The sequence below is a fragment of the Mucilaginibacter sp. BGA-UO-ETr-C110 genome (assembly GCF_059567985.1).
On record NZ_JCAQPB010000002.1, the window covers coordinates 1,209,935 to 1,267,605 of the forward strand.

The window sequence follows — 57,671 nt, forward strand, 5'->3', positions numbered from 1 at the left end:
TATAAGCTTCAGAAATACCAATTCGGCCATGTGATCCTTTTATTAAGGTGGCATCAAGTGGTATAACGTCCATCACATATCTTAAGCCTGCTTTTTTTCTTAAAAGTTTGTATCCCGCCCTTAATTTGGAGGTCATAAACATTTCCACCGGATCATAGCCCGGTTTTTTATGAATGTCAACTGACCGTGCATAGTCAGGTGCTTTAGCATCATCAAGCCAGAAATAGTAGGTGAACCAGCTGTTTTCAGCCGCCATCAATACCAGATCGCCAGAGCGTTCATGGTTGATATGATGTTTAACCTGTTCTGTTTTATCAAGCACCAATTCTACACCAGGTATACCCTGCAGTAAGGTTTTTACCTGTTCGGTTATCGTTTTATCATTGATATAGATATGGGCTATCTGGTGATCTGCAACTGCAAATGCTTTGGATGCGCCTGCATCCAACAGCTCCAGTCCTCGCTCTGTTCTGATTTGTAAAAGACCATGTTCTCTTAATATGCGATTGAGGTGAATAGGGTTATCTACAGGAGCAATGCCATATTCCGAAAGCAGGATAATGCGGGCCTCTTTGGTTTGATAAAAAGTTACCAGCTGTTTAACCACCTCGTCAATTTCTTGCAGTTCTTTACCAATTTTAGCCAGATCGGGCCCGAATTTTTGAAGACAATAATCAAGGTGGGGGAGATAGATCAAAGTAAGCGTAGGATTGTGCAGCTCCTCATTCTCCATAGCCGCATCAGCGATCCATTGTGTTGATTTAATATTGGCACCAGGTCCCCAAAACTGAAATAGGGGAAATTGGCCCAGTTTGCTTTGTAGATGGTCGCGTAATTCAGCCGGCTGGGAGTAACAATCAGGTAATTTACGCCCGTCTGCCAGGTAATTGGGGCGGGGGGTTACCGAATAATCTGCCGATGAATACATATTGTACCACCAAAACATATTGGCACAGGTAAAGGACGGATCTTCTTTTTTGGCTTTATCCCATATCTTTTCACCCTGAACGAGTTTGTTTGACTGTTTCCAGAATTTTACCTCACTATCGGCATGATCATACCAACCATTACCAACAATGCCAGTGTCTGAAGGGAATTTTCCTGTTAAATAGGTTGATTGTACCGCGGTTGTAACAGCAGGCAACAGAGGCTCAATGGTGCTTATATGTTTTTGGGCGATATATTGTTGAAGAAAGGGCGTATGTTGTCCTATTACCGAAGATGATAATCCTACAATATCAATTACTACTGTTTTATTCATGATAATAATTTTGTTTTAACCCAGGCCAATTCCCTGATAATTGATTCATTCAAGGGGATTTTTAACGAGGAAGGCAAAACCTCCCAGGTATAGGTCTCTACTTCGAGGTGATGCGTGAAAGGGCTGTTCTTTTGAAGAGAAAGTACTTCTATAATATCTGTTTGGGTAGATTTAACCACGCCCATGTCTTCCTCAAAGATCGGGACATGAAAGTGTGCCCGCCACTCCGTAACGTCCGGATTTTGTCCGTCTGCCAATGCTTCTGAAAGATCAGGATAACGTATCAGCGAACCATCATTACGTTTGGCAATAACCTGATGAAGGTAGGTAGGTTCATCAAATTTTGAAAGTTCGTCAAGTACTTTTGATCTTTCGGCCGCTGATGCCGGAAGCTGGGTTTTTAACGCGGCACTAATTTGAATTTTACCAACTCGAATACCTTTTGCCCTGAGCTGTTCAATGATGGCCGTATGCGGCTCATAACCAATAGCAAAGTGACAAACATCATAGCATAAACAAACGTGTCTTTTTAGTAATTTCTCTGCTTCATCCTGATTTATACCTAATTTTTCAGAGCAGTAGGTTTTACCTTTCGCTAGCAGATCGTTTTCAAACCAGTTAATAAATTCCGGACCTGATTCCAGAAAACCGTCTGGTTCAGGCTCAATATCGAGGTGTAATAAAGTGCCGGTGGACTCCTGTATGTGATGTAATGCTTCGACCACAGCCAGGATATTTTGTGTAGCGATATCCTTAGCTTGCTCACTTTCTTCAGCAGTTGTAAACCAGGGTTTATAACTTAAGGGAGATGTTGAAATCCCCCCATCCATCCCAGCTGGTAATAATTGCGCCAGTATATTAAAGAGCCGGATGGTGTAGGCCACCCGTTCATCAGTAGTCCAATCTGGCGCGTGTACCTGGTCTTTAACCCTGGTATGATGAAAGCCACCGTAAGGGAAACCATTCATGGTGAAAACATACCCATCAACGGCTTGTAACCATTGTTTAAATTCCTGGAGATGATCGTCCTCCAATATGTCTATACTGGCGTGGTTAGAAAGGCGTAGGCCTATTCCTATAGGTTCATGAGGTGATAGGTCTTTTTTAATTACCGGGAAGCTTTCTTTTAAAACGGCAAAATGAGCGGCCCAGCTTTCACCGGCATAAATATTTGTACAGAAGGTTAGATGTCCTGAATCTAATTTCATAAGATCGAAGATGAAAGGTTGTGCGTTGCCTGCTGGTTGAGCTCATGTAAAATTTCGCCTGTTTTTTTAATGATTTCGGCATCCATTTCATGAACCTCTTCGCCTTTGCCTATGGCTGTTAACATCGTAATGGTTAATTGCCCACCCAAATGCTCGCGAAACTCTTGTAAACCCAATAATATGGGACTGTCATCCTGTTCAACCTGAAGTAAGGGGAGTGTAAGCTCAAATCCTAATTTTTGGATCAGGTTCAATACTCTTTGTGATTCATCAGTTGATAAACGGCCTGATAAATTGGAGTATACGGTATCTAAAGCGATCCCCATGGCTACCGCCTCACCATGCCTGATCTCAAAATTGGTGAGATATTCTAACTTGTGCGCGCTCCAATGACCAAAATCAAGTGGTCGTGCTGAGCCGCTTTCAAAAGGATCAGTACCGCGGATATGTTCCATGTGTAATTGGGCGCATTTCCATATCTGATAGTTCATAGCAACCTTGTCGCGCTGTGCTAATAAGGCGGCGTTTTCTTCTAACCATATGAAAAAGCTTTGATCTTTGATCAGGGCAACTTTTATAGCTTCAGCTATGCCCGATCGCCAGTCGCGGTCTGATAAGGTGCTCAAAAACAATTCATCATTAAAAACCGCCGCAGGAGGGGAGAATGTGCCCAGGAAGTTTTTTTTACTAAAGTAATTGATACCGTTTTTAACGCCTATGCCAGAATCATTTTGTGATAGAACAGTAGTTGGTATGCGAATGTGTTTAACGCCTCGGTGACTAATGGTAGCTGCGTAACCAACCATGTCCAATATGGCGCCTCCGCCTATGGCCGCCACAAAAGAATGCCGGTCTATCCCGTGAATGTTGATGGCCTCTAAAACCTGGTCCAGATACCGGGTATCATTTTTTACCATTTCACCACCTGGAATAATCAATATATCCTGTACTAACTGCGTTTGGTTATGTTGGATAAAATAATCTTTTATTTGACTGACCAGAGCAGGATGAGTATTTGCTACGCCATCGTCAATCACAAAAAGAATTTTTTTTACAGAAACGGAAGGGTTGCTGCCGGTTAAAAAATCATTGATGAGTTTATTGGTAGTGTCAAAAAGTGCAGATGTGAAAAAAACATCATAACTAAATTTTACAGTAAATGATTGATGTAGCGTATCCATATGATATGGGTATTGAGACGATTTATTAATGAGCATAATGAGATCAGGTAACAGCAAAAAGTTTGGACAACCACATGGATACCGGTAATAAGGCAGCGATACATAAAGCCGGGTAAATGGAGCTGAAGGTGACTGCCCAGGCTGCGTCCATCAATATTAATGATATAACGCCCGCTTTAACCGCTGCGCCGATATTTTTACCAATGGGTTGTTGGATAGCCTTGCTAAGCGGCTTAAATATCATCCATGCAAAAGGCAATAGAAAAATAAGCGACCATAACCATTGCTGGTTGATAAAGGAAAAATACAGAATGGAACCTATAACTATCGCGTAAAGGCAGGCAGCTATATACAGGTTCTTTTGATTACCGCCATGTACCTCACCCCGACTTGTCATGGTGATAGAAAATATGTAAATAACCGGGATACAGGCAAGCCAATAATGACTGTAAAGCATGGCTGGGATTATACTAACACCCAGTAATAGATTCAAACCCCGGCAAATCCCCATGTTTAATGGGCCAAAAAAGGAGTGATGTTTCCCCGCTTTATTATACAATAAAGCAAAAAACGCGATTGCCAGGGCAAATACACTTGATGTTAAGCTATGCAGAGCCGCGAGGGTTACACCTGTTAAAAGCAATACAGTACCTAATAACGTTGCTTCCGTTAAGGTGACTAATCCACTTGGTATAGCACGTTCTGGGCGCTCTATACGATCTAAATTGGCATCAAAAACATCGTTAAAAACTATCCCGCCGCCGTATAAACAAGCTGTGGAGCAACATAGTAATATTATGGAAAGCCAATGCCCTGCAACGGTAGCTGTAAACACACCGGCAATGGCAATGCCAGCCAATACATCGGCCACCGAGGTAACGATATTGGCGGGCCTCATCATTCGTAAATAAATGAATGTTTTTTTCACTATGACTTTAGCTGATAATAATGGAAGATTTATCGATACGCGGTTGCTGCCCTCCACGCAGAATCGTGTTCCCTTCAAATTTTTCGGTTTGGTCGATGTTCTTTGGAGTCGCGAAATCAGCTTCATCAATCTGACCGCTTTGTGCAAACGCGGTTATGGCATTACGATAGGTTATTAACTCAATATCCTGATCGTTTAAGCCGCGCATTTTCATCAACGCGGCAGTTTTGGGAACAGCAAGAGGATCACTGATACCCCAATCAGCAGCTGAATTGATCATGATACGCTCGGAGCCATATTGTGTGGCAATGTCAACCATGCGTTCATTACCCATTTTTGTGAATGGATAAATGGTAAAAGCAGCCCAAAAACCTTTGTCGAGCACTTCTTTAACAGTTTCTTCATTGTTATGATCAACAATTACTTTATATGGTTCAAGCCCATGTTCGAGAGCAATATCCATACTGCGTTGGGTGCCTCTCTTTTTATCGCGGTGGGGGGTATGAATTTGCACGGGCAAACCGGCTTCTTTGGCCAACTCCAGCTGTAGGCGATAATATTTCTCTTCAGCAGCGGTCTGGTCATCAAAACCTATCTCGCCGATACCAACCACGCCATCTTTGTAAACAAACAGAGGTAAAAGCTCCATCACCTGTTCGGCTAATGGTTCATTATTAGCTTCGCGTGAATTCAATCCAATGGTACAGTAATGTTTTATACCGAATTGAGATGAGCGAAATCTCTCCCAACCGATCAGGCTACTATAATAATCTCTAAAGCTGTCCAGACCAGTGCGCGGCTGACCCAGCCAAAACGCAGGTTCAATAAGAGCCACAACACCCGCATCGGCCATTGCCTGATAATCATCTGTGGTGCGGGAAGTCATGTGAACATGGGGATCAAAAAACTTCATCCCTTTTACCGAACTTAAATCAAATGCTTCAAGAGTTTTTCTTTCTTCCTTATCTTTTTCTATCGAATGGCTACAACACATAATTATATTTTTAATTTATAGATACCTTATCCCAATTTAATGCTTTATCACTTACTACCGACTTTAATTCAGGAATATTACTTAACCATTGCTTTGCAGGCTCAAAGCGGGATTCTGAGATAGCCAATGCTATCGCTTCTTTTTCGGTCATATCATCACGGGTAAGACCTATTTTGATGTCTTCAAAAATTTTATCATCAATAAATCTTGCCACCAATCGCCATAATGTTGGGTTTACCTTACGACCAGCGGCCCATCGCTCACGGGCATAATCGCTAAGTATTAGTGCAAGCTCTTTATTGGCCCGTTGATCCATACCAATTATTAACGGCACATTTTTTTCGGTAAAAAAAGCTTTTAATATCAGTTGATTCCAGGCTGCCTGATCCAGATATACTAGTGGATACGGGTTGTTATACATAATGGCCTCTAAAACGGAGCCGATATTACTACGGACACCTTCGGCGCATCTTTTTACCCATATTTCAGGGTAAGCAAGAAAAGGCAATGCAGCATATAATGCCACCGATTCATTCATTTCTGCTGATAAAAACAGATTTTCAATGGTTTGATAATATTTGTCCTTATCTGTTATATCCCATTGCAAAAGCAACCATACACGGCATAGCCTGTCAATAGTCCAGTTTTTGAACGAATCATTGGTCGTTACAGCTGATTTTCCTGTTTTTCGGGGAATGATCATAAACGCTGTATTCAGGGCAGAATAATCATTAGGCAACTTCCTGAACTGTTGAAGCCACATCCAGGTATCTGGTGAAACATTATCTTTAATAATACCTGCCATAGCGGCCTCTATTTTTGCTATATCATAAATAGGCATAAAAAATCAAATCATGAGGTGAGTAATGAAATATTACGGATATGCATGAAATACTCATGTGGCAAAATAATTGATCAACAATGCAGCTGAAATGATCAATAAACCAAAAAACTCACGCGTTTGCTCAATGTAGGGTTTGGTGGCCTGCATACTTTCAACCAGGCTTGGCTTCTTATATTTTGTTACCCAGTCGCGCACACCATCTTTGGCAAAAAATAAGATTATAGCATAAATTAAGTAGAAAGCCACCAATAGAAGCCATATGGTTTGGTAATATTTACCAAAAACAACCAGTCCACAGCTAATAGAAGCACTCAGATAGATGGGCACCCAAAGCCAGGGATCAACATCATTTAAATTGAGATAGGCAAATACCAAAAATGATAAACAAAAAATAATGTTTAGGATAATTAGGATCATAAAAATTGAATTAATATGGTATGCAATTACGATCTGAAAACCATATATCCAAAACGTTATGATATCTGGTTTGTTATCGATTGCAGTGGCTAATATGAGGGTAAAAATTCTGAAAAGAAAATTTCAAATTTTTTACTTGAAATCAAGACTGGTTTTCTTTGAGCTTTGCCTCATTTGCAACGATAAACCAATCTTTATATAAATGATGGAGCTTTATTGGGGAAATGAAAATACAATAACTCAAATATGTGTTTGAGTACGATACCTGCCCGGGGACACACCAATACATTTTTTGAAAATTCGTGAAAAATAATAAGGGTCATCATAGCCACAGCTCAGGGCAATAGTTTTGATATTATGGTTTGTTTCACTTAATAATTGACAAGCCCTTTTTATTTTCAGATTGATAAAATAATCAATCGGTGAAACTCCGGTAACCCTTTTGAAGAACATGGCAAAATAGGAGGGTGATAGATTAACCTGGTCGGCAATTTTTTCTATAGTAAGCCGCTGGTCAAGATGGCTCTGCATGATCTGGATAGTTTTGTTAATAACCATATTACCTTCCGGTTTAGGTTCTGGCTGAAGATGTCCTCCCGGAAACAAAAAAGTAGCCAGAAAATGAAACAGATAAAAGTTTGAGCGATATAAACTATCAATTTTATGACCTGTTTTAAGGATTTCATAAATATTTTGCCATATGGTCAGGGTTTCTTCATTAAAAGGTACGGAAATAGGCCCCCGTGCTATGGTCAGGTCAAGTGCCTGATTAAATAATTCAATATTATCGCCGGTAAAATGTAACCAATAAATAGTCCAGGGATTATCGTTATCGGCCCAGTAACACATATAACTGCTGGTAGCTGGTAAAATCACAAACTGGTTACGATTAACTTCATAAAGTGTGTTATCTAATATATAATGACCTTTTCCTTCCACACAATAGATCAGTATATTATCCCTGCACCCGTTTTTTCTTTCCCGATAATGGAATTCGGCCCTTGGGAAATAGCCTATCTGAGTTATAAAGACCGGGAAAAGGGAAGGGTTATTTTCTTTAGCCTCCCGCAATGTTTTTAAGGCTACATTATGAAGCTTTTCACCGCTGAAGCCATCTCTCTTTTTGGTATGGTTTTGCATGTAGATCTTTTTGAAATAAACCCGACCAGGCTTTATGCGGATTATAAAGGCCCGGTCAGGTTCTTCAATTGTTCATTATTGGATCATAAGATACTTACTCTATATTCCAAAAGGTAAGCTCACTGATATTGCTATAGTTTTCGCCGCTTGCATTGGTTTTAACCCTTATCCGGATATAACGCACCGGCGGCGGGTTGCTGATAAAATCAAACTTCATGGCTTGCTGACCATCATCAGTACGTACGCACTCTTTGAGCAGCGTCCATCCTTTTGCCTTCATTTCGGCCGTCCATCCCGGATCGGTGCCAGGCAAGGTTGTGGCGGCGTTGGTAACATCGGCGATACCCCAAACCTCAAAATCAAGCGGGTTATGCGATTGGTTGCGACCGGTTTCCTCGATACGGCCCAAATAATCGTACACCTTACCCAAATCAAATGTAAAATGGTGGGGCAGTGGCGACTCATTGGAGTGGAAAATATTAGGATAAGATTGCGGGCCTACGCTGCCGTCCCATAGCTTCTCAAAGCTTGTTCCGAAATCGGCATGTACATCATTCGGCAACGACATGGATTTGAACAGCGATCTATCACATTGCACATACTGTGGCACGATATCCGGAAAATCCTCAAACCTGTCGACTACGAAGGTATCAATGGCGGTTCTTTCTGGGATATATGACGATTGATACTGGATTTTAGTTCCCTGCTTAAAATGAGGCAGCGTAATAGAATTACTATCCGGCGAAAGATTCACTAAAACAGTTGAACCGGATGCATTGGTATATTTGATCACCGTATTTATATTAATGGTATCAGGGGTGTTAAACATTAGTTTTACAGATCCATCTGCATTGTTTTTATACGGGCGTGTTCCGTTATAGGCCCTGTTGAGTAAAGTACCAGCGTAAACAGGACCATAGACCTTTATATTATTTACCTCAAAAGGGATTGATTTATTGCCTTTTGCATCAAAAGAGTATATGGTAAATGTGTAAACAAACTCCTTGAGCCCTGTGATAGTGGTTCTTACGCTATCTGCTTTAGTAGAAATTTTGACTATTTGAGAGTCGGCTTTGTTATTCCAGTATACTACATATTTAACGATACTTGGATCTGAACTTGATTTCCATTTAAGACCTATGCGCAAATTTCCGGGCTGAGTAACTACTGCGTTTACTGCACCAGTATAAACGACTTCGTGATCGCCCAGCAAATTTTTAAAGTCTGTTTGTGTTTTATTGCAACCGTACATTATGATTAATAACATACAGCCAAACAGCGTATATAGAAGATTTTTCATGTTCTTATTTTAATAAGTAATTAATTCATGCTTTTATAAACCTGAACACTATTCAGGTTTGCCATAAAATGAAACCTCAATTATATGTGCAAGCGTTCCACCTTCCCATGTTCTTCCTACATTGATCCGCAGATATTTTATCGAAGGCGCATCAAACGGCACATTAAAGCCCGCACCCTGGTTAAAGAAATCCCTGTCACTTTGATTAACAGCTGTTGATGGTAAACCAGATGGTGGTGGCGGCCAATGAAAATTACCCATGTTTGTCCAATCGCCTACAACTGTACCTACGGCAGAGTTAACAGGTAAAACAGCGTCGGCAGGCAGTGTTTTGTTAGTGCCCCAAATACTGAAATCGCGGGGGTTACCATGCCCATATTCAAAACCTCTGCGCCCCCACATCATAAAGCGGCTTAGTTTATAGGTTTTGCCTACGCTAAAAGTACAGACAAAAGGGGGCTGGACATTTGAATCGGTGTGCCAGCCTGGGTCAGTCAGTTTATCATCCCATAACTTATTAACTGTCCATCCACTGCTGCCATTTTCATAAAGTGGGGCATCACTTGGTAGGGTATAGGTGGCAAATTGGCTCTTATCTAATAACTCTTCGTATAATGGGGTAAGATTTGCTTTAAGGGTATCTGAAATGTTTCCCCACTCATCGGTAATATATACGCCAAAATCTCTTGCTGTTGACTTAAAGCCCCTCACCGAAAAATCAATGGTATCGCTTTTTGTAAAGTGTTGCTCCTCCACTTCCATAGCCTTTGTTACATCGTTAAATGCGGTTACTATTACACCTATATCTTTTTTTAGTGGATTTAATGCTTTTATATTAACCCCGCTAAAGTCAGGCGATATAACTGCACTTGGTCTTACTAACTTGTAAATGGGTGTTTGGGGGTGTACAGTAACTATAACCGGATCAGACATTACCTCAGCTTTACTAACCGCATACAGGGTAACCTGATAGTCTTTTGATTCTGCAAAACCGTTCACTACCACGGTATCTTTATAGTATGACGATTTGGTTTCTCTGCCAACTTTATCCCTTATGCTGTATTTGGCTAATACATAAAGCAGGTTTTCGGAATTGGGCAGATCATAAGTTATATAAGCGCCCCCGTTAAAATTATCTACTTTAATATTGGTTACTACGCCGGGTTTGGTTTTATCTGTAGATATCGGACTGGTACTAAAACCATCATTCCGCTTACAGGAAATTATGCCTATCATTAGCAAACCCATAAAAAGCTGCAATGAATATTTATATATACTTTTCATAATTTTTCAATTATCTGTTAAAATCCTTTTGTTGGCAGATTACCAGTTAGGGTTTTGTACGAGGTTATTATTAATTATAAGATTATCTGCCTTTATTGGCCACATATAATTCCTGGTATTGAAAACAGGCGTTATAATGGTATGCGGACGGTAATAGTTCACAAATGATTCTTCAAAAACACTCCAACCCTGTAATGGCTTGGCCATAACATCTTGTAATTCCTTCCATCGGCGCAGATCCCATCCGGCTTGTGCTTCAAAGGCCAGTTCAATCCGTCTTTCCTGGTGTATGATCTGGCGCAAACCATCTTTCGTGGTAAACTTGCCCGGAGTTTTTGAATAATTTGTCCAGGCATCAACAACCCCTGGTAACCCGGCCCTTGTCCTAACTCTATCAATATAAGGTATCACCTCAGCCGATGTTTTTCCCTGCTCATTAAGTATTTCGGCATATAGTAAATACATACCTGCAAGTCTTATTACCGGAAGGTGGAAATCTTCCCAGGTCATGGTTTTATCATAAACTGTTAAATAATTAACCAGTTTTTTGGGCCAATACCCCGTTTCATTTAAACGGATGTAGTCCTTTGGACCTGCATATGATGAAGGGCCTTTACCTGCTACAAAATAGGCGTCTTCGCCATTACCCAACTTGCCATTGCCATACCATACGCTGCCATCAAAGGCCAGATCGGCATAAAATCTTGGCTCACGGTTGAAATGCGCTTTTACAGTTTCATAGCCGTTGTGGATATAAAACCTGTTGGCATTATCACTGGTTTGTTTGGTGTAGCGGTTGGCGTAATCCCAGGTTTTATCTTCAGTAATGGGCACGCCATTGTTGGTATAAAACAATTCCTGCTGACTTATTGGAGCAGCAATAGTTCCCTGAGCAATTAAACTACTTGCGGCGTCTGCGGTTAACCTGGGCATAAAATATTCCTGGTTACCAAATCCAAAATGCCCGTTTAAGGCCCATATCAGTTCAGGGTTTGTTTCCCATTTATCGGTAATGGTGGTTTGCAGGTTTAATACCTTCTTTAACGAATCGGTAAGGTTTGCAGGAATGTTTGCTGTAAGGTCGGTTGTTATGTGTAACCTGGCACCATTTGCTTCGGCGCTTTTAATAGCATCAAGACATGCGGTGGCAGCCCTGTCCCATTTTGTAGCATCATAGGTTGCACTAAAAAGCACCTGACCATCTTTATTCTTTAATGACGACAGATCTGGATTGCCATTAAATAAAGGGCTTGCTGCGGTTGCCAGTACCTCTGCCTTTACACACAGGGCAATTGTTTTTGTTATGCGTCCCAGTTCCTGGGCCTGGTTCTGAATAACCGGAGGCAAACCGGGTACAGCCTGATCAAGCAGTCTAACTATATAGTTTACTACGGAATCTGCCGGTGCCCTTTTTACTTTTGTTTCGTCTGTTGTGGCATTAATAGGCAGGTTTACATCAATAATAGGTATAGGGCCATACATCCTGTACAGATAGTAATTATAGTAAGCTTTCAAAAATTTTGTTTCGGCTATCCATCGTTCCTTTTCAGCTGCGCTCAGATCAATAGGTTTATCAATATTTTCGAGCATGGTATTGCATTTCCTGATAGCTTTAAATAATGCCTGACCGCTGCCTTCGCCATCCCAATAATTAAGCGCGGGGGTTTGAGCGCTTTGCGTTCCGCGCACCAGGTTAAAACCCTGCGTGTTAACACTGTTGTTATCGGTAAGGTCATTTGGAAAAAGAGTTTCTCCCGAGGTTACAAAACCTACATTTGTCTGTACGTTAGCAAAGTTTTGCAGTGCATTGTAACATCCAAAAAGATAATTTTCGGCCTCATTACGGTTTCTGAAGGCATAATCAATAGTACCAACATTGTCAGGGACAACATCAAGGTACTTTTTACATGATACACCCGTAATTGCTAAGGCTACCATGAATAAATATTTGTAATATGATTTCATATTCTTAAACAAATTGTCAGTTAATAATTACAGGTTAACATTTATACCTACGTTAAATACCTTTTGTATAGGATAGTTAAACCCTCTGCCGCCCAATTCCGGATCCCACATTTTAAAGGGGCTCCAGGTAAGCAGATTTAAACCGTTAAAATATATGCGGGTCTTTCTTACTCCTAAGCTTTTAGCAATTTTATCTGGCAGGGTATATCCTAACTCGGCTGATTTGAGCCTTAGGAAACTACCATCGCGCATCCACCAGGTACTGTTTTGCCTGTTGTTTTCTATTTGAGCGCCGTTAATACCTAACCTTGGATATAAAGCATATAAATTCTGGTTATCTTCTGACCAGTGGTTATCGGCATAGGCCTTCAATAATTGTGTATTACCGTTATAGTAGTTATCAGGGCTTTGTATAAAAGGACTGGTACGAGCCGGATCAATAAAGAAAGAAACCTTTGCCTGTCCCTGGAAAAATGCCGAAAGATCAAAGCCATGCCAGCCCCCGCTTACACCAAAACCATATACTATTTGAGGGATGGTTGGATCGCCCAGGAATGTTTGATCGGCGCCATCTATTTTGCCGTCGCCATTAAGGTCACGATATTTAATATCACCCCCTTGAGGCGGGAAGCCATTTGTACTAAAAATTTGTGTTGGTGAGTTTCTCGCTTCCTCATCATCAACAAATAAGCGCTCGGCTACATAACCAAAATTGCGATTGAGCGGCTGTCCGGTTAAAAGCCTGTATTTTTCGTTGTAATCAGGCTCTTCATACTGAACATATTTGTTTGCGGTATAGGTGAAATTTGCTCTTGCAGATAAAAAACCACCCTTGCCTATGCTTGTTTTACCATCAATCTGGATATCAATTCCTTTCGACTCTACTTTACCAATGTTTGCAGCTATGGCCGCTTCCAGACCCATTGTTGAAGGTATATTATTCCGGTTTTGCAGTACATCATATTTATTGTTTTTGTAAACCTCGGCAGTTACATTGAAGTTTTTAAGAACGGTGAATTCCAAACCCAGATTAAGTTGTTTAGATTTTTCCCAGGTTACATCATCATTTTCATAGTTATTGATGCTAACACCACCGTGACTGTAATCGTTATTGGTGCCGAATGAAGCACCACCACCACCATTAAGATTGACATCAGACAGGTAGAAGAACCTGCGGTTACTGATCTGGTCATTACCTACTAAACCGTAACTGGCACGCAATTTAAAGCGATCAAACACATTATACAGGTCACCCCAGAATTTCTCCTCAGACAGGACCCATGATGCGCCGATAGTTGGGAAAAAACCCAGCCTGTGGTTATCAGAAAAACGCTCAGAACCGTTATAACCAAAGTTAAACTCCAGAAAATATTTGCTTTTAAATGCATAGGTGGCCCGGCCGGCGAGCGTTTGATTACGGTATGGTAATGAATATTGCAGCGTATACTGGTTAAGATCAGGGTCTTTATTGTTGGAATATACTTGCTGCTGCCGGGTACCAATTAAAGCCCCACTTATGGAATGGTTAGTGCCAAAAGTTCTGCTGTACTCTAATACTCCCTGCAGATAAAGCTGGGTTTGCAGATTATCAGATCCCGTATCCCGGTTATAGTTAAGGTATTCCTGGGCCTGTCCGGGCTGGGAATTTATCCATTGTAAGGTATACTGGTTTGATGCCTTATCATAATTACCGATGGTATAATAAAAGGGGTTATAGGCCATGCTTGATTCAAAGTAGGCATAACGGTTTGTACTAAAAATGGCGTGGAAGTTTAGACCCTGGGTTACAAACTCTAAATTTTGATTTAGCTCCAATTGGGCAAGCAACCTTGATTCGTTAGAGTTTTTATGCCCCCGTAACAGATCGGCATACGGATTACGCGTTTGTGTTGTATTCGGGCTTGTTCCGGGTACATTACCAAAAAGAATGTGTTTAACATTCAGATTGGCAGAATCCGGCTCAAAATAAGCCGGAAATAAAACCGGACTGGTATGTGTTGCCTCGTTGTAAAGATCGGTTGAAAAGCCTCCATCGGCACTTTGCGGCCCGTTATACTGGTTAAATGTGCCCGACAGACGAACAACAAGCTCTGTTTTATCACTTACATTGATATTTATATTTGAACGCAGCTGATAATTAGTAAACTTAACGTTATTGTTATTATTGTTCCTGATGTCGGTTCTTAATATACCGTTATCATTGCTGTATGAGCCGGCAACGTAGTAGCGTGCAGCACCACCGCCACCTTGTATGCTCATATCTGCACGCTGTGTATCGGTATGCTTTTTAAATAGCAAACCAAGCCAGTCGACCGCAGGATACACAAAGGAATTGCTTCCCGGATCGCCTCTCATCGCAGCCTCTGTATTGGCTATTTTATTAGCCGAAAAAGGCCGTTCGGCCAATGGGTTACGGGTAATGGTAGCCTCATTGTAAAGTTTCATGTAAGTTATAGGATCGGCAAGCTCAATACTTTTTACAGATTGCGATCTGGCGTTTTCGACCCTCACATTAATTTGCGCTTTGCCGGCCTTGCCTTCTTTTGTTTTAACCAGGATAACACCGTTACCCCCACGGGCTCCGTATAAAGCGGTGGCGCTCGCGTCTTTTAATATCGAAAAGCTTTCTATATCATCCACATTTAAGCGGGCCAGATCATTTGCGGTTAACTCCACGTTATCAATCAGGATCAAGGGGCTTTGACGATAACCGAAAGTAGTTACCCCCCTGATAAAGAATTGCGCGTTATCCTGTCCCGGTTGCCCGCTTGGTGTGTAGGCTATAATACCTGCAACCTGGCCCGCCAACGCGTTGGTAAGGTTACTTGCAGGTATTTTTAAATTGGCAGGTTTTACCGTAGTAACAGATCCCACTATGGCTTCGCGTGTCTGTTTTCTGTTGTAGGCAGTTACAACCACTTCATCTGCAGTTTGCACGTCTTCTTCCAGTGTTATATTAAATGTCTTGGTTTGGGGTGTTACGGTGAGCGTTTGCGATTTAAAACCGACAAAAGTTAATTTAATTACAGCATTATCTTTTACATCTAAAATAAACTTACCGTTAACATCTGTTACCGTACCCTGCTTAGAGTTACCAACAACAGAAACACTCACCCCTGCCAGGGGCACACCCTTGCTATCCTTGACCGATCCTGTTACAGTTACATCGGCCACAATCAAGGCAGGTGTAACGGCGGGTTTCGCCACAGTCGCCGCCTTAATAATGATGGATTTGCCATCAATAATGTAAGAGAGCCGGAAAGTTTTCAAAGCAGTATTCAGGGCTTCTTCAAGAGTGGTGTTTTTAAAGTCGACGTTTAGCGTATAATTCTTTTGAGGTCCCTTGGGAGACCAAAATACATTATACCCGGTTTGCCGGTTGATTTCACTGAAGAGCTGCTTTAATGTAACGTTGTTTTGTTTGTAAGTTATTTTTTGCGAAAAGACCGATGCGCTAACCTGCATAAATGCAAGCAGGAGTATAAGGCTCGTTATTTTCATTATAAGAAGGAATTTCTTGGTGTAGCACGAAGGCGTACAAATGTTTGTAGTAAAATTTTTGTACATTTGTTTAGGCTGGTTAATGTTAAAATTGTTATCTCCAATAGCGTTTTAATTTAAGAAGCTTTAAGGTCAGAGACATCGCGAGTGTCTCTGATCCTGCTTTTAAACTATTTTCTTTTTGTCAGCTGGAATCTTTCATTTTCTTCTCGGTTTAAATTTAAATAGGGTTATATTATAATTGGGTTTGTTTGTTTTTGGTAACTCTGACAGTAGAACCTTCAATGATAAATCTGGCATCAGTGGTTTGCTCTATCGTTTTCAATAAGGTTGATATATTGGAAAAACGGGTGGTAACAGCAACTAATGATTCCTTTTTAACGCTTTCGTCCTCATAAACAACTTTTACGTCATACCATCTCGCTATTTGCCGCATAACAATTTCCAGATTATCCTCATCAAATCTGAAGTAGCCATTTTTCCAATCTATAGCGTCACGAGGATCAACCTCTGATACTTTAAGTGTGGTTGTAAGGTCGGCTTCCTGTCCGGGCTTTAGTGTCGCGTTTTTATTTCCGGCTATAATTTTAACAGCCCCTTCTAAAAGCGTGGTTTTGGTGTTAAGCTCATCCGGATAAGCATTCAAGTTAAAATGAGTGCCTAAAACTTCAACCAATTGTTTGTTAGTCATTACTTTGAAAGGCATATTTTTATTATGCGCTACTTCAAAATAGGCTTCCCCACTTAGTTCAACCTTTCTTTCATTTAAAGAAGTAAAACTTACAGGGTATTTCAAAGACGACGCCGCATTAAGCCATACCCGGGTTCCGTCGGGCAAAAGCAGCTGATATTGGCCCCCTTTGGGTGTTTCTATCGTATTGTATTGCAGTGGGCCGTCGGTAGGGGTGTCTGGGTTAGCACTATACATTAATTGACCATCAGTCGTTTTGATCACCTGGCTTCCTTTTTGCTGTGCTATTTTACCGTTTTTCGCATCGGCTAAGAATATTTTTGTACCGTTAGCCAGCACTAAGAAAGCTTTGTTACTGCCAGGTTTAATTTGCTGATTAAGTGCGATGGTTGAATTTGTGATTTGCCTGTGTTTGCCGACAAAAAAAAAGGCACCCACAGATAATATCATTAAGATGGATGCGGCGATCGCCCATTTTTTATATTGGAAGGATCTTGGTTTTGGAAAGTCGATCTCACTCAGGAGTCGTGTTAGTATTTCTTCATGAACACTATCTTCATCCTCCGGAAATTCAGATGCTTCGCTTGAAACTTTATTGTACCAATTAGTCAAAGCTTGCTTCTCTGAAGCAGTGGCCCGGCCTTCCTGGTGCTTTTGTATTAAGTTATAAATGGTTTGGCGGTTCAATTGGTATTGCGCTTTATAATGGTATGTTACGTGAAAAACGTTTTACCCTATATCCTTTTTAAAATAAATTTTAATTTTTATTCAAAAGCTGCTCAATTGATTGATTTTAAAAGATAGACCGGTATAATTGGAAAGATATCAGTATTAATCCACCATATTTCTTAAGACCACCCCGAATGATTTTAAGGGCACGTGTAAGATTGGCTTCTACACCTTTTTCGGTAATTTGCATCTCAGTTGCGATCTCTGAGTTTTTCATGCCATTTTCACGGCTGTACCGGAAAACCAGGCGGCATTTTTCCGGAAGTTCTTCCACTATGCTGTCGATATACTGTTGCAGAAAACGGGCATCCAGCTTATCTTCTGTATAAGCCATGGTTTCAAAATCCAAATGCTGCTGTGCCAGTTCACCGCGGCGTTGTTCCTTCTGATAATAATGATAGATACTTAATTTAATGGAGCCAGCAAGAAAAGCCGGTAAATTCCGAATATCAGCCTCGTTACACTTTTCCCACAGTGAAATAAATACATCATGAACAATATCTTTGGCAACAGCACTATCTTTACTGTGGTTCCATGCAATGGCCAGCATTTGTCTCCAGTACCGGTTATAAATTTCAGTAAACGCGGCCTGTTCACCTTTTTTTAAATGAAAGGTAAGTAACTCATCAGTATAATGGCTATAATCTGACATATAAAGAGGGGCCCTAAGATTGAAAATATCAACAGATAAACTAATAGTCGCGGGATGGCATTACACGCAGATCATTCCAAAAAGCCACACCCAAAATTTGAAGTAAAGTTTTTCCCATATTTTAATTTTAAATAAACATACACTATATAAACATGCGCAGCCTCAATTCTAATTATATTCTGAATGATTTTTGTTCAGGTAATATATTAAAATTTCAAATCAATAGAAAAGCTATTGATAATGAGTGAACTGTTTTGTTTGCAACAGTTAAAATTGGTTATAATTGAACAAGTCAGGTCAGCTAAGGTAATAAAAATCAGGATATCTTAACCGATTTTTAAAAGGTTAGTAATCTACTGGAATTAAATACTTTTAGCACATCTATTGAGTGTTATTTGCATACTGAACATTGTTCATTATATTTGCAGCGCATTTTATTAGTCATGGGAGTTACAGAAAGAAAAGAACGCGAAAAAACGGAGATGAGGGAGCTGATTACGGCTGCTGCCATGAAAATGTTCCTGGAGGATGGCTACGCTAAAACCTCTATTCGGGGTATAGCTGATGCTATAGAGTACAGCCCTGGTACAATTTATTTGTATTTTAAGGATAAGGATGAACTATTGTATGAAGTACAAGCCGATGCCTATAGTCGCTTACTGGAGGTATTTCAAAAAGAAGCGACCAGTACTGATCCGCTCAAAAAACTTAATCAGATTAGCCGCGCCTATATTAATTTTGGGTTAAATAACCCTGAACTCTACGATTTGATGTTTATTATCCGTGCGCCTATGAACGTAGACGAAAAACTTCATAAAGTTAATGGAGCCAATTGTCTGAATTTTTTAATCGATTGCCTTACTGATTGTATCAGTAAGGATATGCTTCGTATTAATGATGTGCAGCAGGCCACCTTACAAATATGGAGTACGGTGCATGGGCTGGTATCACTTAATTTACGCTGTCGTTTAAAAATTATGATCGAATCGGAGGAAGCTGTACCTCAGGTACTGATAAAAACAATGGAAGATTATTTAGCAGCTGTAACAAAATAAAAAAAATTTAATCTATTAATAAACATTGTTCATTATATAAACATCGCTTACTCTTAAGCGATTATATCAAACATCGCTCTTAAACAACATTTAAATAAATTTTTTTATTCTATAACTAAACGAGGTTCATTATGTATACATTGTTTATTAAGGGGATAGTCCCCATTTCTGTCTTTTTGTTGCTATGTCATACTCATGCATCCGGTCAAAGCAACCACCGGCAATTGGATGATTATGTAGCTATAGCTTTTGCGCAAAATCAAGGATTGAAGGAGCAACAGTTTGATCTGGATAAATCCATGTCTGCCTTAAAAGAGGCGCAGGCCATGTATTTGCCCACGGTGAGCCTGCTTGGAAGTTACACCCGGTCCGCTGGTGGTCGCACTATAGATGTGCCGGTTGGTGATCTGGTTAACCCGGTTTACACAGCCCTTAATCAATTGACCAATTCAAATAGATTCCCTCAACTGAAGAATGAATCTTTTCTGCTCAATCCCAATAACTTTTACGACGCCAAATTACGCACCTCATTGCCACTCATTAACGCTGAGATCCGCTACAATAAGTTGATCAAGCAACAATTGATCACCAGTCAGCAAGCTGCAGTAAATGTTTATAAAAGAGCTTTGGTAAAAGATATTAAGACGGCTTATTATCGATACTACCAATCAATGCAAAGCATAGCAACTTATAACAGCGCTATGTTATTGATAAAAGAGAACATTCGGGAAAACGAAAGTATGCTACGTAATGGTATACGTAATGCTACCGCATTACTCCGGTCACAAACAGAACGGGAGAAAAATAATGCGGCCTTGATACAGGCGCAGCATAATATGCGAAATGCCAAATCGTATTTTAATTTTCTACTGAATCGCCCATTGCAGGATTCTATATTCATCGAAAGTGAAACCGTCGCTGATATAATTACAGCACCTGATACCACTCTTGGTACCAGCCGCCGTGAGGAAATAAAGCAACTGCAAACGATGCAACAGGTTTACACATTTGATTATAAATTACAGAAATCAGGTTTTATTCCTAAGGTTAACACCTTTATTGACCTTGGTTCACAAGGTTTTGACTTTAACATCAATAACAAAACCCGGTATTATTTATGGGGGGTAAATCTGCAATGGGATATTTTTACCGGTGGGCAGCGTAAGTATCGTGCCGAACAATCAAGAGCAAATGTAAACTCCACCATTGCGCAACTTGATCAAACCCAGCAATCCTTACAATTACAGCTTGATCAAACTTACAATAACTATCAATCTGCCAGAGCGGCTTATAAGAGCATTACCGCCCAGTTATTGTTTGCCGGTAAATATTATAACGATCAGTTAAAAGCCTATCGGGCCGGACAACTACTTTACCTCGAATTGGTAGATGCACAAGATCAGCTTACCAATGCGCGTCTTCAAATGGCAGATGCAGAAACCAATGTACAAATTGCTCTTGCCGAACTTGAACGTGAACAAGCTACTTATCCTATTGACAATCCTAATCAGAAATAAATTATATGAAAACCTTTAAATACACCAGTTTATTACTATGCATACCATTGATGTATGCTTGCAAATCACACCCAACTAAGGTCAGTCAAAATGGTGGTGCTGATACCATTCCTGTACAAACCATATTGTTAAAACAACAAAATAGCAATGCTGCTATGGCTGTATCCGGACAATTTACTACCGATGATGAAGTAATGTTATCCTTTAAAACAGGCGGGATCATTAACAGTCTTAATGTAAAAGAGGGCGACGCTGTAAAAAAAGGTCAGCTGTTGGCTACCCTTAACCTTACAGAAATTGATGCCCAGGTACAACAGGCAAGCCTTTCTGTAGAAAAAGCGCAGCGTGATTATCAGCGTATTCAAAATTTATATAAAGATAGTGTAGCTACGCTGGAACAATTGCAGAATGGTAAAACCGCGTTACAACAGACACAACAGCAATGGAACATGGCGAAATATAATCGCCAGTATTCAGAAATACATGCACCCAAAGACGGATATATATTGCGTAAGCTGGCTAATGCCGGGCAATTGGTAACTGCTGGTACCCCGGTATTACAAACTAATGGGGCAGAAACCAACAAATGGATTTTACGGGTAGGTATCAGCGATGGGGAATGGGCAAAGCTACAATTAAACGATCATGCCCAAATTCAAACCACAGCACTGCCCGGGCAAATGCTTCAGGGAGTAATAAGCCGTAAATCAGAGGGGGTAGATGCTGTTACCGGTACTTTTAGTGCTGACATTACACTCACTGGTAAAAAGCCAAAAGCAATTGCTGCTGGAATGTTTGGTAAGGCTATCATTACACCAACATATACAACCGTAGGAGGTGATGAATGGCAAATTCCGTATGAGGCCCTGTTAGATGGCGATGGCGCCAGTGGTTATGTATTTGTAACAGATGATAATAAAACCGCCCGTAAGGTAAAAGTAACCGTTGCCGGGATCAATAAAAATACAGTTACCATTAGTGCCGGGTTGGAAAATGCCAAAGCCCTGATCATCTCAGGCTCAGCCTACCTTACCGATAACAGTGCTATAGTTGTTCAATCACCTAAAACAGCAAGCAAATGAAAATATCGGAATATGCTGTAAAGAACAGCCAGTTTACGTTGGTGATCTTTATAATGATTATTGCCCTGGGGATAACCACCATGTTGAATATGCCGCGTTCGGAAGATCCGGAGATGCATCCACCTGCTTTTCTGGTTATTGTTAATTATCCAGGAACAAGTCCGCGTGATATTGAGGATAGGGTAGTAACACCTTTAGAAAAAACAATAGGAAGCTTAGATGATATTAAACGCATCCGTACCAATATCTCCAATGGGGTTGCCGTGTTAAGGGTTGAATATAAATATAGCAGCAACATCGACTCCAAATACCAGGAAATAGTACGTGAGGTAAATAATAAGCGAAGTGAGCTTCCTGCTGATGTTACTAATATTGAGATCCAGAAACAACAGCCAACCGATGTAAATGTATTACAGGTGGCCCTGGTATCAGAAAATGCGCCCCGGAGCTTATTGCAACACTTTGCCGAGAAATTGCAGGATGAGTTGGAGAAGGTATCATCTTTGAAGCAGGTAGCGATCTTTGGCTTACCTGGCCAACAGGTTCGCATAGAGCTTGATCTCGAAAAAATGGCGCAAATGCACCTGCCTGTAAGTGCAGTAGTTAATAGTCTACACAGTGAGATGGCTAGTATTCCCGGGGGGAGTATTGATGCTGCCCATCTTACCTTTAATATCAAGAGTAATGATTATCGTACGCTTGATGCGGTAAACAGCACAATTGTTTATGCCGCCAATGGAAAAAATATTTTACTAAAAGATATTGCTCATGTATATTATGGATATGGCGAAGAAAAACATATAGCCCGCTTGAACGGACATCGTTGTGTATTTGTAGCTGCAGCCCAAAAAGATGGGGAAAATATCAATAAAACACAGGCAGACTACAGCAAGGTACTCGCCAGTTTCAAAAAGCTATTACCCGCTAATATTGACCTGGTACAAAATTTTGATCAGGCTGATAATGTGAGCAGGCGCTTAACGGGTTTAAGTCACGACTTTATTATCGCTATTTTATTGGTTGCGGTTACTTTGCTGCCCTTAGGGTTACGTCCGGCTGTTATTGTCATGATCTCCATCCCGCTTTCACTGGCCATTGGTATCGTATTACTACAATTGTTTGGGTTTAATTTAAACCAGTTGAGCATTGTAGGCCTGGTAGTTGCACTGGGACTTCTGGTAGACGATAGCATTGTTGTGGTTGAAAATATAGAGCGTTGGATGCTGGAAGGGCATAGCCGTTTGGAAGCGACTTTAAAAGCAACCGGGCAGATCGGAAAAGCTGTGGTAGGGTGTACCGTTATCCTGATCATTGCCTTTATGCCGCTGGTGTTTTTGCCTGAAGGCTCAGGCGATTTTATCCGGTGTTTACCATTGGCGGTTATTTTTTGTGTGTTGGCATCTATGCTGGTATCATTAACTATTATTCCGTTTTTATCGAGTCGTTTGTTGAAAAATCATACCGGCAATCCCGAAGGAAATTTCCTGATGCGTGCTTTGAAGAGATTGATCCATGGCAGCTATGCCCGCTTATTGGATAAAGCACTTCAGAGACCATTTTTAACCATTAGTATAGCGGTTGTATTGTTTGTATCTGCCATCTATCTGTTTGGAGTGATTGGGTTTAGCTTGTTCCCGTCATCAGAAAAGCCACAGTTTCTAATAAACATTACTACACCTAATCAGTCCAGCCTGCCTTATACAGACAGTGTTTCAAGGGAAATTGAAAAGCAGTTAAAAAAAGAGCCGCTTATTCAATATTATGCAACTAATGTTGGGCATGGTAATCCACGTATTTATTATAATGTAAATTCAGAAAATAATCGCAGTGATTTTGCCCAGCTTTTTGTACAGCTTGACAATGAGACCAAACCCGATCAGAAATTAGCCTTAATACAGCGCTTACAGCATCGTTGGGCACATTACCTGGGCGCCAAAGTTGAAGTAAAGAATTTTGAGCAAGGCCCTCCTGTAGTTGCACCAATTGAAGTACGTCTGTTTGGGGATAATTTGGATACTTTACGGGCCTACTCATTAAAGGTTGAGAAATTGCTACACCAAACTGCCGGAACCATGTATATAAACAATCCGGTAAGTTTATTAAAGAGCGATATCCGCATAGCGGTAAATAAAGAAAAAGCGCAACAACTGGGCGTTACCTCTTTAGCAATAGATCAAATTGCAAGATTAGCAGTTACCGGTTTGGATATGGGGACTTATTACAATAATGATAATAAATACGGTTATACCGTTTTACTCACCCGGATAAAAGAAGGGCGCCCAAGTATTGATGCCTTCAAGAATTTATATGTAAATAATGCACAGGGTAACGCTTTACCCTTAAAACAAGTTGCAGATCTACAATTGGAGGCTTCTCCGGCCGTTATAAATCACCAGGAAAAAAAGCGGGTTGTATCTGTACAAGCTAACGTGCAGAAAAGCTTTTTGGTTAGCCGTGTAATTGATGATGTAACTCAAAAAATGGATAAGTTAAAACTCCCGCCTGGTTACAGCTATGAGATGGGTGGTGAGGTAGAATCAAAAAACAATTCTTTTGGTGGTTTTATGAGCATTATCCTGGTTACGGTATTTGTATTTATTGCAGTCTTGGTTCTGTTATTTAAAACATTTAAAAGTACATTGATCATCCTTTCGGTAATACCATTAGGTGTGGTAGGAGCGGCAGTCGCACTTTGGGTTACAGGTAATTCTTTATCATTTGTAGCCATCATCGGGCTAATCGCACTGGCAGGGATCGAAGTAAAAAATACCATCCTGCTGGTAGATTTTACCAACCAGTTAAGACAGCAGGGTAAAGGCCTTCAGGATGCTATACGTGAAGCTGGCGAGGTACGGTTTTTACCGATTGTATTGACATCCCTTACCGCAATAGGCGGATTGATTCCGATAGCAACATCTACTAACCCTTTAATATCCCCATTGGCTATTGTACTTATTGGAGGATTAATAAGTTCTACGTTGTTATCCCGGATTGTAACGCCAATTGTATATGAATTGATTCCACCTGCGATAGAAGGAGGTAAAGAAGATAAATAAGTCTGAGATTATAAGGATACGGCAGTCATTGTTGTCGTATCCTTATAATCCAATTATTTATTAGCGTTATTCAAATCCCATATTTTTAAAGATCTAACCGTTGTCTTACTGTCGGAAAATAAGGATAGTCCGGTAGCATCCTTATCAGGATAAATCATAGTCGATATTACTTTTTCTCCTCCGTTGCCGAAAACTTCCAGTGATGATTTATCGATCAATACCTGGATCCGAACAATGCCATTTACAGATTTCATTGGAGCTGTTTGGATCAGGTTCTGGGCATCTTTATTTCCGCTTTCAGAGCCTGTACAATCTATATATAATTCCTTTTTAATGGCGTCATAACCAACTATAACTTTTTGCTCTGTACGCTTTTTTTCGGCTACAATCACTCCGACTTTTTTGGCTTCGCCCAGGCTAAATTCTGCATCTATCCAGTTAGCATTATTGGTAAAACTGCTATTGCCAGATAGATCCATATGACCATTAAGAGCAATATTTTCTTTTATAAGCTTTTTGCCTTTTGATAGTTTTGAAAGTGAGTAACTTATAATGGTTGAGGGGGACTGTATCAATTGCAAACCTTCATCAGTAGTTTTTAAAGAAAGATCATGAGGGATAGACATCTGGCCTTTCCAGGGATAGGTTTCTTTATGGCCATTCTGGAGCCAGCCTAATAATATTTTTTTGTATCCAGGAGCGTCGCGCCAGGCTATGGCAGCATAAAAAGCATCGCCATAATCAACAGTCAGCACTTTATCTGCAGGATTGCTGTTTTTAAAGGTAACACCATCAAAATCACCTATATAATATTGCATTAGCGGGCCATGATCGCCTCCTGATGATACAAATAACACCCATTTGATGTGAGTTGGATCTCCGTCAACCCTCAGCGGCAGAAGCGATGGACATTCCCAGCCATTTTTTGTATAACCTGCGGGGCCAAAATCGCTTAGCTTTGTCCATTCCCTCAAATTTTTTGAACCATAAATGCGTACCATGTGCTCGTCAACCATTGCAACTGTCATGATCCATTGTTTGGTAGGCTCATACCAAAACACATTAGGATCGCGGAAATCACGCATCTGCAGGTCAATAACCGGATTGCTTGCATACAATTTATAGGATAGGCCATTATCATTGCTGTACGCAATAAACTGTGATTCTTTTTTCTGTTTGGGCTGATCGGCAGTAAAGATGGTAACAATTGGAGCTTTGCCGTTTATGCCAAAGCCGCTGGTGTTATCTTTGTCAAGTACAGCTGATCCTGAATAGATCCAGGTAGTAGTATCCTTGTTCAAAATCTCAGGTATGGCTACCGGTAAATGTTGCCAATGTACCAGATCTTTGCTGGTTGCGTGGCCCCAGCTCATGTTTCCCCATTTGTTTTCAAAGGGGTTATGTTGATAATATAGATTAAATTCACCGTTATGGTATATCAGACCATTAGGGTCATTGGTCCAGTTTGTGGGTGGTGTAAAATGATAGGTGGGTCGCCATTGTGGGGTCTCCGCTTCCTGTTGTGCAAATAACCTTGATGATATCGCCAGAAGAAGTACGAGTGTTAATTTAACCTTAGTCATGGTTTTGATGTTTAATTATTTGTTTTCAGATAATTGCTGTTCGTAGTGACATATATTCCAATTGTGATCAAGTAGCAAGCTCCAAAAGCTACCTGCAATGTTGAACAAGTAACGTCGGGCTTAAAACAGCGTAACCTGTTCGGTCCCTGGCCCCTGTAATTCCTGCTGATAACTGCGGATCAAACCGATCAGCTCCGGCCCATATTGCGTAGCCTTATGCGCCCCGAACCCTTTGATCGCTCCCAGCGCTTTGAGCGTAGCCGGCAATTTTTCCGCTATGGCAACCGCGGTCTTATCAGAAAGCACCATACTCGGCATGACATTTTCTTTACCTGCCGCCTCCTCCCGCCATTTCAATATTTGTTCATACAGTTTTTCATTTTGAGGGGCATTTAACGCCTTCAGATAGGATCGGTCATATGTTTTAACCTTATCTTTGATCATTCCCAGATACGCGGCCGAGGTAAAGGGCACCCGCGCGAAATGTTCCATCAGCCGGATACGGTTCATCAGCCAAATGATCAATTGGTCTGCTTTTTTAGCTAATTCTTTTGATGACCCGATCATGCCGGGCAATTGTTGGTGCAGGCTTTCAGTAGCGGCTTTTAGTTTTTCGAGAAAATAAGCGGCTGCTTGCAGACTGCGTTCGGTTTTGAGCTGCTTAGTGAACTTGAGCGCAACGTCGATGATCTCTTTTTCCAGATTGGGCAACAGCATGTCGAAGCCTTTGAGCCTGGTTTGCAAAGGCACGAAATTAAACAGTTCACCGAGCAAATATTGCTCATATAAAGCCTGATCTCGCTGTAATGTATGTACATCTGGTTTGACCAAAACGGCTTGTTCGTTAAAACGAATAACCGCAGGGTCGCCGATAATATGATGTGCTCCGATGCGGTTACGCAAGATCATGCCTGATAATGTACGGCAACGGCTTAGCGCCACATAGGCTTGTCCGGGGGCAAAGGCCTCGCTGACATCGATGATCGCTTTATCAAAGGTCAGACCCTGGCTTTTGTGGATAGTGATCGCCCAGGCTAGTTTCAATGGGATCTGTGCGAAACTACCCGCATTGCTTTCATTAATCGCCTCGCCATCCAGCTGGTATCTGACATTCGTCCATTCTGCGGCTTCAACTTCAAGTTCTCTGCCTTCCCGGCCGCATTGAACAAAAACCGTATGACCCTCGATGCGACTAACCGAGCCGATCTTGCCATTATAATACAGTTTTTCCGCGGATCCGTCATTTTTAACAAACATCACTTGCGCGCCGATCTTCAATTTTAAATTTATTTCCGTCGGGTAAGCGTCCCTGGGAAAATCTCCCCTGACTGTGGCTGCAAATTCAAATACCTGTCCCTCCAAAGCTTCGAGGAATTCTGCATTAACCTGCTGGGCTATACTGTTGTGTGTGGTGAGCGTAATGTAAGGATCAACAGTGGTGGGCCGGAAATCCGGTACATAGCGCGCATTCAATAAGGCTAAGCTTTCCGTGCTGATCTGCTGGTTCCGTACTTCATTCAGGATATCGACAAAGGCTTGTTCCTTTTGGCGGTACACATGGTCCAGTTCAATCCGGACATAAGGTGCCTTTTGCATAACCACTGCGCTGAAGAAATAAGGTGTAGTATAATAACGGCTCAATAAGCCCCATTCCTCGTCCCGGATGATGGGGCTCAATTGGGAAAGGTCGCCGATCAATAAGAGCTGTACCCCGCCGAAAGGATGGCTGGAGGCCTTGATATTACGCAAGATCAGGTCAATCTGGTCCAGTACGTCCGGCCGTACCATACTGATCTCATCAATGATCAGCAGTTCTAAGTTGCTCAGTAATTCTTTTTTTTCAGGGCTATAATGGATATCCGGCCGTGCATCACCACCCGGTAAAAGCGGTCCGAATGGTAGCTGGAACAGCGAATGGATGGTCATTCCGCCCGCGTTGATCGCCGCCACACCAGTCGGCGCTGCCACCGCCAGTTTTTTTTTAGAAACCTGCCTCAGGTTTTGCAGGAAAGTGGTTTTGCCGGTGCCCGCTTTCCCAGTCAGGAAAACAACTGTATGGGTCGATTCCAGGTAATCGGAGGCCAGTTGCATCGCGGGATTCAATTCAGTCATTCGTTTACAAAGTTAACATGATCAATGGAAATTCCTTCTCTTATGAAAATACCTTCAGTGGAAACTGCAGATGCCGCTGATTGCATCAGCCTTTTGAACCCCAGTACCTTAGCTGTGTATGGTGTGTACATATAAACAGGATCAGAAACTTTTAATATTTCAAGATAAAGTTTTGTTAATATTCAAAGGTTATATTACCCATGGTCCACTTTCCTCCATACCAGGTGGGAGGGTTGTCCAGGGCTTTTTATGTAGTATTCATTTCTTAATCTAGATCAAGTTGGGTTGCAGAAAAAAGCAACAGATTTGTATCAGCAACACAAACAAACTATTCAAAATTCATCACCTTTAAATTAAAAAAACAATGAGCACTATCACAGTAAAAGACGGAACCGAAATTTATTACAAAGACTGGGGAACGGGACAACCTCTGGTTTTTCATCATGGCTGGCCACTATCTGGTGATGACTGGGATGCGCAGATGATGTTCTTCCTGGAAAAGGGATATCGGGTGATTGCCCATGATCGCCGGGGACACGGTAGGTCAAGCCAGGTTTCCGGCGGTCATGATATGGATACCTACGCGTCTGACGTAGCAGCGCTAACTGAGGCTCTCGATTTGAAAGATGCCATACATATTGGTCACTCGACAGGCGGTGGCGAGGCCATCCATTATGCGGCTAATTTGGGAAAAGGCCGTGTAGCCAAAGTGGTGCTCATCAGCGCGGTTACACCATTGATGGTTCAAACTGAAAACAATCCGGATGGTGTTCCTATGGCTATATTTGATGAAATACGTGAGGGTACAGCATTTAACCGGGCGCAATACTTTGAAGATTTTACGATCCCGTTTTATGGCTATAACCGTGAAGGCGCAAAAATATCTCAGGGTATTCGGGACAATTGGTGGCGCCAGGGCATGATGGGCAGCGTCAAAGCACACCATGACGGTATTAAAGCTTTTTCGGAAACAGACTTTACAGAAGATCTTAAAAGTGTGGATATTCCTGTACTGGTTTTACATGGCGAAGATGACCAAATCGTTCCATTTCCTATATCCGGGGCAAAGGCTATACATTTATTAAAAAATGGAAAATTGATTTCTTATCCGGGTTTCCCGCATGGCATGCCTGCTACAGAAGCCGCGACCATTAATAAGGACCTTTTGGCCTTTATTCAATCCTAAAAAGATCCATCGTTTAATTACCCAAGAAGACCGGGAATAACAACAAAAGAAAAAAGGCTGTCATCAATTGGATTGACGGCCTTCTTTGTGTAAGTAATACCGTTTCCTGGCCATCATTAGGAGAATGACATACTGGGTTTACAATTTAAAAGGTGACTTTGGCATTAAATGAGCTATTAAATGGCTTATCGTTCCATTTTTATGCGTTTGGCAACGCCGAATAAATAACCCTATTTGAAAAAAATGTCGAAAGCCATCATTTGCTGATAATTAACAATGGTTTAACAAAATATTTAGCTATTTTTAGCATTGTTGATTATGCCATGGATGATATAAGTGCTTTTCCTGATCATTCTCTGTCCGAATTGTTGAAATCGGGTAGTCATGAGGCTTATAATGAAATTTACAAACGTTATTTCGGCTTAATGTTTATTGATGCTTGTAAACGGACGGCCAACAAAGAAGACGCACAGGACATCGTTCAGGAAACATTTATTAATCTCTGGAACCGACGGGAATATCTTGACCCGGAGAAAAGTATCGCCGGGTACCTTTACGCGGCCATGCGCAACAAAGTTATCGACTGGTTTACGCATCAGGAAGTAAACTCTAAACATATTAATTCCTTTAAGGCATTTCATGAAACCGGCACTTGCATTACGGATCATGCTATTCGTGAAAAGCAGCTGGCATCCATCATTGAACGGGAAATCGATGCCTTACCTCCACGCATGAGAGAGATATTTATTTTAAGCCGCAGGGCCAATCTCAGTCATAAACAAATAGCCCGGCAGCTTGATCTGTCTGAGCTTACAGTTAAGACCCAGGTAAAGCATGCGCTTAAAATTCTGCGTACGCGCCTTGGTTTGGTGATGTTTATAGTGATGCTCATAGGTCGTTGATTGATAACGGAAAAAAGAACAAATTTTCTGGCGAGCCTGACTACCTGTAAATAAAAGAGGCTGTATCATAAATCAAATTGCCCATCTTTGAGAATTGTCTGTTTGAAAACAGACATCCCTGGTGTTGTGTTACCTATGAATTGAAATTTAGCCGATAATATTTATACAAATTGGGTTTACATGTTTTTTGAGAAAAAACTCATAACTAATTGATTGTTAAATATATAATTCAATGTTGACCGTAAATTATGTAAACCATGTAAACCCAATTGTTAATGGAGCTAACCCAAGGCTATACATCGTTTAAGTAGCTGAATAAATCAAAAAAAGGAGGCTGATCATGATTTATGATACAGCCTCCGGTTAAAATAGAAGGGACAAAAAAGTGTCTTTTATTCCGCGGCTTTTTCAGGCAGCAGTTGAAAGGTGATCATGTTAGTACCCGACAGAAATACCTGTGCGGCTTGCTTTAATGATGCTGCATCTATCTTTTGCAGGAGTTTATCTGTATCCAACGCCTGCAGCACATCCTCGTTATTTTCATATTGGTTGAGCAGGTAGTTCATCCAGAAACCATTGTCCTTTAAAGCCAGCTCTACATTTTTTTCATACTGGGCTTTAAATTTTTGTACATCGTCTGCATCGGGGCCTTTCTCCTTTAGGGTATTCATTTCCTGCTGAACCATGTTTACCAGGTGGTCTGCATTTTGCGGTGCGCAGCCAAAGGCTACAGTAAGGGCAAAGCGATTATGCGGATATTTGTTATAGCTGGTTTGTACCTGTGGGCTGTATACCTCGCCTTCAGCTTCACGTAGTTGCTGCAATACTTTGATCTGCAATACATCACCCAGCGCCTTCAATTGCAGGTTGGCCAGCGGACTATACATATAATCACCGCTGAATACCAGTTGTACAGTTGCCTTATTCTCGGTGCCTTTGTATACCTTTTTTACCATATATCCTGAAGGGATATGAATACCCAGATCACGGGGTTTTATATGCAGATGGGTAGCAGGTAATGAGCCTAAATATTGCTCCAGCAGTGGGGTGATAGTTTCGGGCTTAAAGTTGCCGACAAAAACAAATGTAAATCCGGAGGCATCCGCAAAACGTTCTTTATAAATATCATAGGCACGTTGCAGGGTGATTTTGCCAATGCGGTCTGCAGTTGGAGCAGCCGAGCGATAATTGTAGTTACCCAATACATAGCTAACGGTATCTGCAAATACACTAGCCGGACTGGCATAACGATTGGTTAAACCGGCAATGGCGTTGTTGATGGTGTTTTTAAACATCAGCGTATCCTTCCGTGGTGCGGTAAACTGCAAGTAGGTCAATTGCAGAGCTGCTTCCAGATCCTGTGGTGCTGCGCCGGCTCTGATGGTTGATGAACAACCTATAATATTAGCCGACGATGAGGCTACCTTGCCTGTAAACAGGTTGTTAAGTTGCACCATGCTGAAATCACCCAAACCCATCCGGTTCATGATGCCGCCGGCATTTGCAGCGACATCGTAATCGGTATGCTCATATAACGATGTGCCGCCCGGCGCAAACGCGCCGTAGATGATCTGGTCATTTTTAAAATCGGTTGGTTTCAAAATCACTTTTACGGCGTTGCTGAGGGTAAGTTTAGTGATATTAAGCTGCGCGATCTCCTGTTTACTGACCACTTTACCAGCTTTTGGTTTTACAGAAAGCAATGGCTTGGTTATCTCATCTTCTTTAAAGGGCTGAATATCTTCCTTGCTTATTTGGGTTATCCAGCTTTGTACCTTTGCCGAATCGGGTAGGGAGGCCCTGTCTTTTTCAGGAGCAGATATCAGCACATCCACATCTTTTGATGCTAAATACTCGTTCATCAGGGTATTGATATCAGCCAGGGTAATAGCATTGATATGGTCTTTGGTAAACTGATATTCCCAGGCAATACCCGGCGATGCCTCATTATTTAAAAATAAGCGCTGATACTCCTTTACATAGCTGGTTGAAGGGGTTTTACCCTGTTCATTCACACTGTTTTGGAGGCCACGTAAATAGCTTTGCTTAATGCGGTCAAACTCGGTTGGTGTAAAGCCGTAACGTTTAATTCGCTCCATAACCCGCCAGGTTTGTGCAAAGCTTTGCTCCAACCTGCCTTCTTTAGCTGATACGCTAAAACTCAGCATGTCCACATTTTTTAATACCCCGCCAATGCCAGCGCTCATGCCGGTAAAGGCGGGATTGCTTTCGCGGCTTAACTCAGCTAGTCTGCGATTGCCCAGCAACTGATTAAACAGGTTTTGTTTGATGGAGGTGATATAATCCTGCTCGGTTTTTAACTCAGGGGCCTGATGTTTCATCATGATCTCCAGACTGGTTGATGTTTCTTCTTTGTCTGTGACGATCATGAACTGACTTTTGCCAGTGAGCGGAACATTATATTGCGTGCGTACCTTTTCGTTTTGAGGGTTTTTGAGATCGGCAAACCTTTCTTTAACCAGCTTTTCGGCTTCATTCACTTCCACATCACCCACAATGATCAGCGCCTGCAGATCCGGGCGATACCAGTCATGATGAAACCGTTTAATTACTTCAGGTTTAAATCTGGTTAGCACCGCGTCAGTACCTATGGGCAGTCTGTCGGCATAGCGGGCATGGTTCAGCAGCATAGGCAGGTATTGTCTTGACATACGGTCTTTAGCACCTTTGCCAAGCCTTTCTTCTTCTAATACCACACCACGTTCCTTTTCAATTTCGGTGGGGTCTAAAGTGGCTTCCTGCGCCCAGTCGCGCATAATCCGAATGCCGTTACCAAACATAGCAGGGTTATCAGTTGGGATGGGCAACTGGTAAACAGTTTCGTCAAAACTGGTATAGGCGTTCAGGTCGGCGCCAAAACGAACACCTGCTTTTTGCAGGTAATCAACCAGATCATTCTTCGGAAAGTTTTTGGTGCCATTAAAGTTCATGTGCTCCATAAAGTGGGCCAGGCCCTGCTGGTCATCATCTTCAAGTACCGAGCCTACTTTATTAACCAAGTATAATTCTACACGTTTCCCGGGTTCATTATTATGACGAATATAATAAGTAAAGCCATTGGCCAGTTTACCGGTGCGCACAGCCGGATCTAAGGGGATGGATTGTGCTAAGGCAGCGTATCCGGTAAAACCGATTGCAGTGGTTAGTATCAGTTTTTTAATATCCATGGGAAGGGGAGTTTAATGATTTAATATTTTGTTAAGTTGCTTTTCCAGATCTCCATCGCGCAGACTACGGGCGACGATCTTGCCATCGGGAGCTATCAGGAAGTTTTGCGGAATACCGCTTACGCCATATAAGGCTACCACGCTGTTGATTTCATGATCAAGATCTGCGACGTGTGCCCATGCTGTTAAGTGATCATGGCTAATGGCGTTATGCCAGGCTTTCTCGCGTGGTCGGGTATCCAACGAAACACTCAATATCTCAAATCCTTTTTGGTGATACTCTTTGTATGCTGTAACCAAATGCGGGTTATCGGCACGACAGGGGCTGCACCAACTGGCCCAAAGATCAAGCAATACATATTTGCCTTTAAAGTCCGACAGTTTTACGGTATGCCCGGCAGTATCCAGCAAGGTGAAGTCCGTAGCCTGGCTGCCGATTGCTCCCTTGGTATTAAAGGTAATGGCATCCGTTATTCTTTTGTTAAACTGCTGCCCATCTTCACTTTCCTTAATATCGGGGGGCAACATATCAAAGTAAGGTTTCAACTTTTGGCCATCAATACTATGCCCGGTTCCTGCCAATTTCTGAAGCGCAAAAAATGCAACCGGAGATTTAGCATGTTGTTTGATAAAACCTCCGTATACTTTATCCATAAAATCCTGCTCAAACGCATATTGTTTGGCGTATGCATCATTGGCAGCAACGGTGTCTTTTTGTTTCAGTAACTGGTAAGCCTTAGTTTTAAGTGCCTGATTTTTGTCTTCGTACGGTTTGGCTGTTGTGGTTAATGTTTTATAATCGTTATATCCCGCAGAGCCGCTTATGTTGATATCATGAAATTTTTTGGTATGCGTTACTGTTGATGTACCCGGCGATAGAAACAACAACGCTATGCCATCCGGTTGTATTTGCTTTACCGTTCTCATGTTGTAGGTCATCAGCACGGTTTGCTGACTTACTTCTAAGTATCCTTTCAGTCTGTAGGTATGGTTGGTTACTTTGGCGCTGTCAATAATTTGCTTGAAGCCCTGCATATGCACAACATACACCATCGGCACGTCAATACTATCCAGCTTTCCCCTGATCTCAAAGTTTGTTTTGTTTTGGGCCAGGCCCATAAAAGGAGCTGCCATAAGCAGCACCCCCAATAATTTTTTCATGATAGTTTTCTGATTATTATGCAATCAATGAGTAGCGTTAATTACCTTTTTGTTTATCATAAACCAGTTTACCGGTTAACTCCGATTCGCCGAATTTGAGTTTATAATCAATGGTAAAGGTTTGCAGATCTGGCGAGATGGTATAAGTTTTAACGCTTGGCGGCATCATACCTTTGGGGTTATCCAAAGTTACAATAGCTGTGTGGTCATTGATCCATTGAATGGATAACTCGCTTTTGGAAATAGTAGGGATCTCATTGATAACCGTGTTATTGCTTAATTGTGAAGGTTTTCCGTCAAGCCTGATGATGGCCTTGGTACTTTCGGTTGAATCACCGCTCTTGATATCGATCTCATCAGGTGTTTGATCAATGGTGAGTACCTGAACTTTTTTAGCACTGGCAGCAGTTAGGCGACCAAAATCGCTTTTATTTTCGTTTAAATGCCATACACCTGCAAAATTTGCTTTTTTGGTTTGCGCCGTGGCGCTGTAATTTATCAGGGAAAGACAAACCGCAAATATCAATATCAAAGCTGCTAAACTTTTATGTTTCATGATGATTTTCATTATAGATGTTATTTAAAGATGGAGGCTAATTTAGTATGCAGATCTTCACCGCGCAGATTGGTAGCGATAACAACGCCGTTGGGGTCAATCAGGAAGTTTTGCGGAATAGAACCTACGCCGTACAACTGTGCTGCCTGGTTCTTCCAGCCTTTGAGGTCAGATATCTGTGTCCACGGCAACGCATCGCTTGCGATAGCCTTAAGCCAGCTTGCTTTGGCCGATTCCGAATCAAGAGAGACACCCAATACAGTAAATCCCTTGTCTTTGTACTTATTGTAGGCTTTTAAAACATTCGGGTTTTCCTGGCGGCATGGTAAGCACCAGCTTGCCCAAAAATCCACTAATACATATTTACCTTTATATGATGACAGGCTAACAGGCTTATCATGGATGTCATTTTCTGTAAACTCAGGCGCTTTACTGCCTACAGGTATCTTGCCTGCTTCTACTTTCTGTTTAGCCAGGGCTGCTTTCATTATCGAGTCGCGCATGACCGGGATATGCGCGATAGCGAGGCCTAATTTATCGGTTTTAACGTGGTTGGGCAATTGTTGCGTCAGGGTATCCTGAGCTGCTCCGCCAACATAGCCAGATAACAATAGTGCGTAGGTAGTAAAAGGACTTATCCGGCTATTCGGGTTGTTTTTAACAAAGGTATACGTATCAATTAAACCCTTGGTACCCAGGGCACGTGATCTTTTCAATACATCTGCCTGCAGCGTTTCATTTGTTTTGTATTCGTCGCTTGCTGCTATTCGTTTGAGCTCTTCTTTTTCTTTTAAAACACCGTTGCTTATTTCAATTACCTGGTTTTGAGCCGCGGCAGCAGAGCCAGACAGCGTGAATTTTTTAAGTGTGCCATCTGAAATTACATTCAGTTCGCCCTTGTCCAGATAAAGGGTAAGATCTTTGGTCGGATCTGTTTTAATTGCGGTGCTTATAGTGACCGCTACTGCTTCATCAACGTTGAGCTCCCCTTTAAATTGGTACTCATTATTTTTTACTTCCACACTATCTATGTGTTTTTTTAAGGTTCCGGGTAAAAGTTCCGTCAGATACAGTTTCGTAGGTGCCGGAAATACGTTTTGTAGCTTGCCATTAATCATAAATGGCTGGGTTTGTGCTATGCTTTGTAAACTAGCTATGCACAAACCAGTGGTAAACAGAGCGATGATCTTTGTTTTCATGATGAGTTTTGTTATTAAAAAATAAGAGGGATCGATAAGATCAGCAGGACCGTATCGGGCCCTGCTGTGGGAGCGTTATTATAATAGGGGTGTATTTTAATTATATCCCGGATTTTGCTTCAGGTTTTGGTCAGCTCTGATATCATCAGGAGGGATAGGCATCAATTGCTCGAAGCTGCTCCATGTACCGCCTTTTTGTGGCGTTACCACGCTCATAACCGCATCAAGCTTATTGGTGCGTTTCAGATCAAACCACCGGTGTCCCCATTCGCTAAACAACTCCACCCGGCGCTCACGTGCAACGGCATCAAGTATATCTGATTGTGAGGCTGCTGTAGTATTGGCCAGGCTTGCTCTTGTACGGATGATATTAATATCGGCAATAGCGCCAGACAGATTGTTCTGCTGAGCGCGCGCTTCTGCCCGTATCAGGTATTGCTCGGCAAAACGCATTACTATCGGATACTCGGTAACGGCAATGGTTGAACTCAATGACGCAACCTTGTACTTATTGGCATAATAATAAGTGGTTACCGGCGCGGTAGTGGTTGTGAAGGTACCAACCCAGTTTGTTAAACGGGCGTCGCCGGTTTCAAAAGCGTTTACCAGGTTATTATTTAGTGGTAGCTGGGTTGCTAATGCATAGCTTGCATTAACAATCAGGTAGTTGGCATCAATAGTGTTTAAGTAAAGTTGGGAAACCGGTTGCAATGCCCATAAGGTTTCCTTACTGGCCTTTAAAAAAACCTGGTTCAGGTTACCTACCAGTGTGTAATTAGCATTGCTGATCACAGAGCTGGCCTGGGTTTCGGCATTTTTCCAATCTTTAAGATATAGATAAATCCTTGCCAGCATGGCGCTTGCTACTTGTTTGTTAGGCCTTACTCTGTCTGTAACTGTATTGCCAGAAGCATCTACATACACATTATCGGCCAGTGCTCCCTGTGCGTCAGTCAAATCCTGTATTATCTGCTTGTAAATGGCATCGGGGGTACTATTTGGAAGTACATTATTAACCGTATAGTCATCGGTGGTTGTTAGTGGCGGGGTGCCATACAGGTTTACCGCATAAAAATAAATGTACGCGCGTAAAAACTTTACTTCACCGATAAGTTGTTTTTTAACCCCATCGGTAATGGCCGAAGAGCCGGAAATGCCATTGATGGCTGTGTTACAGAAAAACAGCTCCTTGTAAAACTCCGACCAGAAAGGAGGTGGGGTGATGGGAGCATAGCTGTTTAAATAGAATGAGCCTAATGAGGAGTTATTCGAGCTGATGTTTATCAATTCATCAGCTGCCAAACCCATCGTTAAACTTATACCGGCACCGCCCTGGAAAAATGATCCGGCAGACATTCTTGTATATATACCTGATACCACCGACTGTGCGGCACTGTTTGATGAGAAGGCATTGCTGCTATTTGCCGCAACAAGCGAGGGGCCTACTTGTATGGCCTTTTTGCAGGAGCTGCTCAATAAGCTCACAATGGCCAGCACGCTCATATATAATGCTATGGAATATATCTTTCTAATTTTCATGGTTCCTTCTTTTTAAAGTGATGCTTGTATACCAAAAGTTATAGTTCGTAGCGGCGACATTTTCAGATAGCTTTGAGTTTCGGGATCTGAAAAATTGTAACTACTGATGGTGGCCAGGTTTTCACCTAATGCATAAACTTTCAGGCTACGCAGATGGCATTTCTTAGCTATCTCGTTATCGAACTGGTAACTGAGCGATGCGTTTTGTAACCTGATGTAAGAAGCATCGCTGTAGTATGCATCTACATTTCTGTTGACGTTTAGCGCATTGAAGAGTGTTGCACCAAAGGTGCTGCTGAATTTGCCAAACTTGGCTACATCACCTGGTTTTTGCCAGTGATCTAAAATGGCTGTTGGAAAGTTGGTATTAGGAATTCCCGGCACCGGCAGAAAACTGGTAGAAAGGATCTGTCCGAAAGTGCTTCGTCCGGTTTGTTTTATGCCGCGGAAAAGGAAACTGAGTGTAAAGCCTTTGAAACTAATGGAGTTTGAAACGGAACCAAAGTAACCAGGATCGGTGTTGATCAGCTTGGTTTGATCGGAACCCGAGCTTGATGGCGCGGAAACAATTTTGCCGTCTTTATCATAAAACTGGTAAAGACCGGTTTGCGGATCGACACCGGCATAGCGGTTAACAGGAAAAGTACCAACAGATTGGTTGATTTCTTGCAGAGCGAGTCCAGTGGCATTCGGGAAGGCCAATAATTTGTTACGCTGCCTGCTGATCATAAACGAGGTTGTCCATACAAAACTCCCTGATTGAATATTGGTGATACTGAGCGTAATATCGAACCCTTTGTTTTGGACCTTTGCATCAATATTTTGAGTTATGGAGGTAAAGCCGGTGGTTGATGATAGTGGTACAGATGATAATACATCAGTGGTACGGTTTCTGAAGAAATTACCCTGTAAGCCGATCCTTCCTTTTAAAAACTGTAGCTCAATACCGATATTTGCTTTAGTGGTAGTTTCCCAACTCAGATACGGATTAGGCAGATTGGTTGGTAATATACCCGGTACACCCTGATAAGGGTTGGTTGATGTTACAGCCGAAAAGTTTTCCAAATACAAATAAGTTCCTATCTGGTCGTTACCTGAAGTACCATAGCTTCCTTTTATCTTACCAAAACTGAGGAATGGTATGGCATTTTTAATAAAGTTTTCGGAACTGAATACCCACCCGGCGCCGGTTGCATAAAAGAAATGGAACTGCCGGCTCTGGCCAAATTTACTGGAGCCATCATACCTGCCAGAAAGATCAACTATATATTTGCCTTCCCAGTTATAATTGGCTCGGCCGTAAATAGCGCTGTATTTGTAATTATAGGCGTTATAACCCTGGCCTAAAGCAACAACGCTACTGCCTGCGGCAATGTTATTGATCAGCAGGTCATTGCTATAACCTAAGGCCTGTAATTGGGTAGCATCAACCATTTGCTTTTGTATACTCCCTCCGACTAAAACGTCAAGCGTGCCTTTGCCTATGCTGCGGTTGTATTCAAGCTGTGGCTCTATGCTCCAGAAGCTTTTATTGCTCCAGCTATAATTGGCCGAGCCCTTGACTCCCAGGGCTATGCTGGTTGGCAGAATAGAGGCCAGCGGATTAGCCAGAAACTCATAAAGGGCTTGTTTGTTGTAGCCTACAGTTGCCTGTGCCTTTAAACCTTTAGCCAATAAATAACTGGCAACCATGCTGCTGGTTAAATTTGATAAAGAAGTTCTTGCAAGGGTTTTGGCTGACAATAAAGGGTTTCCAAATGTATTGTTTTGAAAGTTCAGTGATCCGTCGGCGTTATAAAGTGCCGGAGCATCTGGTGCAAGGTTGGCGCTACTGGTCAAATCGGCCGATGGAATGTTATTGAAATCATACGTATATCCACCGGTGAACTGAACATTAAATTTGTTATTATTGCTGGTAGAGTTCAGGCTGAAGTGCAGTGAAGACGTCTGGTCTGATCCACCAATCAACTGTTGAACATTTGTTGAACGCCTAAAGTTGCCGCTGACCAGATAGGAAACATTATTACCGCCCCCGGATATACTGGCTTGGGCATTGGTATTATAGCCCGTGCCTTTTAAAAACATTTTTGGCCAGTCGGTATAACGGGTAGTGTCCCAGGTGCCGTTGATGTCATAATCGGTAGGTAGTATAGCCGCGTTATCATTTTTCTTGGCCTCTCTGCGCATTTGCAGGTATTGCTGTGTATTTAGTAGCTGTGGCGTGGCAATCGCCTGGCTTATACCGCTGAAAACGTTCACATCAATTCTTGTATCGCCTGCTTTACCTTTTTTTGTAGTGATCAATATAACGCCATTGGCGCCTCTTGAACCATAAATGGACGTGGCATCGGCATCCTTTAAAACGTTAATACTCTCTATATCCAAAGGATTAATTAAACTTAATGCATCATATGCCTGACCATTCGATCCTAAATAGTTTGATTTTTGAGATGAATAGCTGCCGCCGTTATAAGGGATACCATCTATAACATAAAGCGGAGCCGAATTTGTGGTTAAGCCGTTTTGTCCCCTGATAACCACATTATAGGTACTTCCGGCCTGACCCGTAGATTGACTGATGACCATACCAGGAACGGTACCCTGTAATACAGTCAAGACGTTGCCTACGGGGTATTTCTCAATTTCCTTGGCTGTAACAGTAGTCTGGTCGCCCACGTTAAGTCTTTTGGTTGTTTGGCCGTAAGCTATCACCTGTATCTCATCCAGTGTACCGATGTCTTCTTTAAGCTGTATAGTAAATGGCGATTTAAGATCTTCAACACGCACTTCATGCGTTTGGTAGCCTACATAGGAAAATACCAGAACCACATTTTTTGAATTAACCAAAGCGTTGAACCTGCCTTCGGCATTTGTTACCCAACCGGCTATAATGGCTGATCCTTTTACTTTCACCGTAACGCCCGGTAATGGAATGCCGTTTTGGCCGGTAATCTTACCTGTTATGAAAATAAGTTCATTACGTTGTGCCGTAGCTTCTTTAAGGCGTACAACTATGGTATTGTCAATAACTTTATAATTAAGCGGTTTATTAGCCAGTGATTTGTCCATTACTTCCGTAATGTTGGCATCGTTAATTTCGATATTGAAATTTGCAAAAGCACGCAGTACATCAGGGTCGTACACAAAGGTATAGCCGCTCTGTTGTTCAATGGCTTTAAAAAGCTTTTCGTACGATATGTTTTTGGCCTTGAAGGTTATGTGCTGCGCAAAAGTGACGGCGCTTACCTGCATGATACAAAACAGAATTCCTAAAGTGGTCAGTCTCATAACCAGGAAAAATTTGTGAAGTCCTTTCTTATAATTTAAGAAAGGACTTAAAGTAAAATTTTGCATACTTTTGTATGGTTTGGGTTTGTAAGTACCTTGTTTAGTTCAAATTAAATTTATGGTTAACCCAAACTATTAGCCGGGAAGTGTGTCACCACTCTCCGGTTTTTTTTGGGCCAACAAAAGGGGACGGAAGCCTGGCAACCGCTTTGATTTAAGAGGTGGTAATTATTTTACGATAATCCTCCTTCCTTCAATTTTAAAGTTGATACCTGCGTATTCTAATATGGATAAAGCTTTTGATGCATTGGTGTATTTAGAGAATGACCCGGAAAGCCGCTTGGTGGGTATTTTTCCCTGGTATACTACATCTACATCATACCAGCGCGCAATCTGGCGCATAATGGTATTTACATCGGTATAGTCAAAATAAAACTTACCGTTTTTCCAGGCAATAACTTCTTCGCTGTTAAAATCGTTGGTTACGTTGATAGCTGAGCTATTTGTATTATCAACCGCTTGTTCTCCTGGTTTTAGTATAGCTGATTTTGCATCCCTGCTAACCTTTACCGCGCCTTCAAATAATGTTGTTTTTATAAGTGGCTCATCATCATAAGCATTGATATTGAAGTGGGTACCCAGCACCTCAACCGTTTGGCCACGGGTAATTACCCTAAAAGGTTTGTGCTGATCATGTGAAACTTCAAAGTAAACCTCGCCGGTTACCTGAACCGTTCTGTCATGACCTGTAAACGTTGTTGGATAGGTTATGGATGATGCCGCGTTTAACCAAACATTGGTGCCATCAGCCAGTGTCAGATGATATTCGCCGCCGCGTGGGGTAGCTGTAGTATTGTATAATGGAGCCGATGTTTCATTATCATTTCCGTTATAAACTAATTGTCCATCAGCTGTTTTGCTGACAGCCACATTACCTTGCTGTGCTATTTTGCCATTCGAAGCACCTGTTAAAACGATCTGTTGGCCGTTACCCAACGTAAGTGTAGCTTTATTGCTGCCCGGAAGAAGATCATTCTGTTTAGCTATTGAAGCCGTATTTTCTGAATTTAGTGATGGCTGACGAAAAGTAAAATACGCAACGGCAGAAACACATAAAAGAATAGTGGCTGCAATAGAAAGGTAAAACCTTCTGCCTGCAATGCGTGTGTCTTTAGGGAGATTTGCCTTAACTAAGGTATAAGCAGCTTCAATTTCTTCTTGTGACGGTACTGCTCTATCATGAGCTGTATTAAGATACCAGCTTTCAACCCAGGCGGTTTCTTCCTGATCGCATTTTCCTTCGATATACTTTTTCAGCAGATTCTTGCTTTCCTGGTTAGTCATGGTGGCTTATTACTTGCTTATATTAGGTATTACGGTTTAAAATGCCAGAGGGGGTATGCTGATGTAAAAAATTTAAACTTTTTTAAACATTAGCTTAACGGGTATGGAGCTCCGGGCAAAAAACGACTGTTTTATTGACGTTAAAAGCTAAATTGAAGTTAACAAAAAAGCGGCAGGGCCCATCGCAGCAGTCCGGAATATTTAAAAACCTTTTACAGAAAACAATGCCTTATGATGTGTTTACCTGATGAGCTTTTTAAGATCGGTAATAAGCAACTTGGTAAAAACTACACCGCCGGCAGCCTGGAGGTGGTATTGGTCAAAAAACAGGCTGTCGGTAAAAATAGCAGGGTTATAGTAGTTAAGATATGTGCCTCCATGTTTTTCAATAATGGACTGGCATTGATCAAAATGTCTTTGTAAAATTTGCCGGGACACGGCTGTATTGGCGTAAGACGCTTTGATAGGGGCCTGGGCAAAAATAAGCTTGATGTGTTGTGCATTGAGCCATGCGCCCAGGCTATCCAACTCGCGATATTGGTCTATGGTATATTGGGTTGGGAATATACCATGCTCGTTCCATTTATCGCGGCTTATATCTTTAGCTTTAATGGTAAGCAAGGCACCCCCCCAGCTATCAAACTGAACGGGAAAGGCGGTATGTTTCCTGCGAATGATCTGGTGTATGGAGCTGTAATTTTTAAAATAAAAGATCTCCGGAAACCCATTTCTAATAAAGGTATTGGTATTTACATAGTTGAGATATGTATCATTGGATGGTGATATAAAATCACCGATGGAGGAACCAATAATAACGTACCTGGGATGGTAATCATTTACAAAACAACTGAGCAGCACCCGCATATCGCTTATCTGCAAACCCCATGATGCAAAATTATAATAAGGCACACGCAAATTGTGTATGATGATATTCGAGTTAAGTTCATACAAACTGACTGATGAACCAATAGATATCACTTTTAAATGCTTAACATGTTGCTTTTGCAAACGGATCATCTTAAGATCAAAAAGGGTAGAATTAGTAATGATGGGGGAGTAACCCAGGCGAAAAAGCACCTCGAAGATCAGCAGTACCGGTAACACAAACAGCAGCGTCTTAAATATGAATTTGACCGTACCTTTCATGTTAAAATTTAAAGTAAATAAAATCGCTATTCCGGGTGGCGGTAAACGTGAGGATGATGAGTATTAAGCCATAATATATGATAGCCCTTGCCGGGAAGTTTTTTATAAAATCTATTTGCAGGACATGTTGTTTGTCGCGCTGCAGCCATTCAGCCGCAAACATGATCAGGATACAAACCAATGTTGCGGCGGTATTCACTTTTTCGATAATGACAGGAGCCATAAACAGCGAATGTGAAAAAAGCCTGTGGTAATAATCAAAAGCCTGGGCCAGGTTATCAGCACGAAAGAGAATGAAGGTAAACATGATCAGGATAAACGTACCAGCCATATTTAACAAAGCTGGCAGTTCCGGCAGAAGCCGATCCGTAGCTATCTTCTTCTTTTTATTTAAGGTTCCCCGTAATATAAGCGGGATGTAATAGCAGCCATTTAAAAAACCGAAAAGCATAAAAGTCCAATTGGCGCCATGCCAGATACCGATCGCTGTAAAATTGATCAATATGGCGAGTATAAGCCCTGTTTTTCCCAGATCCCGGAAGTAGATGGTAAGGGGTGTAAATATATAATCTGTAAGCCAACTGGTTAGGGAAATATGCCAGCGGCGCCAGAAGTCGGCAATATTCCGGGCAAAAAAGGGCGTATCAAAATTACGGGTAATTTTAAACCCGATGAGGTTGGATAAACCAATAGCGATATCCGAATAACCCGAAAAATCGGCGTAGACCTGAATAAGAGACAAAAAGGCACCAAATAGGAGAGAGCTGGCTGGCAGGGTTTTATAGTGCTCGAAAATGTCATTTGTAAATACCGCGCAATTATCAGCAATCACAATTTTTTTGAATAAACCCCAAAGTATCTGGCGTAATGCGTCTGTAGCCTGAGCATAATTAAACGTCCTTAGCCTTTCTAACTGTGGGATGAGTGTTTTAGGCCGATCGATAGGTCCTGATATTACACACGGAAAAAAGGATACATAGCAAAAAAATACCACCCAATCTGTACTAGGTTTAATTTTACCATGCTTAATATCCAATAAGTAGCTTAATGTGCGGAAAGTATAAAAGCTGATACCCAGGGGCAGTATGATGTTTAGCGTATATATATCCAGTTTGATATTAAACGCTATAAATGCAGTGGCTATAGATTTTACAAAAAAGTTGAAATATTTAAAGAAAAGCAATGTGCCCAAACCTTGCAGCAAACCAACCCATAGCAAAAAACTACGTCGTTTTTCCTGCTTGCTGTTATATATGCCTATGCCTAAAAAGTAGTTGAGGATTGAGCTGCCAATAAGCAAGGACAAAAAGCGCCAATCCCACCAGGCATAAAACAAGTAGTTGCCCGCCAGGAGCAGGAGGTTTTGTAATTTAAGTCCGCGGTTAAAGACAAACCAGTATAAAAGGAAGAACAGGCAAAAAAAAATAACGAATGTGATGGAGGTAAACAGCATTCTGAGGTTATTTTGAGTTTAATAATTCAATTAACCCGTATGAAACCTGCAAAAAGGCAACCTCCCGGTTATCAAACAATATTGCAGGTTTGGGAGACGAAATTAACATTGCGTGCTCACCGATAAGTCTTTCAATTTCGGCGTGGATGTCATCAACCTCAAAGCATAAATGGTAATAAGTGATATTCTTTTTTACAAAGCTTTCTACCTGTTTACCGGCAATCAGTTCAATATGGGTTCCGTCGCTTAGAGTAAGCATAGCCAGTTCCGCATTTTGTTCGGGGTCAAAAACGGTTGCGCTTATGGCTGCAATATCATGGATCTTACAGATGCTGGCTATCTCTGCCGCGATATTTTTGCAGGCCACTCCTACATGATGAAATTTCATATGTTACTAATTGATCCTGTTACTTATAGAGCCGATCAACTCGCCAACATTGTTCCAGCTTTGAATTTCCTGCGAGGTAAATCTGATCCCGAATTGTTTTTCAATAGCTACCACCAATTGAATATGGTTTAAAGAATCCCATTCTTCTACATCATTTGCGGTAGTTTCATAAGTTAGTACAACGTTTTCATCATCCAGTACATCAATGAAAATATCGTTTACCATTTTTAATATTTCGCCTTTATCCATGTATGCATTGTTGTTTAAAGTTATGAAGAGACTTGGCTCTTTTTTAAAAAAGCTCCGTATAATATAGCTATCTTGAATTTGGCAGCTCTTTCGGGCGACACCTCTTCTGATAAAAGCGACAATTCTGCCTCAATATCAAATCCCGCTGCTTTTATAATATCCTGTATCTCGCCCACAGTATTAAACAGATAAATATGATCAATTGCGGGCGCGTTGGTAGGGGTGGTAAAGAATAGTACTCCATCATCACTCAACAGCGAGTTTAATTTTTGTAATAACTTTAGCGGGTCTTCTACATGTTCCAGTACTTCGCCCAGCGTGATAAAATCGTACTTCTGGTGATTATCAAACTCAAAAATATCCTTCAGGTGATAATTTATCCGGCTATCATTTATAAAACTTTTGGTCATTGCAATGGACGTCTCGCTGATATCAACAGCAGTAAGCTTGGTACCGGTATCCATGATTTCCAATGCTTTTGACAAATAAAGTCCATGCCCTACACCAACTTCCAGATAGCTTTTTGTAGCACTAATGTACCGCGGTAAAGTATCTGTAAAGTATTGCAGCATCTGGTAATGATGTTTCCACAAAAACTGCGACATGATGAGGCCATGCATATAGTACTCCATGGTTTCGGGGCGGGCATACACGCGTTGATTCACTTCAGCAAATGTGCTGCTGGAATATTTCCCCGTGCGTAAAAACTCAACTGTTTCGCTATTTACATCTGCGATCATGTGTAAATAGCAGTTTATAGCGTAATCGAGGATTTTATTATTAAGGTGCAGTATGTTAATGTATTTGACAAAAAAAGAATTAGCCATCTCATAATAACGGGCGTCAAAAAAAGCGATGTTCTTTTTGAGTTTTTTGCCATGCATTGGGTTTAGCGTTTCTATTTTTTGATAGATATAGTTGAGCGGCTGTTCCATTACTTAATGTTCACGTGTGTTTTTTTGTGGGTGTAGGTATGCATATCCAGTATCCAGTGATCATTTTGCTTTTCAAAGCCCAGATCCTGGTAGAGATGTTTTACAATTTCGTTTTTAGGTGTTTGCAGGTATTGCCCTTTTAGGTAGCTGAATCCCTTTGCTTTGGCAAAAGCCGTAATGGTGTTTAATGTAAAATTTTCCATCCCTCTTTTTAGCACCCGGCAGCTCATAAACCAATTATCGATAAAGAGTACATCGATAGATTCTTTTTTCAAAATAACGGCACAGATGAGGCCATTATCCCCAAACTTATCGGTTAAAGTAAATGAAATGCCAAATGCATCTGTTGAATCTGCAATGGACTTAACATCTGTTTCGGTGTACCTAACCGTGCGCAAATTGAATTGGTTTGAGCGTTGCGAAAGCTGCGCCAACCGTGGCGTGTTAAATGTGCTAAAGGTTTCCACTACTGCTGTCATGTTCAGGCTTTGCAAAAAAGCGTCTTCGTTGGCATATTGCTGCTGTTCTGTATTTCGTTTAGCTGCAGTTTGGTAGTGCTTGGTTCGTTCCGCATCTTCATCTGTAAGCAAAGTGGTTTCGAACAGGTTCAGGGTATACAGATATTCCAGGTAATTTGCCGGGTCTTCGGGCAGTTCAGGAACAGTAAGGTCCGGGATGTGTTCAAGTACCATGGCCCTTTCAAAAGGATTGTCATCCAGGAAAACCATGGCATCAAAACCAATGTTTAATTCGGCCTGAATTTGTTTGATGTTATCGGCTTTGTTATCCCAGTTGACTTTAAAAATGGCAATATCGCCCAGGTGCAACACCATATCCGGATGTTTTTCAAACGGTTCCCTGGCAATTGTTTCGGTGTTTTTGCTACAAATGGCCAGGATAATGCCCCGGTTTTTTAACTTCTTTACCCAATGCTGAAACTCCGTAAATGCTTTCCCTATACCTAAATTTCCCAACTGAATGTTTTCTATGCCGTCATCGCCGATTATACCACCCCACAGTGTATTATCCAGATCAAGGATCAGGCATTTTTTTAGCCGGCCATACATCGAACCGATGAGGTCAGTTGTTTGGGCGGCCACCCATGGTAATATATCGATACTTAACACCATCTCTGTGTTTATATACATCGATGTTTGCAAAAAGGTTGCCTTGCCCAACTGATTTTGAATAGAAGAAATGTCACAGATATGAAAATCAGTTTGTTGGCTGGCGTAAAGCATCAGTTCATAATTAAGCTTCCGTAACTGAAATAGGAATGATGATGGGTTTTTGGCGGCATAATTGCCAAATACCGCATCATTGATTTCGGTGTAGTTATAGTAAATGATCTTTGCATTCAAATGGATATTTAAGACAGTAGATAGATCACCGATCAATGCCAATCGATTTTGGGCCAGACCACTATGTTCCGCAGGGTTTAGTTTGTTGTATTTGGCTAATAATTGATGTGAAGAATGGAATATGATAACTATTTCGGGAGCAAATGTATACAGCTCAGTTGTTGGGTCTAAAACCTGTCGTTCTATTTGGTTAAAATCGGCTTCCCATATTTGAAGGTCAAAACCCATATCAAAGCCCATACCCCTTATACATTGTGTTAGTAATTGTGTGGCGGTATCTCCCAGGAGCGCAATTTTAACTGATCTTAAATGTGAAAAGTCATTCTTTAAATTTTTTTTCAATTCCGAAAAGGTCTTCATGGGCAGATGTAACTATGATGAAAGCAGGCAATGTTTTGTATCACCGTAAAATTAGATACTTTATTTGATAGCAGAAGTGAATATTTAGAGGCTGAGTTTACATAAATAATGCTTCCGACTTAAGTCAGAAAATATACTATTAGGCTAGTGTATGCATCATCTTGTGATCTGCCTCAAATTCATGGTTGACTTAGCCAGGGCAGCTCAACGTAGAATGTGGTGCCATTACCTGCTTGACTATCAAACCAAATATGTCCACCGTGCGCTTCCACTATCTGCTTGGAGATGGCCAGCCCCAAACCAAAAGGTTGCTCTCCGGCTGTACCTGGCCGCTTGGCCTCTGTGAACATATCAAAGATCCTGGCACCCATTTCGGCGGGTATGCCAATGCCATGATCTTCCACCGCGATCACAACCCATTCTTTTGTTTTCTCCAGCCGAACGACAATATGAGCCCCGCTGGGGCTGAACTTGATCGCATTTGTGATTAGGTTACTCACCAGTCGCCATATCTTCTCCCGGTTCACGGGCAGGGTAACCGGTATGGTCTGTAGCTCCACTATCTGCCCTTTAGCTTCAGCCTTATGACGTAGCAGATCGGCGCAATAATGTAATATTTGGGAAAGGTCAACATTTTCTTTTTGCAGATCCTCAGTGCGGGTATGCACTTGAAGCAGGTCGCTGACCATCTCCAGGGAATTCAGTCCGGAGGTCCTGATCAATTCCAGCATCATTCGCTGGTCTTCAGACAGCCCCGTCTCATCTAACATCAGCGAAGCTACCGATGTGATGCCACCAATAGGATTTCGCAGATCATGCGCCACGATCTGCATCATCCGGGTATTGTCCTGCTGGCTTTGTTCCAGCGCGCTGAGTGTTTCCCGCATCTGTTTGTTCTGTTCACTGATCTGGCTATTGAAACGACGGGAGGTATTGTACAGCCGGTAAATAAAGATCAGCAGTAAGACGATGATACTGCATACAGCAGTTAGCAGCCAGATCTTGATTCTGTTGCTTTTATTGCTAATCTCAAGTAACCGGTTATTATCCCTGATTGTATTATACTGGACGTAATCCCCTATGAATTTTTTTAGGTTTTCATTCTCGACGGTGAGCGCATCGGCAATTAAACGACGAACACGGATAATTTCATCCTTGTTCCCCGATGACTCCGTATAGGCTAAGATGATCTTGAGTATCTTGACCTGTAGATAAACATAACCCTTTTCCAGGGCCAAATTATAAGCCCGGTTATAATAATGCAAAACACTATCTGGCCGCTTTTCATAATAAGCTGCATACAGGCCCAGGGAGTTGATTTCAAAATATTCCATTCCGGCCTTTTGGGATTCCGCCAACGATTTTTGGATCATAGGTAGAGCTTCCGCCGTACGGCCCCGATTAAGCAGGCTTTGTGCCTGCAGCTGGAGGGTGACGATCAGCATCCGCTCATCTTTATACCGACCAGCGATATTGGTAGATTTCCGGAGATAATACTGCATACTGTCATTCGGTAGGTTGGTGTTAACAATGCAATAATTGGCATAGATCATACTCATAATACTGTCCTTTCGAAGTTGCCTGCCGGTTTGAATGGCCCGGAGCGAAAATGATTTGGCTCTTAGCGTGTCCCCAATACCTAAATACACGGTAGCCATATTCATCAGCACTTGGGCCGTATTTCCGGTATCGGATTGCATTTGGTAAGCTGCGAATGTTTTGCTGAACAAGTCCAGGGATTCATGAAATAAACCCTTTAAGAAAAGCGCCGAAGCGATCACATTGTCGGCGTCTGTCTCACCTTTATGATAACGTAGTCGTATTGCTATGGACTTAGCCTTCATGCCGTAATAAAAACAACTGTCGGGATTCTTCAGGTGATAAAGCATGCCAATACGGTTAAAGCTGTTGACTATGTGGCTGCTGTCCTTGATCAAAGGTAAACGGTCTTGTTCTTGCCGAATTAAGGCGGATTGTCCCTGTAGAGTGCTATGAAAGAGGCAAAATAATAGGAACGGGGCAACCGGAAAGATCCGTTTCGGCAAGCGCATGTTGAGAGTCATAAAATACTGAGTTCAAGTTACAGTTTTTATCGATATTCCGGTCAAAAGAATTGTTCACCTTTTGCCGGGAGAAATAGTGAGGGACTAACCGCCAGCACCAGCACAAAAAAAAGCCGTTTATCTTGCGAGAAACGGCTTTTTTTAGAAGTGCGCCCACCTGGGCTCGAACCAGGGACCAAAAGATTATGAGTCTTCTACTCTAACCGACTGAGCTATAGGCGCGGTTATTTTGTTTTTGTTTGCGGGTGCAATTTTACATATTTGCCGTCAAATTACAAAACGCTTTTATGGAAAACATTAAAAATATCATCTTCGATTACGGTAACGTTATATTTAGTCTGGACTTTTTAAAGGGCCAGGCAGCTTGGAAAGAGTTGGGTATCAATAATGCAGCTGATTTTTTTGGGCATAAACAACAGGATGTAATTTTTGACAAATTTGATAGGGGAGAAGTTACTGCCGATCAATTCCGCGACTATATCAGGCAAAAAACAGGCAATCCTGAACTCCGCAATGATCAAATTAATGCGGCCTGGAATAGCATGCTGCTCGGAATCGAGGCTGGTAACCATGAATTATTACTGGGTTTAAAGGATAAGTACCGTACGTTTTTGTTAAGTAACATCAATGAGATCCATTACGAGTATATCATGAACTATCTGAAAACTGATTTCGGCTTTGATGGTAATGATCATATTTTTGAAAAAACTTACTATTCCCATTTAACAGGTAAACGCAAACCCGAATCCGCAATTTTTGAGTTAGTATTAAACGAAAACAATCTAAACCCTTCCGAAACACTGTTTATTGATGATAGTCCTCAACATTTGGCGACCGCTCAAAAGTTGGGTATACAAACTTTTTTAATGACAGCTCCAGATACTTTGCAACAATTTTTTAAAAGAGAGAAATTATAGTTATTATAATTTTTGATACATAGACCCTGTTTTTCATAAGTCAGCTTATTTGTACATCCCCAAAAGTGGGTTTACATGGTTTACATAATTTATGGTTTACATTGTTGTAATGAATTGTAAATAAGTTGGTTATGGTAATATATTGCAAGAAAACTGGGTTTACATGTAAACCCAGTTTTCTTGTTTTTTTTAACTAATAATAAACAATGTAATTAATTATTAAATCTTCAATTACTTATCCGGAAAAACGAGTGTGATTAAAGACCCAATATTTCGTGTCGCTGTTACTTCTTTCAAATTGTTTTTTAATGGTCTCATAATCAGAAGTTTATATTTGTATGCTAATCGTATTTAGTATCAACTCTATAAAATGATCCATTACGTTAAGCGGATCCTTACTGAATTTATTTGTTGAACGGTTAGCAAGAATCACATTAAATGAAAGTGCCTGGTGACCCAAACAAGCAGCAAGGCCATATATTCCTGCGGTTTCCATTTCCAGATTAGTAATTTGCGAGCCATTAGAGCTTTTAAAGGATGAAAGTATAGATAGAAGGTTAGGTGTAGATGATTTTGCGCGTACTTGCCGACCCTGCGGCGAATAAAACCCCGGAGCAGTAAGTGTGATGCCGTGCGAAGCTATGTTTCCCAATTGTGTGAGCAGTTTTTCTCCTGCAGGTGCGTAATAGGGTTTAAGATCGAAGTTGGCGTTAATGGCTTCATGAAATTCCTGTAAAAGTTGCCCGTCGTGATCACTTAACTCGTGTTCATAAAAATGCATAAGCGCGTCTAAGCCAAAAGCACCTGACGATATCAGCAGGCTATCAATGGGAATATCAGGTTGCACTGCGCCGGAAGTTCCAATGCGAATAACGTCGATACTGCGAAGCTGTGAATGGAGTAAACGCGCATTAAAATCGATATTTACAAGAGCATCCAGTTCATTTAGCACGATGTCTATATTATCAGTGCCTATACCTGTTGAAATAACCGAAATCCGTTTACTACCAATGCTACCGGTATGCGTAATAAATTCACGTTTACCTTTTTTTAATTCTATATGGTCAAAAAAACGACTAACCATGGGAACCCTGTCGGGGTCACCAACTAAAATAATAGTGTCGCTTATATCTTCAGGAAGCAGGTTTAAATGGTAAATGCTGCCATCGTCATTTAAAATAAGATCGGTTGTTGAAATTCTTTCCAAGTGGATTGCTATTAGGTAAATTAAAATTAAACAAATAAAACCGATAGGAGTTTTTATGATATCGAGCTGCGGTCATTACTCTTGTTTGGCTTTTATCCCATAACCTTTAGTTATTATCATTGTTAATGAACAGTTAATCTAAATGAAATATCTGAGAAGCAATTTTGACACAATTTTTAACTTTGGTTGTAACACCTTAATAAAAAGTATATCAACGTAAATTGTTAAACAAAATAACAACTCCATAATAAAAATATGAAAACCCTTTTAAGTGTACTTTTGATACTGATTTTACCTCTGCGCCAGTGGAGTGATGGTGATGACAATATACCTATGAATAAAATACAGGTGATAGGATCACACAATAGCTATAAAGAAGCTATATATCCCACCTTATTTAAGGCCTTTCAACAACAAAATCCCGAAGCTGCCGAAAAGATCGATTACGAGCACATTGGTTTATCAGATCAATTGAATATGGGATTGTTAAATTTAGAGATTGATGTTTATGCCGATTCAAAAGGAGGGAAGTATGCGCATCCGAAGGGTTTGGATTGGGTAAAAGATCAACCCCCGTTTGATCCCGAAGGTGAAATGAAACAACCAGGCTTTAAGGTATTTCATATCATTGATCTTGATTTTCGCAGTCATTGCTTAACTTTTAAAGATGGTTTAAAACAGTTAAAAACATGGTCTGATGCGCATCCGGATCATAATCCCATTTTTATTACCCTGGAGCCCAAGGATGAGAAACCAAAAGATCCAAACCGTACTGCTCCTGAAAAATTCACTGAACAAACGCTTGATGAGTTGGACAAAGATATCAGAGATGGTTTAGGTAATAGCCTGATAACTCCCGATATGGTCAGGGGTAAATACGCGACATTGGAAAGCGCTGTATTGCATGGTAATTGGCCAACATTAAAAGCAGCCCGTGGTAAGTTTATATTTATAATGGATAACACCAAGGACGACCGGGATCTGTACATCAAAGGTCATCCATCCTTGAAAGGGAGGGTTTTGTTTACCAATACAGATCCGGGCAATCCAGAGGCTGCTATGATGATCAGAAATAATCCAAAGGACCCGGAAATAAAGGAATTGGTTAAAAAAGGCTACATCATCCGCACCCGTGCAGATTCAGATACCGAACAGGCCCGCGCAAATGATAAAAGTGATTTTATAGCCGCCTGTAATTCAGGAGCGCAAATCATCACTACCGATTATTATTTGAAGAGCACCCATTTTAAATCGGATTATGTGGTAAACTTTGAAGAAGGAAACAAATATTTTAGGTTAAATCCCACGTTTAATAATACCCGGCAGAATAATGGTACTGGAAAATAAAATGGCTTACAATAGCCGTTTTGCCAGGAATTAAATAATAATTGAGCCGCAATACTTCGGTGTATATTGGCATTTAGCTGTAATTTTATACTTTTATCCCTATTATAGCTAAGTGTATGTATTGGTACGAAGAAGAAGTTAAAGGACTTGAGAAAGAAAGATTAAAACTAACATATGAACCGTCAACGCTGTTCTACGGAAGTTCATCGATAAGGCTGTGGGATGCGCTATTTGACGACTTTAAACCATTTAAGCCAATTAATTTGGGCTTTGGTGGTTCAACACTTGCGGCCTGTTCCTGGTTTTTTGATCGCGTTGTTGCTCCTTACGATGCTAAATCTATCGTTGTATACGCAGGTGATAATGATCTGGGTGATGGAAGACATCCGGAAGAGATCTTTATTTTTTTTGAACAGCTTGCCAATCAAATATCGCAAAGGTTTGGCTCTATTCCTTGTTACTATGTTTCCATTAAACCCAGTATAGCGCGCTGGGATCTCATTAACTCACTCCGGTATACCAATAATATTATTGAAAATGAGATCATTAAACGGGATGATAATTGGAGGTTCATCAATATATATAACAAGATGCTGAATAAAGATGGATATCCTGATAAAGAATATTTTCAACCAGATGGTCTCCATTTAAGTAAAAAGGGGTATGCTTTGTGGAAACAAACTATTTATGCCCGGCTTTCAGAGAATTTTCATGCAGAATTAATATAAATATCACATCATAGAGGCATCTTGCATATAATAGTATGAACAGAGAATACACGCGATGGTATAGCCCGGTTCTTCAGAAAAATATGGAGATGCTGATATTTGGCCATAGCGGAGCCTCTGTTCTGTTTTTCCCGGCAAGAATGGGGCGGTTTTATGATTACGAGAACTGGCGTGTGATTGAATCACTGCGTCATAAAATTGAAAATGGGCATATCCAGGTTTATTGCGTGGATAGTTGTGACACTGAAAGTTTTTATAGTTCAGGATTTCATCCATCGGTAAAAATATTACGGCATATTCAATACCAGCAGTATATCCTTGAGGAGGTTATGCCCTATGTAGATGTTAAAAACCCCAATTCATTTAAAATTGCCGCGGGTTGTAGCCTGGGAGCTTATCATGCGGTGAACATATCATTAAGACATCCGGGTGTATTCAATAAAGTGGTTGGCATGAGTGGCAGGTACGATCTGGCAACCAAAATAGGGCACTACGAAGATCTGTTAGAGGGGTATTGGGACGAGAATGTATATTTTAACATGCCATTGCAATATATCCCCAATTTAACAGATGAGCATAAACTTGAAATACTCAGACAGCTGTATATAGTTTTGACAGTAGGGAAGGAGGATATTTTATTGGATAACAATTATACATTAAGTAACCTGCTAACAGAGAAAGGCATTAATAATTCGTTGTATGTCTGGGATAACGAAGCCCATCAAGCCCGTTCATGGCGACAAATGGTAGTCAATTATTTATAAGACCTCCGCTTGCCTATTACTTCCTTATAGATTAACTAAGTTAATGATAGTGAAAAGATGATGAGCTTCATGTAGCAGGAATCGCTCTGTCCATTTTACGATATTTAAATTTCCAAAAAAAGGGTGCGATCCTTTTTTATCCGATTGATTTTCAGGGATAGTATTAATCAATTGTATGATATCCAGTCTGTCTGCACTAATTTGTTGTATCAGTTCTTCTGTAGATTTATTTTGCCAGCTTATAAACTCCGGGTCATTATCAGCTTTATAACTGCCAAATGAGGGGTTGTCAGTATTTAAAATTTGATTGATTCGTTCAATAAATACATGTTGATATCTTGCTAAATGTGCAATGTTATCATGGATATTCCATTTATCAGGCTGAGGTCTTTTAAACAATTGCTGCTCATCAAGATTTAAAATGAGTTCGCCAATTGTTTCATGCTGAAATTTTAGTCTGCTTGTTATAGAATTACTGATTTTCATATCAAGTTATGGTTGCTATTTAAAAACAATATTAGTAACAATTATGATAATTTAGCATCGCTTAACTTTCAGTATAAAGTGTTAGTGTAATTTTACCGGTCAGGAACAAAAAATGAATAATAAGAGTCGCAAAATATTTACCCTTATTTCAGGGTTGGCTATATCGGTTATGGCTTGCCATAATATAAACAATAATAAGAAACCCGCCGATAATGAGCAGGCCAATATGCATAGCGCCTATGATGACAGTACGTTAAATCGAAACATATTACCTGTTTTAATGCCCTATAACCGGATTATTGATCCAGCTGGCAAAGTTGTTTCGTTTGGTGATCCAGGCGACGAAAACCACAGCATGGATGTAAGACTTATACCCAACAGCAAACTTATAGCTGTTGAAGACAGATATGGCATCGCCCTGATTGATACAGTATTAAGTAAAGTGGTCACCCGGTGGACGTACAAACAGGATGCCCGGTATCGTGGGCTTTCCAGTACTTACTCAGGATTAAAGGTTTTAAAAACAGATAAGCAAACACAAATATTCTGGAGCGCGGCCGCCGGCAAAGGGAAAGATTCTAAATCGTATGTTTTTCAGGCAATTTGGAATGGCGAAAGCATCAGCATAAAAAACACCTTTACTTTTAAAGCCGAAGGAGAATCGCCTTTGGCATTACCAAATGATCTGGCTATAAATAACGAAGATGGTGTAGATTTTTTATATGTGGTTTTAAATGGCAATAATCAGCTGGTTAAAATTGACCTATCGACCAATAAAACTGTTTGGACAAAACCTACCGGTGTTGCCCCTTATGGCATTGTGATAGCCAAAAGAAAAATTTTTGTAACAAATTGGGCCGGTCCCAACGCCATTGATACAGTGAATAGGGAAACTGCTGGTGTACCGTATGGCAAAACTTATATTGACCCCAAAACCGGAGCTACCGCGCAGGGTACCGTTATGGTAATGAGTTTAGAAAAAGGGGATGTAATTAAAGAGATACCGGTTGGTTTACACCCCAATGCAATAATTAGCAGTACAGATGAAGCATTTGTTTATGTAGCCAATGGTAATAGCGATATGGTATCAGTTATTTCCACAAACGTTCTGCAAAGTGTCGATGCGATTGATGTAAAGTTAAATCCGGGTAAAAAAAGTTATATAGGCGATACCCCGAACGCATTGGCTATTAACGAAGAAAGTACGATCTTATATGTAGCCAATGGGCTTGACAACGCGGTTGCTATAGTAAAATTAGGATCAAAAGCGGCAACAAAGGGCATGGGGAATAGTACTGTAAAGGGTTTTATACCTACAGAAGCCTACCCGGGCGGACTTGCAGTTGATAATAATACGCTATTTGTAACCAATCTGGAAGGGGAAGGATCGCGTATAAGTAGCAA

At 41.2% G+C, this 57,671-nt stretch carries 43 protein-coding genes and 1 tRNA gene (2 of these 44 running past the window's edge); 11 read left to right on the top strand and 33 right to left on the bottom strand.

Going from position 1 to position 57,671, the window contains the following annotated elements; translation table 11 throughout:
- The 14 genes from AC57BQ_RS06330 to AC57BQ_RS06395 form a co-directional block, all read right to left on the bottom strand.
- Positions 1-1,261, bottom strand: partial view of an alkaline phosphatase family protein gene (locus AC57BQ_RS06330; RefSeq protein WP_496405465.1) — the 5' portion only. Its footprint begins 89 nt before the window's first position; only the first 1,261 of its 1,350 coding nucleotides appear in the window; its start codon is at positions 1,259-1,261; its stop codon lies off the left edge, out of view.
- Complete coding sequence (gene eboE / locus AC57BQ_RS06335) at positions 1,258-2,469, bottom strand: metabolite traffic protein EboE (RefSeq protein ID WP_496405466.1); 1,212 nt, start codon at positions 2,467-2,469, stop codon at positions 1,258-1,260. The genes AC57BQ_RS06330 and eboE overlap by 4 nt, the downstream gene beginning before the upstream one ends.
- Positions 2,466-3,650: a 3-dehydroquinate synthase gene (locus AC57BQ_RS06340; RefSeq protein WP_496405467.1), complete on the bottom strand. Its 1,185-nt coding sequence runs from the start codon at positions 3,648-3,650 to the stop codon at positions 2,466-2,468. Before AC57BQ_RS06340 ends, eboE begins: the two co-directional genes overlap by 4 nt.
- 43 nt (positions 3,651-3,693) lie before the next feature.
- Entirely contained in the window at positions 3,694-4,578 is an 885-nt protein-coding gene (gene eboC, locus AC57BQ_RS06345) for a UbiA-like protein EboC (RefSeq protein ID WP_496405468.1), read from the bottom strand.
- A gap of 7 nt (positions 4,579-4,585) precedes the next feature.
- Positions 4,586-5,572, bottom strand: a complete 987-nt coding sequence (locus AC57BQ_RS06350) for a TatD family hydrolase (protein WP_496405469.1) — start codon at positions 5,570-5,572, stop codon at positions 4,586-4,588.
- 10 nt (positions 5,573-5,582) lie between these two features.
- Positions 5,583-6,413: an EboA domain-containing protein gene (locus AC57BQ_RS06355; protein ID WP_496405470.1), complete on the bottom strand. Its 831-nt coding sequence runs from the start codon at positions 6,411-6,413 to the stop codon at positions 5,583-5,585.
- 54 nt (positions 6,414-6,467) lie between these two features.
- Positions 6,468-6,833 (bottom strand): transmembrane 220 family protein, encoded by a 366-nt coding sequence (locus AC57BQ_RS06360; RefSeq protein ID WP_496405471.1) that lies wholly within the window; start codon positions 6,831-6,833, stop codon positions 6,468-6,470.
- Between the two features lie 240 nt (positions 6,834-7,073).
- Complete coding sequence (locus tag AC57BQ_RS06365) at positions 7,074-7,973, bottom strand: AraC family transcriptional regulator (protein ID WP_496405472.1); 900 nt, start codon at positions 7,971-7,973, stop codon at positions 7,074-7,076.
- Positions 7,974-8,067: 94 nt separating this feature from the next.
- Positions 8,068-9,273, bottom strand: coding sequence for a DUF4998 domain-containing protein (locus tag AC57BQ_RS06370; protein ID WP_496405473.1), 1,206 nt, complete (start codon positions 9,271-9,273; stop codon positions 8,068-8,070).
- A 48-nt stretch (positions 9,274-9,321) separates the two neighbouring features.
- The gene (locus AC57BQ_RS06375) at positions 9,322-10,557 is read right to left on the bottom strand and encodes a DUF4959 domain-containing protein (protein WP_496405474.1); all 1,236 of its coding nucleotides are present in this window, start codon (positions 10,555-10,557) and stop codon (positions 9,322-9,324) included.
- Positions 10,558-10,596: 39 nt separating this feature from the next.
- Positions 10,597-12,522, bottom strand: coding sequence for a RagB/SusD family nutrient uptake outer membrane protein (locus AC57BQ_RS06380; RefSeq protein ID WP_496405475.1), 1,926 nt, complete (start codon positions 12,520-12,522; stop codon positions 10,597-10,599).
- Positions 12,523-12,549: 27 nt separating this feature from the next.
- The gene (locus tag AC57BQ_RS06385) at positions 12,550-16,023 is read right to left on the bottom strand and encodes a TonB-dependent receptor (RefSeq protein WP_496405476.1); all 3,474 of its coding nucleotides are present in this window, start codon (positions 16,021-16,023) and stop codon (positions 12,550-12,552) included.
- Between the two features lie 235 nt (positions 16,024-16,258).
- Complete coding sequence (locus AC57BQ_RS06390; RefSeq protein WP_496405477.1) at positions 16,259-17,401, bottom strand: FecR family protein; 1,143 nt, start codon at positions 17,399-17,401, stop codon at positions 16,259-16,261.
- Positions 17,402-17,507: 106 nt separating this feature from the next.
- Positions 17,508-18,095, bottom strand: coding sequence for an RNA polymerase sigma-70 factor (locus AC57BQ_RS06395; protein WP_496405478.1), 588 nt, complete (start codon positions 18,093-18,095; stop codon positions 17,508-17,510).
- Positions 18,096-18,538: 443 nt separating this feature from the next.
- Between AC57BQ_RS06395 and AC57BQ_RS06400 the strand changes: the two genes are divergently transcribed.
- The 4 genes from AC57BQ_RS06400 (at position 18,539) to AC57BQ_RS06415 (ending at position 24,805) form a co-directional block, all read left to right on the top strand.
- Positions 18,539-19,150, top strand: coding sequence for a TetR/AcrR family transcriptional regulator (locus tag AC57BQ_RS06400; RefSeq protein WP_496405479.1), 612 nt, complete (start codon positions 18,539-18,541; stop codon positions 19,148-19,150).
- Between the two features lie 131 nt (positions 19,151-19,281).
- A complete protein-coding gene (locus AC57BQ_RS06405) occupies positions 19,282-20,667 on the top strand; it encodes a TolC family protein (RefSeq protein WP_496405480.1) in 1,386 nt (461 codons plus the stop codon).
- Positions 20,668-20,672: 5 nt separating this feature from the next.
- Entirely contained in the window at positions 20,673-21,749 is a 1,077-nt protein-coding gene (locus AC57BQ_RS06410) for an efflux RND transporter periplasmic adaptor subunit (protein ID WP_496405481.1), read from the top strand.
- Entirely contained in the window at positions 21,746-24,805 is a 3,060-nt protein-coding gene (locus tag AC57BQ_RS06415; protein ID WP_496405482.1) for an efflux RND transporter permease subunit, read from the top strand. The genes AC57BQ_RS06410 and AC57BQ_RS06415 overlap by 4 nt, the downstream gene beginning before the upstream one ends.
- Before the next feature lie 53 nt (positions 24,806-24,858).
- On the opposite strand, the gene AC57BQ_RS06420 is transcribed toward AC57BQ_RS06415, so the two are convergent.
- Positions 24,859-26,388 (bottom strand): glycoside hydrolase family 32 protein, encoded by a 1,530-nt coding sequence (locus AC57BQ_RS06420; protein WP_496405483.1) that lies wholly within the window; start codon positions 26,386-26,388, stop codon positions 24,859-24,861.
- 120 nt (positions 26,389-26,508) lie between these two features.
- Positions 26,509-28,479: an HRDC domain-containing protein gene (locus tag AC57BQ_RS06425; RefSeq protein WP_496405484.1), complete on the bottom strand. Its 1,971-nt coding sequence runs from the start codon at positions 28,477-28,479 to the stop codon at positions 26,509-26,511.
- Positions 28,480-28,864: 385 nt separating this feature from the next.
- On the opposite strand from AC57BQ_RS06425, the gene AC57BQ_RS06430 reads away from it, so the two are divergent.
- Positions 28,865-29,686, top strand: coding sequence for an alpha/beta fold hydrolase (locus AC57BQ_RS06430; protein ID WP_496405485.1), 822 nt, complete (start codon positions 28,865-28,867; stop codon positions 29,684-29,686).
- Between the two features lie 323 nt (positions 29,687-30,009).
- Positions 30,010-30,588, top strand: coding sequence for an RNA polymerase sigma-70 factor (locus AC57BQ_RS06435; RefSeq protein WP_496405486.1), 579 nt, complete (start codon positions 30,010-30,012; stop codon positions 30,586-30,588).
- Positions 30,589-30,980: 392 nt separating this feature from the next.
- On the opposite strand, the gene AC57BQ_RS06440 is transcribed toward AC57BQ_RS06435, so the two are convergent.
- From AC57BQ_RS06440 to AC57BQ_RS06510, 15 genes are all read right to left on the bottom strand, one after another.
- Positions 30,981-33,776, bottom strand: a complete 2,796-nt coding sequence (locus AC57BQ_RS06440) for a M16 family metallopeptidase (RefSeq protein WP_496405487.1) — start codon at positions 33,774-33,776, stop codon at positions 30,981-30,983.
- Positions 33,777-33,788: 12 nt separating this feature from the next.
- Entirely contained in the window at positions 33,789-34,937 is a 1,149-nt protein-coding gene (locus AC57BQ_RS06445; RefSeq protein WP_496405488.1) for a redoxin domain-containing protein, read from the bottom strand.
- Between the two features lie 37 nt (positions 34,938-34,974).
- The gene (locus tag AC57BQ_RS06450) at positions 34,975-35,493 is read right to left on the bottom strand and encodes a hypothetical protein (protein ID WP_496405489.1); all 519 of its coding nucleotides are present in this window, start codon (positions 35,491-35,493) and stop codon (positions 34,975-34,977) included.
- A 20-nt stretch (positions 35,494-35,513) separates the two neighbouring features.
- Positions 35,514-36,692 (bottom strand): redoxin domain-containing protein, encoded by a 1,179-nt coding sequence (locus AC57BQ_RS06455; RefSeq protein WP_496405490.1) that lies wholly within the window; start codon positions 36,690-36,692, stop codon positions 35,514-35,516.
- A gap of 96 nt (positions 36,693-36,788) precedes the next feature.
- Positions 36,789-38,231 (bottom strand): RagB/SusD family nutrient uptake outer membrane protein, encoded by a 1,443-nt coding sequence (locus AC57BQ_RS06460; RefSeq protein WP_496405491.1) that lies wholly within the window; start codon positions 38,229-38,231, stop codon positions 36,789-36,791.
- A 12-nt stretch (positions 38,232-38,243) separates the two neighbouring features.
- The gene (locus AC57BQ_RS06465) at positions 38,244-41,519 is read right to left on the bottom strand and encodes a SusC/RagA family TonB-linked outer membrane protein (protein ID WP_496405492.1); all 3,276 of its coding nucleotides are present in this window, start codon (positions 41,517-41,519) and stop codon (positions 38,244-38,246) included.
- A gap of 228 nt (positions 41,520-41,747) precedes the next feature.
- The gene (locus tag AC57BQ_RS06470; protein ID WP_496405493.1) at positions 41,748-42,863 is read right to left on the bottom strand and encodes a FecR family protein; all 1,116 of its coding nucleotides are present in this window, start codon (positions 42,861-42,863) and stop codon (positions 41,748-41,750) included.
- A 240-nt stretch (positions 42,864-43,103) separates the two neighbouring features.
- Entirely contained in the window at positions 43,104-44,009 is a 906-nt protein-coding gene (locus AC57BQ_RS06475) for a hypothetical protein (protein ID WP_496405494.1), read from the bottom strand.
- Between the two features lies 1 nt (position 44,010).
- Complete coding sequence (locus AC57BQ_RS06480) at positions 44,011-45,462, bottom strand: MBOAT family O-acyltransferase (RefSeq protein ID WP_496405495.1); 1,452 nt, start codon at positions 45,460-45,462, stop codon at positions 44,011-44,013.
- 7 nt (positions 45,463-45,469) lie between these two features.
- On the bottom strand, positions 45,470-45,850 hold the full coding sequence (locus AC57BQ_RS06485; RefSeq protein WP_496405496.1) for a VOC family protein: 381 nt from the start codon (positions 45,848-45,850) through the stop codon (positions 45,470-45,472).
- 6 nt (positions 45,851-45,856) lie between these two features.
- Complete coding sequence (locus AC57BQ_RS06490; protein ID WP_496405497.1) at positions 45,857-46,099, bottom strand: acyl carrier protein; 243 nt, start codon at positions 46,097-46,099, stop codon at positions 45,857-45,859.
- A 20-nt stretch (positions 46,100-46,119) separates the two neighbouring features.
- Positions 46,120-47,034 carry a class I SAM-dependent methyltransferase gene (locus AC57BQ_RS06495; RefSeq protein ID WP_496405498.1) on the bottom strand — a complete coding sequence of 305 codons (915 nt, stop codon included), beginning with the start codon at positions 47,032-47,034 and terminating at the stop codon, positions 46,120-46,122.
- Complete coding sequence (locus tag AC57BQ_RS06500) at positions 47,034-48,755, bottom strand: HAD-IIIC family phosphatase (protein ID WP_496405499.1); 1,722 nt, start codon at positions 48,753-48,755, stop codon at positions 47,034-47,036. Before AC57BQ_RS06500 ends, AC57BQ_RS06495 begins: the two co-directional genes overlap by 1 nt.
- 179 nt (positions 48,756-48,934) lie before the next feature.
- Complete coding sequence (locus tag AC57BQ_RS06505; protein ID WP_496405500.1) at positions 48,935-50,692, bottom strand: ATP-binding protein; 1,758 nt, start codon at positions 50,690-50,692, stop codon at positions 48,935-48,937.
- 274 nt (positions 50,693-50,966) lie between these two features.
- Positions 50,967-51,040, bottom strand: a tRNA-Ile gene (locus AC57BQ_RS06510).
- Between the two features lie 65 nt (positions 51,041-51,105).
- On the opposite strand from AC57BQ_RS06510, the gene AC57BQ_RS06515 reads away from it, so the two are divergent.
- On the top strand, positions 51,106-51,735 hold the full coding sequence (locus AC57BQ_RS06515) for an HAD family hydrolase (protein ID WP_496405501.1): 630 nt from the start codon (positions 51,106-51,108) through the stop codon (positions 51,733-51,735).
- Between the two features lie 328 nt (positions 51,736-52,063).
- On the opposite strand, the gene AC57BQ_RS06520 is transcribed toward AC57BQ_RS06515, so the two are convergent.
- Entirely contained in the window at positions 52,064-52,942 is an 879-nt protein-coding gene (locus AC57BQ_RS06520; RefSeq protein WP_496405502.1) for a nucleoside phosphorylase, read from the bottom strand.
- Positions 52,943-53,197: 255 nt separating this feature from the next.
- Between AC57BQ_RS06520 and AC57BQ_RS06525 the strand changes: the two genes are divergently transcribed.
- The 3 genes from AC57BQ_RS06525 (at position 53,198) to AC57BQ_RS06535 (ending at position 55,781) form a co-directional block, all read left to right on the top strand.
- Positions 53,198-54,289, top strand: a complete 1,092-nt coding sequence (locus AC57BQ_RS06525; RefSeq protein ID WP_496405503.1) for a phosphatidylinositol-specific phospholipase C1-like protein — start codon at positions 53,198-53,200, stop codon at positions 54,287-54,289.
- A gap of 116 nt (positions 54,290-54,405) precedes the next feature.
- Entirely contained in the window at positions 54,406-55,017 is a 612-nt protein-coding gene (locus AC57BQ_RS06530) for a GDSL-type esterase/lipase family protein (protein ID WP_370997975.1), read from the top strand.
- Between the two features lie 35 nt (positions 55,018-55,052).
- Positions 55,053-55,781 carry an esterase family protein gene (locus AC57BQ_RS06535; protein WP_496405504.1) on the top strand — a complete coding sequence of 243 codons (729 nt, stop codon included), beginning with the start codon at positions 55,053-55,055 and terminating at the stop codon, positions 55,779-55,781.
- 24 nt (positions 55,782-55,805) lie between these two features.
- Here the strand turns inward: AC57BQ_RS06535 and AC57BQ_RS06540 are convergent, their stop codons facing one another.
- Entirely contained in the window at positions 55,806-56,267 is a 462-nt protein-coding gene (locus tag AC57BQ_RS06540; RefSeq protein ID WP_496405505.1) for a DinB family protein, read from the bottom strand.
- A 112-nt stretch (positions 56,268-56,379) separates the two neighbouring features.
- Here AC57BQ_RS06540 and AC57BQ_RS06545 point away from each other — a divergent pair, with 112 nt between their 5' ends.
- Positions 56,380-57,671 carry the start of a bifunctional YncE family protein/alkaline phosphatase family protein gene (locus AC57BQ_RS06545; protein ID WP_496405506.1) on the top strand. The gene runs 1,444 nt beyond the window's last position, so only the first 1,292 of its 2,736 coding nucleotides appear in the window; the start codon lies at positions 56,380-56,382; the stop codon falls past the right edge of the window.

Bases quoted from the DNA above. Each gene is read 5' to 3' on its own strand.
- AC57BQ_RS06445 (WP_496405488.1), bottom strand. From the start codon at position 34,937: ATGAAAAAATTATTGGGGGTGCTGCTTATGGCAGCTCCTTTTATGGGC.
- AC57BQ_RS06455 (WP_496405490.1), bottom strand. From the start codon at position 36,692: ATGAAAACAAAGATCATCGCTCTGTTTACCACTGGTTTGTGCATAGCT.
- AC57BQ_RS06340 (WP_496405467.1), bottom strand. From the start codon at position 3,650: ATGGATACGCTACATCAATCATTTACTGTAAAATTTAGTTATGATGTT.
- AC57BQ_RS06495 (WP_496405498.1), bottom strand. From the start codon at position 47,034: ATGGAACAGCCGCTCAACTATATCTATCAAAAAATAGAAACGCTAAAC.
- AC57BQ_RS06400 (WP_496405479.1), top strand. From the start codon at position 18,539: ATGGGAGTTACAGAAAGAAAAGAACGCGAAAAAACGGAGATGAGGGAG.
- AC57BQ_RS06450 (WP_496405489.1), bottom strand. From the start codon at position 35,493: ATGAAACATAAAAGTTTAGCAGCTTTGATATTGATATTTGCGGTTTGT.
- AC57BQ_RS06360 (WP_496405471.1), bottom strand. From the start codon at position 6,833: ATGATCCTAATTATCCTAAACATTATTTTTTGTTTATCATTTTTGGTA.
- AC57BQ_RS06485 (WP_496405496.1), bottom strand. From the start codon at position 45,850: ATGAAATTTCATCATGTAGGAGTGGCCTGCAAAAATATCGCGGCAGAG.
- AC57BQ_RS06415 (WP_496405482.1), top strand. From the start codon at position 21,746: ATGAAAATATCGGAATATGCTGTAAAGAACAGCCAGTTTACGTTGGTG.
- AC57BQ_RS06410 (WP_496405481.1), top strand. From the start codon at position 20,673: ATGAAAACCTTTAAATACACCAGTTTATTACTATGCATACCATTGATG.
- AC57BQ_RS06525 (WP_496405503.1), top strand. From the start codon at position 53,198: ATGAAAACCCTTTTAAGTGTACTTTTGATACTGATTTTACCTCTGCGC.
- AC57BQ_RS06465 (WP_496405492.1), bottom strand. From the start codon at position 41,519: ATGAGACTGACCACTTTAGGAATTCTGTTTTGTATCATGCAGGTAAGC.
- AC57BQ_RS06515 (WP_496405501.1), top strand. From the start codon at position 51,106: ATGGAAAACATTAAAAATATCATCTTCGATTACGGTAACGTTATATTT.
- AC57BQ_RS06420 (WP_496405483.1), bottom strand. From the start codon at position 26,388: ATGACTAAGGTTAAATTAACACTCGTACTTCTTCTGGCGATATCATCA.
- AC57BQ_RS06475 (WP_496405494.1), bottom strand. From the start codon at position 44,009: ATGAAAGGTACGGTCAAATTCATATTTAAGACGCTGCTGTTTGTGTTA.
- AC57BQ_RS06470 (WP_496405493.1), bottom strand. From the start codon at position 42,863: ATGACTAACCAGGAAAGCAAGAATCTGCTGAAAAAGTATATCGAAGGA.
- AC57BQ_RS06440 (WP_496405487.1), bottom strand. From the start codon at position 33,776: ATGGATATTAAAAAACTGATACTAACCACTGCAATCGGTTTTACCGGA.
- AC57BQ_RS06355 (WP_496405470.1), bottom strand. From the start codon at position 6,413: ATGCCTATTTATGATATAGCAAAAATAGAGGCCGCTATGGCAGGTATT.
- AC57BQ_RS06460 (WP_496405491.1), bottom strand. From the start codon at position 38,231: ATGAAAATTAGAAAGATATATTCCATAGCATTATATATGAGCGTGCTG.
- AC57BQ_RS06370 (WP_496405473.1), bottom strand. From the start codon at position 9,273: ATGAAAAATCTTCTATATACGCTGTTTGGCTGTATGTTATTAATCATA.
- AC57BQ_RS06490 (WP_496405497.1), bottom strand. From the start codon at position 46,099: ATGGATAAAGGCGAAATATTAAAAATGGTAAACGATATTTTCATTGAT.
- eboE (WP_496405466.1), bottom strand. From the start codon at position 2,469: ATGAAATTAGATTCAGGACATCTAACCTTCTGTACAAATATTTATGCC.
- AC57BQ_RS06405 (WP_496405480.1), top strand. From the start codon at position 19,282: ATGTATACATTGTTTATTAAGGGGATAGTCCCCATTTCTGTCTTTTTG.
- AC57BQ_RS06385 (WP_496405476.1), bottom strand. From the start codon at position 16,023: ATGAAAATAACGAGCCTTATACTCCTGCTTGCATTTATGCAGGTTAGC.
- AC57BQ_RS06530 (WP_370997975.1), top strand. From the start codon at position 54,406: ATGTATTGGTACGAAGAAGAAGTTAAAGGACTTGAGAAAGAAAGATTA.
- AC57BQ_RS06480 (WP_496405495.1), bottom strand. From the start codon at position 45,462: ATGCTGTTTACCTCCATCACATTCGTTATTTTTTTTTGCCTGTTCTTC.
- AC57BQ_RS06365 (WP_496405472.1), bottom strand. From the start codon at position 7,973: ATGCAAAACCATACCAAAAAGAGAGATGGCTTCAGCGGTGAAAAGCTT.
- AC57BQ_RS06535 (WP_496405504.1), top strand. From the start codon at position 55,053: ATGAACAGAGAATACACGCGATGGTATAGCCCGGTTCTTCAGAAAAAT.
- AC57BQ_RS06500 (WP_496405499.1), bottom strand. From the start codon at position 48,755: ATGAAGACCTTTTCGGAATTGAAAAAAAATTTAAAGAATGACTTTTCA.
- AC57BQ_RS06350 (WP_496405469.1), bottom strand. From the start codon at position 5,572: ATGTGTTGTAGCCATTCGATAGAAAAAGATAAGGAAGAAAGAAAAACT.
- AC57BQ_RS06540 (WP_496405505.1), bottom strand. From the start codon at position 56,267: ATGAAAATCAGTAATTCTATAACAAGCAGACTAAAATTTCAGCATGAA.
- AC57BQ_RS06435 (WP_496405486.1), top strand. From the start codon at position 30,010: ATGGATGATATAAGTGCTTTTCCTGATCATTCTCTGTCCGAATTGTTG.
- AC57BQ_RS06425 (WP_496405484.1), bottom strand. From the start codon at position 28,479: ATGCAACTGGCCTCCGATTACCTGGAATCGACCCATACAGTTGTTTTC.
- AC57BQ_RS06430 (WP_496405485.1), top strand. From the start codon at position 28,865: ATGAGCACTATCACAGTAAAAGACGGAACCGAAATTTATTACAAAGAC.
- AC57BQ_RS06375 (WP_496405474.1), bottom strand. From the start codon at position 10,557: ATGAAAAGTATATATAAATATTCATTGCAGCTTTTTATGGGTTTGCTA.
- AC57BQ_RS06395 (WP_496405478.1), bottom strand. From the start codon at position 18,095: ATGTCAGATTATAGCCATTATACTGATGAGTTACTTACCTTTCATTTA.
- AC57BQ_RS06380 (WP_496405475.1), bottom strand. From the start codon at position 12,522: ATGAAATCATATTACAAATATTTATTCATGGTAGCCTTAGCAATTACG.